Annotated in this window: 49 protein-coding genes, 1 tRNA gene and 1 pseudogene (2 of these 51 running past the window's edge); 27 read left to right on the top strand and 24 right to left on the bottom strand. The window is 58.6% G+C overall.

The genetic code is table 11. The features are described 5' to 3' along the window. The 4 genes from gltP to ACR6AS_RS12355 form a co-directional block, all read left to right on the top strand. Positions 1-626, top strand: the final stretch of a protein-coding gene (gene gltP, locus ACR6AS_RS12370; protein WP_111141280.1) for a glutamate/aspartate:proton symporter GltP. 676 nt of this gene lie to the left of the window's left edge; 626 of the gene's 1,302 nt are visible here — the last part of the coding sequence; the start codon falls outside the window, past its left edge; it ends in the stop codon at positions 624-626. Between the two features lie 426 nt (positions 627-1,052). Then, a complete protein-coding gene (gene murQ, locus ACR6AS_RS12365) occupies positions 1,053-1,964 on the top strand; it encodes an N-acetylmuramic acid 6-phosphate etherase (protein ID WP_434162333.1) in 912 nt (303 codons plus the stop codon). Next, a complete protein-coding gene (gene murP, locus ACR6AS_RS12360; RefSeq protein WP_434162332.1) occupies positions 1,964-3,418 on the top strand; it encodes a PTS N-acetylmuramic acid transporter subunit IIBC in 1,455 nt (484 codons plus the stop codon). The genes murQ and murP overlap by 1 nt, the downstream gene beginning before the upstream one ends. A gap of 226 nt (positions 3,419-3,644) precedes the next feature. Then, positions 3,645-5,189 carry a methyl-accepting chemotaxis protein gene (locus ACR6AS_RS12355; protein WP_434162330.1) on the top strand — a complete coding sequence of 515 codons (1,545 nt, stop codon included), beginning with the start codon at positions 3,645-3,647 and terminating at the stop codon, positions 5,187-5,189. Positions 5,190-5,211: 22 nt separating this feature from the next. Here ACR6AS_RS12355 and ACR6AS_RS12350 read toward each other — a convergent pair whose 3' ends face one another. Continuing rightward, a complete protein-coding gene (locus ACR6AS_RS12350) occupies positions 5,212-6,177 on the bottom strand; it encodes an AraC family transcriptional regulator (protein ID WP_111141276.1) in 966 nt (321 codons plus the stop codon). Positions 6,178-6,281: 104 nt separating this feature from the next. On the opposite strand from ACR6AS_RS12350, the gene ACR6AS_RS12345 reads away from it, so the two are divergent. Together ACR6AS_RS12345 and ACR6AS_RS12340 are read left to right on the top strand one after the other, a co-directional pair. Beyond that, a complete protein-coding gene (locus ACR6AS_RS12345) occupies positions 6,282-7,469 on the top strand; it encodes an MFS transporter (RefSeq protein WP_111141275.1) in 1,188 nt (395 codons plus the stop codon). A gap of 212 nt (positions 7,470-7,681) precedes the next feature. Continuing rightward, positions 7,682-7,891 carry a YdgH/BhsA/McbA family protein gene (locus ACR6AS_RS12340; RefSeq protein ID WP_003855705.1) on the top strand — a complete coding sequence of 70 codons (210 nt, stop codon included), beginning with the start codon at positions 7,682-7,684 and terminating at the stop codon, positions 7,889-7,891. Between the two features lie 287 nt (positions 7,892-8,178). Here the strand turns inward: ACR6AS_RS12340 and sbmA are convergent, their stop codons facing one another. Beyond that, entirely contained in the window at positions 8,179-9,420 is a 1,242-nt protein-coding gene (gene sbmA, locus ACR6AS_RS12335) for a peptide antibiotic transporter SbmA (RefSeq protein WP_288360250.1), read from the bottom strand. A gap of 276 nt (positions 9,421-9,696) precedes the next feature. On the opposite strand from sbmA, the gene ACR6AS_RS12330 reads away from it, so the two are divergent. Genes ACR6AS_RS12330 through ACR6AS_RS12320 form a run of 3 tightly spaced genes read left to right on the top strand, consistent with a single transcriptional unit; the run spans position 9,697 to position 13,539 of the window. Beyond that, entirely contained in the window at positions 9,697-10,431 is a 735-nt protein-coding gene (locus ACR6AS_RS12330) for a gluconate 2-dehydrogenase subunit 3 family protein (protein WP_111141273.1), read from the top strand. Between the two features lie 2 nt (positions 10,432-10,433). Beyond that, the gene (locus tag ACR6AS_RS12325) at positions 10,434-12,218 is read left to right on the top strand and encodes a GMC family oxidoreductase (protein ID WP_288360254.1); all 1,785 of its coding nucleotides are present in this window, start codon (positions 10,434-10,436) and stop codon (positions 12,216-12,218) included. A 10-nt stretch (positions 12,219-12,228) separates the two neighbouring features. Beyond that, positions 12,229-13,539, top strand: a complete 1,311-nt coding sequence (locus ACR6AS_RS12320; RefSeq protein ID WP_288360256.1) for a c-type cytochrome — start codon at positions 12,229-12,231, stop codon at positions 13,537-13,539. A gap of 87 nt (positions 13,540-13,626) precedes the next feature. Here the strand turns inward: ACR6AS_RS12320 and ACR6AS_RS12315 are convergent. The 4 genes and pseudogenes from ACR6AS_RS12315 to ACR6AS_RS12300 all read right to left on the bottom strand — a co-directional run. Continuing rightward, positions 13,627-13,825, bottom strand: a pseudogene (locus tag ACR6AS_RS12315) (MFS transporter); the annotation flags it as partial. 186 nt (positions 13,826-14,011) lie between these two features. Continuing rightward, the gene (gene abgT, locus ACR6AS_RS12310) at positions 14,012-15,529 is read right to left on the bottom strand and encodes a p-aminobenzoyl-glutamate transporter (RefSeq protein ID WP_288360258.1); all 1,518 of its coding nucleotides are present in this window, start codon (positions 15,527-15,529) and stop codon (positions 14,012-14,014) included. A gap of 160 nt (positions 15,530-15,689) precedes the next feature. Further along, the gene (locus ACR6AS_RS12305; RefSeq protein ID WP_111141270.1) at positions 15,690-17,132 is read right to left on the bottom strand and encodes a M20 family metallopeptidase; all 1,443 of its coding nucleotides are present in this window, start codon (positions 17,130-17,132) and stop codon (positions 15,690-15,692) included. Next, entirely contained in the window at positions 17,129-18,442 is a 1,314-nt protein-coding gene (locus tag ACR6AS_RS12300) for an amidohydrolase (RefSeq protein ID WP_288360259.1), read from the bottom strand. Before ACR6AS_RS12300 ends, ACR6AS_RS12305 begins: the two co-directional genes overlap by 4 nt. A 113-nt stretch (positions 18,443-18,555) precedes the next feature. On the opposite strand from ACR6AS_RS12300, the gene ACR6AS_RS12295 reads away from it, so the two are divergent. Next, positions 18,556-19,452 carry a LysR family transcriptional regulator gene (locus ACR6AS_RS12295; protein WP_111141867.1) on the top strand — a complete coding sequence of 299 codons (897 nt, stop codon included), beginning with the start codon at positions 18,556-18,558 and terminating at the stop codon, positions 19,450-19,452. 72 nt (positions 19,453-19,524) lie between these two features. Then, entirely contained in the window at positions 19,525-19,962 is a 438-nt protein-coding gene (gene yjdN, locus ACR6AS_RS12290; RefSeq protein ID WP_111141869.1) for a VOC family metalloprotein YjdN, read from the top strand. A gap of 118 nt (positions 19,963-20,080) precedes the next feature. On the opposite strand, the gene ACR6AS_RS12285 is transcribed toward yjdN, so the two are convergent. The 3 genes from ACR6AS_RS12285 to ACR6AS_RS12275 form a co-directional block, all read right to left on the bottom strand. Beyond that, on the bottom strand, positions 20,081-20,947 hold the full coding sequence (locus ACR6AS_RS12285; RefSeq protein ID WP_111141881.1) for a nucleoside-specific channel-forming protein Tsx: 867 nt from the start codon (positions 20,945-20,947) through the stop codon (positions 20,081-20,083). A gap of 275 nt (positions 20,948-21,222) precedes the next feature. Further along, positions 21,223-22,578 carry a sensor histidine kinase gene (locus tag ACR6AS_RS12280; RefSeq protein WP_111141871.1) on the bottom strand — a complete coding sequence of 452 codons (1,356 nt, stop codon included), beginning with the start codon at positions 22,576-22,578 and terminating at the stop codon, positions 21,223-21,225. Then, positions 22,575-23,234, bottom strand: a complete 660-nt coding sequence (locus tag ACR6AS_RS12275) for a response regulator (RefSeq protein WP_111141873.1) — start codon at positions 23,232-23,234, stop codon at positions 22,575-22,577. The genes ACR6AS_RS12280 and ACR6AS_RS12275 overlap by 4 nt, the downstream gene beginning before the upstream one ends. Before the next feature lie 300 nt (positions 23,235-23,534). Here ACR6AS_RS12275 and ACR6AS_RS12270 point away from each other — a divergent pair, with 300 nt between their 5' ends. The 3 genes from ACR6AS_RS12270 (at position 23,535) to ACR6AS_RS12260 (ending at position 26,277) form a co-directional block, all read left to right on the top strand. Continuing rightward, positions 23,535-23,903, top strand: a complete 369-nt coding sequence (locus ACR6AS_RS12270) for a helix-turn-helix domain-containing protein (protein WP_003855685.1) — start codon at positions 23,535-23,537, stop codon at positions 23,901-23,903. 161 nt (positions 23,904-24,064) lie between these two features. Continuing rightward, complete coding sequence (locus tag ACR6AS_RS12265; protein WP_111141875.1) at positions 24,065-24,961, top strand: LysR family transcriptional regulator; 897 nt, start codon at positions 24,065-24,067, stop codon at positions 24,959-24,961. A gap of 110 nt (positions 24,962-25,071) precedes the next feature. After that, positions 25,072-26,277 (top strand): MFS transporter, encoded by a 1,206-nt coding sequence (locus ACR6AS_RS12260; protein WP_111141883.1) that lies wholly within the window; start codon positions 25,072-25,074, stop codon positions 26,275-26,277. 55 nt (positions 26,278-26,332) lie between these two features. Here the strand turns inward: ACR6AS_RS12260 and ACR6AS_RS12255 are convergent, their stop codons facing one another. Together ACR6AS_RS12255 and ACR6AS_RS12250 are read right to left on the bottom strand one after the other, a co-directional pair. After that, on the bottom strand, positions 26,333-28,720 hold the full coding sequence (locus tag ACR6AS_RS12255) for a glucose/quinate/shikimate family membrane-bound PQQ-dependent dehydrogenase (protein ID WP_111141877.1): 2,388 nt from the start codon (positions 28,718-28,720) through the stop codon (positions 26,333-26,335). Positions 28,721-28,996: 276 nt separating this feature from the next. Further along, positions 28,997-29,596, bottom strand: coding sequence for a hypothetical protein (locus tag ACR6AS_RS12250; protein WP_233499015.1), 600 nt, complete (start codon positions 29,594-29,596; stop codon positions 28,997-28,999). Positions 29,597-29,987: 391 nt separating this feature from the next. Here ACR6AS_RS12250 and ACR6AS_RS12245 point away from each other — a divergent pair, with 391 nt between their 5' ends. Then, positions 29,988-31,229 carry an MFS transporter gene (locus ACR6AS_RS12245; RefSeq protein ID WP_288360264.1) on the top strand — a complete coding sequence of 414 codons (1,242 nt, stop codon included), beginning with the start codon at positions 29,988-29,990 and terminating at the stop codon, positions 31,227-31,229. Between the two features lie 151 nt (positions 31,230-31,380). Here ACR6AS_RS12245 and ACR6AS_RS12240 read toward each other — a convergent pair whose 3' ends face one another. After that, positions 31,381-32,538: a Gfo/Idh/MocA family protein gene (locus ACR6AS_RS12240; protein WP_288360266.1), complete on the bottom strand. Its 1,158-nt coding sequence runs from the start codon at positions 32,536-32,538 to the stop codon at positions 31,381-31,383. Positions 32,539-32,808: 270 nt separating this feature from the next. On the opposite strand from ACR6AS_RS12240, the gene ACR6AS_RS12235 reads away from it, so the two are divergent. After that, a complete protein-coding gene (locus ACR6AS_RS12235) occupies positions 32,809-33,693 on the top strand; it encodes a glucosamine kinase nucleotide-binding domain-containing protein (RefSeq protein ID WP_288360268.1) in 885 nt (294 codons plus the stop codon). Positions 33,694-33,733: 40 nt separating this feature from the next. Beyond that, positions 33,734-34,852: an ROK family transcriptional regulator gene (locus ACR6AS_RS12230; protein WP_111141330.1), complete on the top strand. Its 1,119-nt coding sequence runs from the start codon at positions 33,734-33,736 to the stop codon at positions 34,850-34,852. A gap of 57 nt (positions 34,853-34,909) precedes the next feature. On the opposite strand, the gene ACR6AS_RS12225 is transcribed toward ACR6AS_RS12230, so the two are convergent. Beyond that, positions 34,910-36,001: an ABC transporter ATP-binding protein gene (locus ACR6AS_RS12225; RefSeq protein ID WP_367396010.1), complete on the bottom strand. Its 1,092-nt coding sequence runs from the start codon at positions 35,999-36,001 to the stop codon at positions 34,910-34,912. A 12-nt stretch (positions 36,002-36,013) separates the two neighbouring features. Further along, complete coding sequence (locus ACR6AS_RS12220) at positions 36,014-36,613, bottom strand: GNAT family N-acetyltransferase (protein ID WP_111141332.1); 600 nt, start codon at positions 36,611-36,613, stop codon at positions 36,014-36,016. Between the two features lie 550 nt (positions 36,614-37,163). On the opposite strand from ACR6AS_RS12220, the gene ACR6AS_RS12215 reads away from it, so the two are divergent. The 4 genes from ACR6AS_RS12215 to ACR6AS_RS12200 all read left to right on the top strand — a co-directional run bounded on the left by ACR6AS_RS12215 (position 37,164) and on the right by ACR6AS_RS12200 (position 41,674). After that, entirely contained in the window at positions 37,164-38,495 is a 1,332-nt protein-coding gene (locus tag ACR6AS_RS12215) for an extracellular solute-binding protein (RefSeq protein ID WP_418803309.1), read from the top strand. 57 nt (positions 38,496-38,552) lie between these two features. Continuing rightward, positions 38,553-39,425, top strand: a complete 873-nt coding sequence (locus tag ACR6AS_RS12210) for a carbohydrate ABC transporter permease (protein WP_111141334.1) — start codon at positions 38,553-38,555, stop codon at positions 39,423-39,425. After that, a complete protein-coding gene (locus ACR6AS_RS12205) occupies positions 39,425-40,240 on the top strand; it encodes a carbohydrate ABC transporter permease (RefSeq protein ID WP_367396012.1) in 816 nt (271 codons plus the stop codon). Before ACR6AS_RS12210 ends, ACR6AS_RS12205 begins: the two co-directional genes overlap by 1 nt. Before the next feature lie 102 nt (positions 40,241-40,342). After that, positions 40,343-41,674 (top strand): glycoside hydrolase family 28 protein, encoded by a 1,332-nt coding sequence (locus ACR6AS_RS12200; protein ID WP_434162393.1) that lies wholly within the window; start codon positions 40,343-40,345, stop codon positions 41,672-41,674. A 1-nt stretch (position 41,675) separates the two neighbouring features. On the opposite strand, the gene ACR6AS_RS12195 is transcribed toward ACR6AS_RS12200, so the two are convergent. Further along, complete coding sequence (locus ACR6AS_RS12195) at positions 41,676-42,746, bottom strand: tartrate dehydrogenase (protein WP_111141336.1); 1,071 nt, start codon at positions 42,744-42,746, stop codon at positions 41,676-41,678. A gap of 64 nt (positions 42,747-42,810) precedes the next feature. On the opposite strand from ACR6AS_RS12195, the gene ACR6AS_RS12190 reads away from it, so the two are divergent. Both ACR6AS_RS12190 and ACR6AS_RS12185 read left to right on the top strand, forming a co-directional pair. Beyond that, on the top strand, positions 42,811-43,749 hold the full coding sequence (locus tag ACR6AS_RS12190) for a LysR family transcriptional regulator (RefSeq protein ID WP_434162312.1): 939 nt from the start codon (positions 42,811-42,813) through the stop codon (positions 43,747-43,749). 198 nt (positions 43,750-43,947) lie between these two features. Further along, positions 43,948-45,042 carry a YncE family protein gene (locus tag ACR6AS_RS12185; RefSeq protein WP_434162309.1) on the top strand — a complete coding sequence of 365 codons (1,095 nt, stop codon included), beginning with the start codon at positions 43,948-43,950 and terminating at the stop codon, positions 45,040-45,042. A 30-nt stretch (positions 45,043-45,072) separates the two neighbouring features. Here the strand turns inward: ACR6AS_RS12185 and ACR6AS_RS12180 are convergent, their stop codons facing one another. From ACR6AS_RS12180 to ACR6AS_RS12170, 3 genes are all read right to left on the bottom strand, one after another. Next, on the bottom strand, positions 45,073-45,366 hold the full coding sequence (locus tag ACR6AS_RS12180; protein WP_111141339.1) for a DUF1330 domain-containing protein: 294 nt from the start codon (positions 45,364-45,366) through the stop codon (positions 45,073-45,075). 10 nt (positions 45,367-45,376) lie between these two features. Then, entirely contained in the window at positions 45,377-46,240 is an 864-nt protein-coding gene (gene yghU / locus ACR6AS_RS12175) for a glutathione-dependent disulfide-bond oxidoreductase (protein ID WP_434162307.1), read from the bottom strand. A 208-nt stretch (positions 46,241-46,448) separates the two neighbouring features. Beyond that, positions 46,449-47,327, bottom strand: coding sequence for a sugar phosphate isomerase/epimerase family protein (locus ACR6AS_RS12170; RefSeq protein WP_111141341.1), 879 nt, complete (start codon positions 47,325-47,327; stop codon positions 46,449-46,451). Between the two features lie 340 nt (positions 47,328-47,667). Here ACR6AS_RS12170 and ACR6AS_RS12165 point away from each other — a divergent pair, with 340 nt between their 5' ends. Continuing rightward, positions 47,668-48,693, top strand: a complete 1,026-nt coding sequence (locus tag ACR6AS_RS12165; RefSeq protein ID WP_111141342.1) for a LacI family DNA-binding transcriptional regulator — start codon at positions 47,668-47,670, stop codon at positions 48,691-48,693. 295 nt (positions 48,694-48,988) lie between these two features. Here the strand turns inward: ACR6AS_RS12165 and ACR6AS_RS12160 are convergent. The 6 genes from ACR6AS_RS12160 to aspA form a co-directional block, all read right to left on the bottom strand. Continuing rightward, positions 48,989-49,064: transfer RNA gene (locus ACR6AS_RS12160), tRNA-Phe, on the bottom strand. A 107-nt stretch (positions 49,065-49,171) separates the two neighbouring features. Beyond that, the gene (gene dicD / locus ACR6AS_RS12155; protein WP_111141343.1) at positions 49,172-49,747 is read right to left on the bottom strand and encodes a division control transcriptional repressor DicD; all 576 of its coding nucleotides are present in this window, start codon (positions 49,745-49,747) and stop codon (positions 49,172-49,174) included. 63 nt (positions 49,748-49,810) lie between these two features. Further along, positions 49,811-51,538 carry a protein-disulfide reductase DsbD gene (locus ACR6AS_RS12150; protein WP_434162305.1) on the bottom strand — a complete coding sequence of 576 codons (1,728 nt, stop codon included), beginning with the start codon at positions 51,536-51,538 and terminating at the stop codon, positions 49,811-49,813. Continuing rightward, positions 51,514-51,828 carry a divalent cation tolerance protein CutA gene (cutA, locus tag ACR6AS_RS12145; RefSeq protein WP_293774240.1) on the bottom strand — a complete coding sequence of 105 codons (315 nt, stop codon included), beginning with the start codon at positions 51,826-51,828 and terminating at the stop codon, positions 51,514-51,516. The genes ACR6AS_RS12150 and cutA overlap by 25 nt, the downstream gene beginning before the upstream one ends. A gap of 64 nt (positions 51,829-51,892) precedes the next feature. Further along, positions 51,893-53,194, bottom strand: a complete 1,302-nt coding sequence (locus tag ACR6AS_RS12140; RefSeq protein ID WP_111142143.1) for an anaerobic C4-dicarboxylate transporter — start codon at positions 53,192-53,194, stop codon at positions 51,893-51,895. A 110-nt stretch (positions 53,195-53,304) separates the two neighbouring features. Beyond that, positions 53,305-54,741: an aspartate ammonia-lyase gene (aspA, locus tag ACR6AS_RS12135; RefSeq protein WP_293774236.1), complete on the bottom strand. Its 1,437-nt coding sequence runs from the start codon at positions 54,739-54,741 to the stop codon at positions 53,305-53,307. Between the two features lie 328 nt (positions 54,742-55,069). Between aspA and ACR6AS_RS12130 the strand changes: the two genes are divergently transcribed. The 3 genes from ACR6AS_RS12130 to groL all read left to right on the top strand — a co-directional run. Further along, positions 55,070-55,531: an FxsA family protein gene (locus ACR6AS_RS12130; protein ID WP_111142142.1), complete on the top strand. Its 462-nt coding sequence runs from the start codon at positions 55,070-55,072 to the stop codon at positions 55,529-55,531. A gap of 226 nt (positions 55,532-55,757) precedes the next feature. Next, positions 55,758-56,051, top strand: coding sequence for a co-chaperone GroES (locus ACR6AS_RS12125; protein WP_009092502.1), 294 nt, complete (start codon positions 55,758-55,760; stop codon positions 56,049-56,051). Between the two features lie 49 nt (positions 56,052-56,100). Then, on the top strand, positions 56,101-57,510 hold the 5' portion of the coding sequence (gene groL / locus ACR6AS_RS12120) for a chaperonin GroEL (protein ID WP_293774233.1). The gene runs 240 nt beyond the window's last position; 1,410 of the gene's 1,650 nt are visible here — the first part of the coding sequence; its start codon is at positions 56,101-56,103; the stop codon falls past the right edge of the window.

Raw genomic sequence — 57,510 nt, 5'->3', positions numbered from 1 at the left:
CGCTGTGGCCACTGGCGAAGCTGGTGCTGCTGGTTTACGCGGCGATCCTCTTCTTCGCCTTTGTGGTGCTGGGCGGCGTTGCGCGCTTCTGTAAGCTGCGGATCACCACGCTGATGCGTATCCTGAAAGATGAGCTGATCCTCTCTTACTCGACCTCCAGTTCAGAAACCGTGTTACCGCGTATCATGGAGAAGATGGAAGCCTACGGCGCGCCGAAAGCGATTACCAGCTTCGTGGTGCCGACCGGTTACTCGTTTAACCTGGATGGATCGACGCTCTATCAGAGTATCGCGGCGATCTTTATTGCGCAGCTCTATGGCATCGACCTGTCGCTGACCGACGAGATCGTGCTGGTACTGACGCTGATGGTGACCTCAAAAGGGATCGCTGGCGTGCCGGGCGTCTCGTTCGTGGTGCTGCTGGCGACGCTGGGCAGCGTCGGCATTCCGCTGGAAGGTCTGGCGTTTATCGCCGGTGTTGACCGTATCATGGATATGGCGCGTACCGCGCTGAACGTGGTCGGTAACGCGCTGGCGGTGCTGGTGATTGCCCGCTGGGAAAACCAGTTCGACGCTGAACAGGCGAAACAGTATGAGCTGCAGTTGCGGACACAGACCGCAGACTGATCAGGGTTCTGACACAGACAAGGGCTCAACGAAAGTTGGGCCCTTTTGTTTTGCGGGCTTTTGCGGGCGCCTGGGTCATCCCTGCCAGAGACCCTGTCAGCAGCCACAGAGCAACCTGCAGCCAGAGAAGGGCCATCTGAAAAGGAAAGCGTCCCACGCAGGCCTGGCATCATGGATGACGTATTCAGCCTGACGATCGGGTGAACCGTTTCTGACCGGTTCCGAATGTCCGGCCACGCCACTGCCCGGCAAATCACAGCCTCCAGTCCCGCGTGTCGGGCAGCCTGCGTAAACGCACCGCGGGTCAGCCCGGCCTCTGCAACATGACTTACCCCGCATCCATTAAAAAAAGATCTCACCCAATGAATTAATAATTCGCTATGATAGCTTTTATATCGAATAATTTATTCCTTAGCGGAGCCCGCCATGAAACTCGACCTCAGCCAGATGATCACCGAAGGCCGCAATCCGGCCAGCCAGAACATTGATGAACTCTCTACGGAAGCGATGCTGCGCGTCATTAATGACGAGGACAAAAAGGTGGCACTGGCGGTTGAGGCCATTGTGCCGCAGATCGCGGCAGCCGTTGACGCCATCTGCGCGGCGTTTCAGGCCGGTGGACGCCTGATCTACGCTGGCGCGGGCACCTCCGGGCGACTGGGCATACTGGATGCAAGCGAATGCCCGCCCACTTTTGGCACCCCGCGCGAACAGGTGATCGGCCTGATTGCGGGAGGGCACACTGCCATCCTGCAGGCGGTCGAAAACGCCGAGGATAACCGGGAGCAGGGCGCACAGGACCTGAAAGATATTCACTTCAGCCGCGACGATGTGCTGGTGGGGATCGCCGCCAGCGGCCGTACCCCTTACGTGCTGGGGGCGCTGGCCTGGGCGAACGAACTCGGTGCCACCACCGTGGCGCTCACCTGCAATCCGGGCAGCGCGATGTCACAGGTTGCCGCGATTGCGCTTACGCCGGTCGTCGGCCCGGAAGTGGTCACCGGCTCGTCACGCATGAAAGCGGGCACGGCGCAGAAACTGGTGCTCAACATGCTCACCACCGGATCGATGATCCGCAGCGGAAAAGTGTATGGCAACCTGATGGTAGATGTGGAGGCGACTAACCAGAAGCTGGTGCAGCGCCAGGTCAATATCGTCATGCAGGCGACAGACTGCGATGACGCCACCGCCCGCACCGCGCTCTCCGCCTGCGGCGGTCACTGCAAAACCGCCATTCTGATGGTGCTGGCCGATCTGGATGCCGATACCGCGAAAACGCTGCTGAGCCAGCATCAGGGCTTTATCCGTCAGGCGCTGCAGGCGGCGGGAGCACACTGATGGCCACAATCACCGAAGCACTGTTGCGTGAGATCCTGCAGGCGGTCGGTGGCGCGCAGAATATCGCGGCCTGTGGTCACTGCATGACGCGGCTCCGGCTCACGCTTAACCAGCCGGAGCAGGCGGATGTGAAGTGGTTAAAAAGCCTGCCCGGCGTGCTGGGCGTTATCGACAGCGATGCCCAGTTACAGATCGTTGTCGGCCCCGGTAAGGCGCAGACCGCCGCTGAGGGAATGCAGAGTCTGCTGGCGCAGGATGACACCGCCCGGCCACCGCAGGATGATGCGATGGAACTCAGCCAGCTGGCGGCGCAGAAAAAGCAGCAGATGAAGGCGAAGCAGACCCGCGGCGTGCATCAGTTTCTGTCACGTTTTGCGACCATCTTCACGCCGCTGATCCCCGGCTTTATTGGTGCCGGACTGCTGCTGGGTTTTGCCACGCTGATTGAACAGAGTCTCCATCTTAATGCGCCCGGCGATCATGCGCCCTGGCTGCTGCACACCGTGGCCTACATGAAGGTCTTTGGCAAAGGGCTGTTCACCTTTCTCAGCATCCTGATTGGCTACAACGCACAGAAGGCGTTTGGCGGCAGCGGTGTGAATGGCGCCATTATCGCCTCGCTGTTTGTGCTCGGCTATGTACCAACCCCCACGACCGGCTACTACAGCGGCATGGAAAGCTTTTTCGGCCTGACCATCGACCCGCGCGGCAACATTATCGGCGTGCTGATGGCGGCGATTATCGGTGCGTGGATTGAGAAACAGCTGCGCAGAATCATTCCCGACAACCTCGATATGATCCTCACCTCGCTGTTTACCCTGCTGATCACGGGTGCCATCACCTATCTGCTGATCATGCCGCTGGGTGGCGAACTGTTTAAAGGGATGTCGTGGCTGTTTATCCATCTCAACAGCAACCCCTTTGGCTGTGCGGTGCTGGCCGGGCTGTTCCTGATCGCGGTGATGTTCGGCATCCATCAGGGCTTTATTCCGGTCTACTTTGCGCTGATGGAGACGCAGGGCTTCAACTCACTGTTCCCGATTCTGGCGATGGCCGGTGCAGGGCAGGTCGGCGCCTCGCTGGCCCTGTGGTGCAAAGCCGAAAAGGGGGCGCTGCTGCGGGCGCAGATTAAAGGGGCGATTGTGCCGGGTCTGCTGGGCGTCGGTGAACCGCTGATTTATGGGGTGACGCTGCCGCGCCTTAAGCCCTTTATCACCGCCTGTGGCGGCGGGGCACTGGGCGGTTTCTTCATCGGCCTGGTGGCGTGGCTGGGCCTGCCGGTCGGGATGAACACCGTCTTCGGGCCGTCCGGGCTGGTGACGCTGCCGCTGATGACCTCCAGCCAGGGGATCTTCGCCGGTATGGCGGTTTACCTGGCCGGGCTGATCGTGGCGTGGACCGGCGGATTCCTGCTGACCTGGTGGTTTGGCAGCCGGGGTGTCGATCTGAGCTGACTGACGGCCCGAACCCTCCAGCCGGGCTAACCGATAACCTGTCAGTAAAAGTGTGAAAGCCGCTGCAAAGCGGCTTTTTTCGCGGCGGAAATTTAACAAAAACACTAAAGAGAGTCTCAAATGATGCCGAAAACATAAAAAATGGTAATCGTTATCTCTCAGCCCGCCGTTTACACGCAGGCTCTCCGGCTGTCGCGTGCAAACGCCGGGTTTTTAAGGACCCGTAATGCGTAACAATCAACCTGTCTCTCAGCATGAATATCTGTTCGACGATCATGCGACCCTGATGTCGACCACCGATCTCAATAGCTATATCACCTACGCAAATGATGCCTTTATCGACGTGAGTGGATTCACTGCCGACGAGATCAATGGCCAGCCGCATAACCTCGTCCGTCATCCCGATATGCCGCCAGAAGCCTTTGCCGACATGTGGGCGACGTTAAAACAGGGCGAACCCTGGACCGCGCTGGTCAAAAACCGCCGTAAAAATGGCGATCACTACTGGGTAAGAGCGAACGCCATTCCGGTGGTGCGTGACGGCAAAGTGCAGGGCTACATGTCAGTGCGGACCAAACCGACGGCAGAAGAGGTGCGGCAGAGCGAAGCGCTCTATCAGGATTTCCGCGAGGGGCGTGCCAGAGGACGACGTTTTTACAAGGGTCTGCTGGTTCACAGCGGCTGGCGTCGTCCCTTCTCGCTTCTGAAGACGCTGCCCCTGCGCTGGCGGATCCGCAGCACCCTGCTGATGATACTCCCGCTCTCCATCGCCGGCGTCTGGGCGCTGAGTGTCTCCTCTGGGGCGCTGGCTGGCTTTAGCGCGGGCATGGCGGGTCTGCTTCTGCTCAGTAGCCTGTGGCTGGAACAGCAGATTTCGCGCCCTGTCGAACGGATGTGTCAGCAGGCGCTGAGCGTTGCGACCGGGGCGAATCACAAAGTAGAACAGATGGATCGGGTGGATGAGATCGGTGTGACGCTGCGCGCTATCGGCCAGCTCGGTCTGATGTTCCGCTGGCTGGTGGATGATGTCAGCGGTCAGGCGATCACAGTATTAAGCGCCAGCGACGCCATCGCCCGCAGCAACAGCGAGCTGAGCCGCCGGACCGAGCAGGCCGCTGCCAATGTGCAGCAGACGGCAGCCACCATGAACGAAATGACCGCCACGGTGAAGAGCAACACCGAAACGGCCAACGAAGTGAATATGCTCTCGGCTGATACCAGCAATGCCGCCATCAAAGGCGGCAGCGTGATGAACGAGATGATGGGCATCATGGGCGAAATCGCGGACAGTTCAAAGCGGATCGCCAACATTACCAGCGTGATCGACGGCATCGCTTTCCAGACCAACATTCTGGCGCTGAATGCCGCTGTCGAAGCCGCCCGGGCAGGCGAGCAGGGCAAAGGGTTTGCGGTGGTGGCGGGTGAAGTGCGCAGCCTTGCACAGCGCAGTGCCAAAGCCGCCAGCGAAATTAAAACGCTGGTGGAAACCAGCGCCAGCCGCGTTCAGTCAGGTAATAACCACGCCAGCACGGCGGGTATGACGATGCAGGATATTGTCTCGCAGGTGCAGAATGTGACCGCGCTGATTGCCCAGATCAGCGCCGCGACGGCGGAACAGGCGACGGCGCTCAGCGAGGTCAGCACCGCAGTAGAAGATCTGGATGACATCACGCATCAGAACGCAGCCCGCGTCGCTGAAAGCGCCGAGGCGTCAGATCGCATGACCCATCAGGCTAACCGTCTGGTGGAAGCGATCAGCGTCTTCCGTTAGCTGCGAAGCGTAAGCTGCCTGGTTAAGACGCCAGCGCCTGCGGGCCTTCACGCCCGGCCCGCAGCGCCCCCGGCGACTGGCCAACAATCCGCTTAAAGGCGCGGCTGAACGCCGCAATCGAGCCGTAGCCGAGATGAAACGCGACGGCCTCCACGGCTTCACCGTTATTCACAATCCGCTGGACCGCCAGCCGCATCCGCAGTTCCGTCAGATAACGCAACGGTGTCATGCCGGTGGCGTTGAGAAACCGCCCGGCAAACACCGAACGCGAACAGCCCGCCACGCTGGCCAGCCGCGCGACCGTCCAGTTTTCGCCGGGATCGCGATGCATGGCGGCTATCGCCTGGCTGAGGCGGGGATCGCGCATCGCCTGCACCAGCCCGGTGGATTCTCCACAGCCGTTCTCCACCCAGCCGCGCACGATCAGGGCGGCGACCACATCGGCCAGACGCGACAGAATACCGGCGAATCCGGCCTGACGGGTGCGGGATTCCCGCTCCATTGCCGCCAGAATCGGCTGAATTTCCGGGTACTGTGACAGCAGGGTGCTCACCAGCATCACATCCGGCATGGTGTTGATCAGCGGCTGCATCCCGCCCAGTTCAAATGCCATGCAGGCGCTGAACAGCAGTACGCTGTGCTCGTCATCGCAGGCCCCTTCCGGCGCGGCGATCGTGCAGACGCTGTCGCAGAGCGGCTTGCTCGCCATGTTCTTAATACACTGGCAGGTTGCCTCTTCGCTGGAGATCAGGCTGTGCGGCTTACCGTGCGGCACCAGCAGCGCATCGCCACTGTTGAGCTGAATCAGCTCGCCAGAGGCACTGCGCACCAGCAGCGAACCGCGTCCGACAAAGTGAAACTGCGCCCGGCCCGGTGCGTAGTCGTAATGCAAACCGAAAGGCGCACTTACCGCGATACGCTGGTAGTTGACGCCATACAGGCGCATGCCCATCAGCAGCTCGCTGGTCAGATCTCCATAGTGGCTCATAGTATTCCAGACGAATTATCAAAAATGAAGGTGTAAGCATCATAGATCGTCCTGGTCCGACACTCTATGCTCACACTCACTTTTTTATTTTCCGGAGAAGCAGCATGAGTCTGACAACCGAAGTGGCTGATGAGGTTTCCTCGCCCGCCCGTCCCGCGTGGGGCGCGGTCTTTGCTATGGCGTTTGGGGTGTTCAGCCTGATTACCGCCGAATTTTTACCCGTCAGCCTGCTGACGCCGATGGCCCATAGCCTGGGCGTCTCAGAAGGGCAGGCGGGGCAGACCGTGACCGTGACTGCGCTGGTGGCGCTCTTTACCAGTCTGGTCATCGGCAGCGTCACGCGGCGTATCGATCGCCGCATCGTAATGCTGGTTTTTTCGCTGCTGCTGATCGCCTCGGCGCTGATGGTGGCCTTTGCGGCTGACCTGACCGTGATCCTGCTGGCGCGGGTGCTGCTCGGGATGGCCATCGGGGGATTCTGGACGCTCTCTACCGCCATCACCATGCGTCTGGTGCCCGGCGACCAGGTGCCGCGTGCGCTCTCGATCGTCTTCAGCGGTATCTCGCTGGCGACGATTATCGCCACCCCGCTGGGCAGCTATCTGGGCGGGCTGGTGGGCTGGCGCAACATCTTTATGCTGACCGCCGGACTGGGCAGCGTGGCGCTGCTGTGGCAGTTCTTTACGCTGCCCGACATGCCTGCGGAGAACAAAGATCGCAACGGCGGGGTGCTGGCGCTGCTGCGGATGGGCGTCATGCGCTGGGGGATGCTTGCGGTCATTATGATGTTTACCGGCCACTTCGCCTTCTTTACCTACCTGCGTCCATTCCTTGAAGGCGTGGCGCAGTTCAACCTCAATCAGCTGTCACTGGCGCTGCTGGCCTTTGGTGTGGCGAACTTCTTTGGCACCTCGCTGGCCGGTTTCCTGGTCACCCGCAGCGTGTCGCTGACGCTGAGCGGGATGGCGCTGCTGATGAGCGTCACCGCGCTGCTGCTGGTCACGTCTGGCGAGGTCAGCTGGATGGTCGGTGCGGGCGTGGCACTCTGGGGAATGGCGTTTGGTTCGATGCCAACCGGCTGGTCAACCTGGATTTCGCGCGCGGTGCCGGACGATGCGGAATCGGGTGGCGGATTACTGGTCGCGACTATTCAGCTGGCGATTACCGCCGGCGCGGCGGCGGGCGGCTGGATGTTCGACCTGCGCGGCGCAGGGGGCGTCTTTGTCGCCAGCGGGGTGCTGATGCTGCTGGCCGCGCTGACCATCTTCACCCGCGTCAGACACCACGGCTGACGCCATAAAGGCAGCGGGAAATGCTGCCTTTTTTATTGTACCTGGATTATTAACCTTCTGAGCGAAAACTGTGCGAAACGTGCTTTTTATGTTCAGTTTTACTGAATGAGTTAAGCAAATCACTCCGCTTTTTACTGACTGACTTCGGGACTATTATATCTATCAACAAGGCAGCACGCCTTACCTGATAAAAATTAACCGAGGAATTGACCATGAAATCTATCAAAACTTTTGCAGCTGTTATCGCGCTCTCTGTCCTGCCATTCGCCAGCTTCGCGCAATCTGTGACCGCCGTCGACTCTACACTGGATGGTGCTGAAGCGAAAATCGCTGCCCAGGCTCAGGATGCTGGTGCTTCATATAAAATCACCGAAGCTTACACCAACAACGGCGTTCACATGACCGCTGAGCTGCTGAAATAAGTTGAGCTTTACCCTCTATGCTGACAGGACGCCTTCGGGCGTCCTGGCTGCGTTGTTCTGCAGCGCGCCCCGCCTCCTTTTCCCACGATAAACGCATTTCTCAGAAATTTTGTGTCAGGCTGCGGATAAACGATGACCGCATCTGACGCTGTATCCGCAGTTGACTGAGGCTTACGCGGCAGCGATCGCCTATGCCGCCATCATATGGAACGCTGGGCTATTTACGTGTTGCCTGATCACTGACGAAAAAAAAGCCACGCTAACGTGGCTTCTTTTTTCACACCCTTCTACAGCTCTTCCGACGCTTCGCGCATCATCTCATCATGCGGTACATCATCCAGGATCTGCTCAAAGCTGCGCAGACGTTTATAGATCGACATCAGCTCAATCAGCGTTGACCAGGAGGTGATCAGATACTGGAATGAGCCGCGCACCTGATCGAAGACGTTAGTGATCTGGTTGAGCAAGCCCAGCGTGATAGTGCCTGCGACAATCGACGGAAACAGCAGGAACAGACCAAACACGTTATCAACCTGCAGATAGAGAATGCGGGTGATATTAAAATAGAGATAGTGGAAGTAGAGGCGGAAGTAGTTTACCCGCACGCGGCTGAACAGCGCCTGCACCGTCGGTGGTCTGGCGCGATCGGCATGATCTTCGCCGTAGACCAGCTCTTTACGGTAAGCCGCTTCCACCCGCTGATTGCGGAACTCCAGCCCCGGCAGTTTGATCCCCACCAGCGCCAGTAGCCCGGTGCCAAATACCGACCAGAGCACCGCAGCGATCACCAGCGCATAAGGAATATTGCCCAGAATCGGGATATCTTTGACGTGACGAGAGAGTGCCACCAGCACCGGTAAAAACGCTACCAGTGTCATTATCGCCTGAATAAACCTGACGCCCCAGTCTTCCAGCGTAGTGGCAAACCGCATGGTGTCTTCCTGCACACGCTGTGCGGCCCCTTCGACATGACGCAGGCGCTGCCAGTTGTGCATATAGTAGTTATTCATGGCGGTACGCCAGCGGAAAACCCAGTGACTGATAAAGAAAGAGTTGAGTACGCCAATCACCACGGCGATTAATGCGATACCAAGAAACGCGATAACCTCACGATAAAAATCAGAAATATTAACCGAGCCCGCTTTGGTCAATGCTTTCTGAATCAGATCATAGAATGGGCCATACCAGGCATTAATCGCCACCCCGACCTGCACACCAAACCAGGTGACAAAGATAATCAGCGCGGAACCCCATACTGACCAGCGCTGCCACGGGTGCGGATCGATAATCCGCCAGGCCACGGCGAATAGCGTGACCATAATCCAGTAGTAGAGATAGAACCAGAGCTGGCTGGCGGCGATAAAACGTGCGGCCGTGGTCGGCAGCGGCGTTTTGATCGCGGCTTCAAATGTGGGCCAGTTGCCGGGCAAATCGCTGGCAAAGCCAAACCAGGCAAAAATCGCAATTAAGCTCCAGACAGCCGCAGAGCTGAAAAACAGCGCTGGCCGTGGAAAAAAAGACTTAAACATAGGGACTCCGCTGTTGTGTGTTGCCTGTTATAACGTTTTTGACCTGTCGCTGTCTGTAGTCTGTTGTTTCTGCTCGTGACAGGACGAGGAGAGATGTTAATGAAATTGTGCGATTTTGTTTCCTGGAACTAAATCTTTGTGAATGGCAGTGTTACAATATGGAGGTTTGTTACCGGTAACAAACCGGCTCCGGGCCGGTATCTGCGGATTAAAACCATTACAACGCAACCACCACTTTTTTCATACCGCCAGTCAGCGCGGGAATGAGGCAATGTCATGTCAGAACAAAAAAAGGGTCATTCACGCAGGGATTTTTTGCTGAAGACAATTACCCTGGCGCCAGCAATGGCGGTAGGGTCCACTGCGATGGGCGCGCTCTCCCTGACGCAGGCCGCGCAGGCGGCTGAGACGCCTGCGGCACCACAACAGGCGCGCGATTACCAGCCCGCCTGGTTTACACCGGAAGAGTATGCCTTTATCACCGCCGCCGTCGCACGGCTCATTCCCAGCGACGAACGTGGCCCGGGCGCGCTGGAAGCGGGCGTGCCGGAGTTTATCGACCGTCAGATGAATACCCCCTACGCCACGGGATCGAACTGGTATATGCAGGGGCCATTTAATCCTGACCTGCCAAAAGAGCTGGGCTACCAGCTTCCGCTGGTGCCGCAGCAGATCTATCGTCTGGGACTGGCCGATGCCGATCGCTACAGCAAACAGCAGCACGGCAAGGTCTTCGCGCAGCTCAGCGGCGATCAGCAGGATGCCCTGCTGCAGGCGATGGAGAGCGGCAGCGCCGAATTCAGCCAGCTGCCGGCAAAAGTCTTCTTTAGTTTTCTGCTGCAGAACACCCGCGAAGGCTTCTTCAGCGATCCTATCCACGGCGGGAATCAGGGCATGGTGGGCTGGCGGCTGATCAACTTCCCTGGCGCACGCGCCGACTTTATGGACTGGGTAGAGCGCGGCGAACGGTATCCGTTCCCGTCAGTGTCGATTCGCGGAGAGAGAAGTTAAGCATGGCAAACGAAATGAAAAAAGTGGATGCGGTCATTGTCGGTTTTGGCTGGGCGGGCGCCATTATGGCGAAAGAGCTGACCGAAGCGGGCCTGAACGTCGTGGCGCTGGAGCGCGGACCGCATCGCGATACCTATCCCGATGGGGCCTATCCGCAGTCGATTGACGAACTGACCTATAACGTCCGCAAAAAGCTGTTCCAGGATCTCTCCAAAAGCACCGTCACCATTCGTCACGACGCGTCACAGACGGCGGTGCCTTATCGTCAGCTGGCCGCCTTCTTACCCGGCACCGGCACCGGCGGCGCGGGTCTGCACTGGTCCGGCGTCCATTTCCGTGTCGATCCGATTGAGCTGCGGATGCGCAGCCACTACGAAGAGCGTTACGGCAAGCACTTCATCCCGGAAGGCATGACGATTCAGGACTTTGGCGTCACCTATGATGAGCTGGAGCCCTTTTTCGACAAAGCGGAAAAAGTTTTTGGCACCTCCGGCAGCGCCTGGAGCATCAGGGGCAAGGTGGTTGGCAAAGAGAAGGGCGGCAACCCGTTCGCGCCCGATCGTTCAGATAACTTCCCGCTGCCCGCGCAGAAGCGCACCTACTCGGCGCAGCTGTTCGCCCAGGCTGCCGAATCGGTCGGCTATCACCCTTACGATCTGCCGTCTGCCAATACCTCCGGTCCCTACACCAATACCTATGGCGCGCAGATGGGGCCGTGTAACTTCTGTGGTTTCTGCAGCGGCTACGCCTGCTACATGTATTCCAAGGCGTCGCCAAACGTCAACATCCTGCCCGCCCTGCGTCAGGAACCGAAGTTTGAGCTGCGTAACAACGCCTATGTATTGCGGGTGAATCTCAGCGACGACAAAAAACGCGCTACCGGCGTAACCTATGTGGATGGTCAGGGACGCGAGCAGGTTCAGCCCGCCGATCTGGTGATCCTCTCCGCCTTCCAGTTCCACAACGTGCATCTGATGCTGCTCTCCGGCATCGGTAAGCCTTACAACCCCATCACCAATGAAGGCACGGTGGGACGTAACTTCGCCTATCAGAACCTCTCGACGCTGAAGGCGCTGTTCGACAAAAACACCACCACTAACCCGTTTATCGGCGCGGGGGGCGCGGGTGTTGGCGTGGATGATTTCAACGCGGATAACTTCGACCACGGGCCGCTGGGCTTTGTCGGCGGCTCACCATTCTGGGTCAACCAGGCGGGCACCAAACCGATCTCCGGCCTGCCGGTGCCAGCGGGTACGCCAAACTGGGGCAGCAAATGGAAGGCGGCGGTGGCGGATACCTACACCCATCATCTGTCGATGGACGCGCACGGTGCGCATCAGTCCTATCGCGCTAACTATCTCGATCTCGACCCCAACTATAAAGATGCCTACGGACAGCCTCTGCTGCGTATGACTTTTGACTGGCAGGAGAACGACATCAAAATGGCGCAGTTCATGGTCGGTAAGATGCACAAAATCGCGGAAGCGATGAATCCGAAGATGATCATCGGCGGTGCGAAAAAGCCGGGCACGCATTTTGACTCTACGGTCTATCAGACCACCCACATCAGTGGCGGCGCGATCATGGGCGACGATCCCAAAACCAGTGCGGTTAACCGTTATCTGCAGAGCTGGGATGTCCCGAATGTGTTTGTACCGGGCGCGTCCGCCTTCCCGCAGGGTCTGGGCTATAACCCGACCGGCATGGTAGCGGCGCTGACCTACTGGTCAGCCAAAGCGATTCGCGAACACTACCTGAAAAACCCCGGCCCGCTGGTACAGGCATAAGGAGATGGCGATGAAAAATGGCATTCTGGCTCTGATTCTGGGCGCGCTGTCGTTCTCTGCACTGGCGGAAAGCGGTCAGGACGATCTGCTTAAACGGGGTGAGTATCTGGCGCGCGCCGGTGACTGCGTGGCCTGCCACACCAGCAAAGGCGGCGCACCCTTTGCCGGCGGGCTGCCGATGGCAACACCGATTGGCACCCTCTACTCCACCAACATCACGCCCGATCCTGAGACCGGTATTGGTGACTACAGCTATGACGACTTCCAGAAAGCGGTGCGTCACGGCGTGGCAAAAAATGGCGATACGCTCTATCCGGCGATGCCTTATCCCTCTTACGCGGTGGTCAGCGACGAGGATATGAAGGCGCTCTACGCCTGGTTCATGCAGGGTGTCGCCCCGGTTAAGCAGGCGAATCGGGAGAGCGATATTCCGTGGCCGCTGTCGATGCGCTGGCCGCTGGCGATCTGGCGCGGAATTTTTGCGCCCGATGTGAAAGCCTTCCAGCCCGCCCCGCAGGAAGATCCGGTGCTGGCGCGCGGTCGCTATCTGGTTGAGGGCCTCGGCCACTGCGGCGCCTGCCACACGCCTCGCAGCATCACCATGCAGGAGAAGGCGCTGACCAACGAAGAGGGAAGTGACTATCTGGCAGGCAGCAGCGCACCGGTTGATGGCTGGACCGCCAGCAATCTGCGTGGCGACAACCGGGATGGACTGGGACGCTGGAGCGAAGAGGATCTGCGTCAGTTCCTGCGTTATGGCCGCAACGATCAGACCGCCGCGTTCGGTGGCATGACCGATGTGGTGGAACACAGCCTGCAACACCTGAGCGAGGCCGATATCACAGCCATTGCGCGCTACCTGAAATCCCTGGGTGCAAAAGATCCGCATCAGGCGGCATTCAGCGTGGATGATGCGACCGCAAAAGCACTGTGGAAGGGCGACGACAGCCAGACAGGGGCGGCAACCTATGTCGATAGCTGTGCCGCCTGCCACAAAACCGATGGCAGCGGCTACAAACGCTTCTATCCGGCGCTGCGCGGCAATCCGGTGGTGCTGGCGGACGATCCGACCTCACTGATCCACATCGTGCTGGTGGGCGGTCAGTTGCCTGGCGTCAATGGCGCACCCTCAACCATTACCATGCCGGCATTTGGCTGGCGTCTTAACGACCAGCAGGTCGCGGACGTGGTGAACTTCGTGCGCAACAGCTGGGGCAATACGGCGTCGGAGCCGGTCAGCGCGAAGCAGGTCGCCGCGCTGCGGAAAGATGAGAAAGATCGGCTGGGCAGTGCCGATATCCGGGTACTGGAAGGCAGGTAAACGGCAATCAACGCGGCCGTCACCCTCAGGGTGACGGCCTTTTTTTCAGATGTTTTCCGGATCGCGTCCCCGCGTCTTCGGCCCGTTAATCCCCGCCGACAGCAGCCCGCTGCTGATGTAGCCGGTCTCCAGCAGATCATAAAGCTCAAAAAAACTACCCGGCGCCAGCAGGGTAATGATTCGCCACAATCCGGCGGCGGAGGGCAGCGCATCAATACGCGCGGCTAAGCGGTTGCAGATCGCGGGTGAAGTGTCCCCAGGCGAGCCTGGTGGCGAGCGTGGTCATTTCAGCGTGAACCTCAGGCAGTTCAGGGGCGACGTGCAGCCGGTCAGCGGCTTCGTAAACGCGTTAACCGTTAGCAAGCAGAGAATAAGCAGAACAGGCAATTCATCCGCGGTTGCCGGGAGGGGCGTTGCTGACGATTCAGCAACGCACATTGCAGGTTCTGCCATCCGTGGCAGGCACCGTGCATTATGGCAGATGCGGCCAGACGCCCGGTCCAATCGGCAGGCCCAGCAGATACCACACCAGCAGCAGAGCTATCCAGCTGATAAAGAACACCAGCGGATAGGGGAAGATCAGCACGTAATAGGTGCCGAGCTGCGCATCCTTCTGGTAACGCTGTAAAAAGGCCAGGAAGAGCGGCAGGAAAGGCGACATCGGAGCCAGGGGCAGGACGGCAGAGTCGGCGATGCGAAAAATCATCTGGGCAAAGGCGGGATGAAAGCCGAGCAGCATAAACATGGGGACAAAGACCGGGGCCAGAATCGACCAGATCGCAGATCCGCTGGCGATAAACATGCAGAGAAACGCGGACAGGAACATCAGGCCGAGAAAGGCGGGTGCGCCACTGACGCCTGCGCTCTCCAGTACGTCGGTCAGCCCGATCGCCATGAATTTGCCCATATTGCTCCAGTTAAAGAACGCCACGAACTGCGACAGCGGAAACACCATCACGATAAAACCCGCCATGCCTTTCATCGGATCAACCAGCAGCTGCGGAATATCATCCGGACGGCGGATCTGCCGGGTCACCACGCCGTAAGCAATCGCGACCACAAAGAAGAACAGGATGATGATTGGCACAATACCCTGAATAAAGGGTGAGGGAATGATGGCGCCGGTGGTGGGATGGCGAAGCGGCGCCTGTTCCGGCACGACCAGCAGCGCCATCAGCGCAATAAACAGCAGGGCGGCGATGCCGGCGGCGCGCAGACCGCGGTTCTCCAGCGGCGTCAGTGCCGCCAGCTTCTCACCGTTGCCCTGCCACGCTGGCAGGCGCGGCTCAACAAATTTGTCGGTCAGCAGCGCACCCGCAATCGTCAGTACAATTACCGACGTAGCCATAAAAAACCAGTTGTCGATGACGCTGACGTGTACCGTGTCGCTGACCGCTTTGGCCGCTTCGGTACTGATGCCGGAGAGCAGCACATCGGTGGTGACGATCAGCAGGTTAGCGGTAAAGCCTGAGGCGACGCCAGCGATCGCGGCCAGCAAACCTGCGACCGGATGTCGTCCCACCGCCAGAAAAATCAGCGCGCCCAGCGGCGGCATGACGACCAGCGCGGCATCCGAGGAGATATGGCTGAAAAAGGCGATAAACAGCACCATATAGCTGGCGTAACGACGGCTGACGCGTGACGCCATTTTCACCATCAGCGACTGCAGCAGGCCCACTTTTTCGGCCAGTCCGGCCCCAATCACCAGTGCCAGAATCGATCCCAGCGGGGTAAAGCTGCTGAAGTTTTTGATGATATTGGGCAGGATCCACTGCAGGCCTGCGACGCTCAGCAGGTTGTTTACCCGTACAACTTCGCCGTTACTGGGGTTGGTCACCGCCAGATCCAGCGCGCTGATAATGGCGGTAGCTACCATCAGCACCACGATCAGATAAACAAACAGTAAAAACGGGTTGGGGACTTTGTTGCCTATACGCTCTATCCAACAGAAGAGCCGGCCAGGAGTGCGGTTCGCGGATGTTGCTTCCATGGTATTGATTCTCGTCTTGGGTTCCCTTTATCGGCGGAGGCCCGGTCTGACGCCGGTCCGGGAAGGCGACAGGCGGTGAGTTCAGAAACGGCTCCGCTGAGTCAGGGAAGTGTTTGCAATCATTTTTATAAGGGGCCGCGTCAGAGACACGGCCATTGGCTCATCCGGCCAGTTTTGTTGGGGTGATCCCTGCCGGGATCGGACACTGATAAGGCTGCGCGGCGCGTGTATGTTCAAACTCGGCCCGACAGTCAGCCAGCGTCTGCGGATCCGTCAACAGGGTTAACACCGTGGCTGCCATCACTTTGCCTGCCAGAAACATCCCTTTATGCCCGATGCTGGTGCGGCCCTGCGCCACCAGTTGCCAGGTGTGCAGCGGCGTGCCAAACGTAAAACAGGGCGCAAAGCACTGTGCGGTGGGTGTCACCCAGCTGACATCGCCGACATCGGTGGAGCCATAAAGCAGTTCACGCGTGACGGCATAGGGCGCAACCTCGTCCATAAAGAGCTTATCGCCCAGCCGCTCAGCCCAGGCATAACCGGCTTCGCCACCGATACGGGCCGCATTCAGCCGGGCATTGCGCAGATCGTCATCGGTCAGAGTGGCACGGAGTTCGGCCGCCAACGCGCGCTCTTCGTCGCTGTAGTCGGGCAGACCAAACTGATGCAAATTGCGCTCCATGACCGCTTCCAGCGCACGATTAGGCACGTAGTCTGAGCAGGCTTTGTCAAAACGCACCGTCAGGGTCGTGTCAGTCATCAGTGCGGCACCCCTGGCGATGTTAATCACCCGTTCATAAATCGCCTGGGCCTGCGGCAGTTCCGGGGCGCGGATCAGGTAGAGCACCTCCGCGTCGGCCTGCACCACATTCGGTGAAACGCCGCCGCTGTTGGTGATGGCGTAGTGCACGCGCGCCTCCTGGACGATGTGCTCGCGCAGAAAGTTGGCACCGGTATTCATCAGCGTGACGGCATCCAGCGCGCTGCGGCCCAGATGGGGAGAGTTGGCGGCATGGGCGGCAACGCCTTTGAAGCTGAACGCCGCCTGAATATTGGCCAGCGTGCGCAGATTGAACATGCCGCTGAAACCTTCGGGGTGCCAGGTGACGGCGGCATCCACGTCATCAAACAGCCCTTCACGCACCATAAAGGTTTTGCCCGATCCCCCCTCTTCGCCGGGGCAGCCATAGAAGCGTACCGTGCCGCCGGTGTGATGCTGCGCCATCCAGGCTTTCACGGCGCAGGCCGCCGCGACGCCCGCCGTGCCGAGCAGGTTATGCCCGCAGCCATGTCCGTTTCCGTTGGCCTCCAGCGGCTGTGGCCGGGCGCAGCCCGACTGCTGGCTCAGTCCGGCCAGCGCATCGAACTCACCGAGAATGGCAATCACCGGCTTGCCGCTGCCCGCGCTGGCGATAAATGCTGTGTCGATACCGCCCACGCCCCGCTCCACAACAAACCCCTCCTGTTCCAGCGCATCGGCCAGCAGGGCGGAAGAGCGGGTTTCGGCGAAGCGGGTTTCGGGTGTGTCCCAGATCGCGTCGCTCAGCGTGCTGAAGCGGAGCTGATGGCGATCGATATAATCGGCAATAAAGGCTTCCATCATCCTGCGCCCCCGAACGCTGCCTGATTCAGGGCGAGGGTGGCCAGCAGCGTGATGGCATCCGGCATCACCCGCTCGTCAAAGTCGAATTTCGCATTGTGATGACCCGCTGCCAGCGCACAGCCGAAAATAACGTAGGAGGCCTGACCGCCACGCGCGATGACGCGCTCCATCATGCAGGTTGCATCTTCCGAACCTGCCGCCTGCGCTTTACGATCGACCACCGAGCTGAAGAGGCCGAGGGCGTCCGCCTGCTGGTGGATGAAGTCGACCCACGGCTGCGTCGGGGTACAGCTGCGTGCCGCGCCCATCAGCGAAACCTCCTGCTCAACGCCATACATCGCCGCTGCGCCCGCAATCACCCGCAGCGCCTGCTGATAAATATCGTCGTTGACCTCATTGGTCACACCGCGGGTTTCGACTTTCAGCAGGGCGCAGTCGGCCACCACGTTACGACCGGTTCCCGCCTGCAGCACGCCGACGTTAACCCGTGCCACGCCGCCGCTGTGCTGGGTCAAACCATGCAGCGCCAGCGTCGCCTGAGCTGCGGCCAGCAGGGCATTGCGACCCTCTTCAGGGCGGCCGCCCGCATGGGCACCGACGCCGGTGAAGCGGACATCCAGCTTGGTGGTGGCAAGGAAGCTGTCGCTGCCGCACACCACTTCACCTGCCGGAACGCCGGTGCCGATGTGAATCGCGGTGAAGCGCTCAACATCATCGACCACGCCCCGGGTGACCATCGCTTTCGCCCCGCGCACCCCCTCTTCGGCGGGCTGGAAGATCAGTTTAATGGTGCCGCTGAGCTGATCTTTCATCGCCATCAGCACCGTCGCGAGACCCAGCCCGATGGTGGTGTGACCATCATGCGCGCAGGCGTGCATCATGCCAGGGTTGCAGGAGGCGAACCCTTCGCGCTGCGGCAGGTGATCGTCGGCCTGGCTTTCGTTGAGATCCAGTGCATCCATATCGACGCGAAAGCCCATCACCGGGCCGGGACGCCCGGTTTCCAGCGTTGCCACAATGCCGCAGAATCCGCCGGAAAAGTGGCTGATCCACTGCGGCAGTGCGCCCTGCTGCAACGCCCGCGCCTCCTGCTGCTTCAGCGTCGCGTCGTCCGGCAAGCCCATCCGCGCATCGGCGTCGATGACGTCACGACCCAGCTTCAGCTGATAACCGAGCCTGTGCAGCGCTTCCGCCACGAAGGTGGCAGTACGGAACTCCAGCCAGCCCGATTCGGCATAGTGATGGAAGTCGCGTCGCCACTGTTGCAGCGTTGGCAGCAGGGCGCTGACGTGCTCTGAAAGGATTTTCATCGGCTTTTCCTCGTTGTTGATTTTTTATGCACTGTGTCGAATCTACACAATGGTGCTGGCGGGCATAAGATGCGAATATCTTGCGAATGATAAACAATGGTTATCGGGGAACTATGTCTGCCAACATCAAACTTCATCAGCTGCGCGCTTTCGTTGACGTGGCGCGACAGGGCAGTATCCGGGCCGCGAGCCGTCTGTCCGGGCTGTCGCAGCCGGCGTTAACCAAAGCCATTCAGGAGCTGGAGCGAGAGCTGGGGGCAAAGCTGTTTAACCGCCGTCAGCAGGGCGTCGTGTTAACCGATATCGGTGATAACTTTTTTCGTCATGCCAGCCTGGTGCTGGCAGAGCTGCGGGTCGCGGAAGAGGATATCCAGCAGCGTCTGGGGCTGGGTGGCGGCCAGGTGAACATCGGGGTGGGCGGCAGCGTGGCGCGCACCATCATGCCGCAGGTGATAAACCAGTTTCATCGTGAATATCCGCTGGTGAAGGTGCGCATCGTCGAAGGCCAGCTGGTGTCGATGGTGCATGAGCTGCGTCAGGGCGCGCTTGATTTCACGATCAATACCTACGATCAGAGCCATCTCGATCAGGAGCTGATGTATGAGCGGCTCATGGAACGTGAATACAGAGTGGTGGTTCGCAAGGGCCATCCGCTGGAAAAGGCCCGTTCGCTGGCGGCGTTGCAGCAGGCGGACTGGACGATGCCCACGCCGAAAGGCAGTTATTACCGCCTGCTGCACGATCTGTTTGGCGAGCGCGGCATGGCGCCCAAAATCGTGGTGACCTGTGAAACCTTTATGGCCTGCACCAGCCTGGTCGCGCAAAGCGATTTCATCAGCATCCTCTCAGTTGACGTCATTGACGATCCGATTCTGGGCCAGTCACTGGTGGCGCTGACGCTCGACGATCCCCTGCCGAAAGCGATCTTCTATCTGATTCAGCGGAAAGAGACGACGCTGACCCCGATGAGCAGTTACATGGCGCAACTCTTCCGCCGGTATTGTCAGTAAAATCAGCGGGTAAAGGCGATCGTCTACACTCTTAAGGTACTGTAAAAATCCAACCGATAAATAGAGGTGAAGATGCAAGTCAGTCCTTATCTGTTTCTCTATGGCCGTTGCGAAGAGGCTATCGACTTTTACCTGCAGGCAACCGGGGGTGAGCTGCTCGGCAAAATGACGTTCGGAGATATGCCGGACCAGGGTGAGCAGGTCGGTGACCAGTCTGCCGCGCCACAGCCGCCAGAAAAGATCATGCATGCGCAGCTGCGCATTGGTGATGGTGAGCTGATGCTGAGCGATGGCGACACCGCGAAGCCGCCCGCGTCTGAACATGCCGGTTATGCGGTCAGCCTTTCCACCGATGATGTCGAAGAGGGTAAAGCCTGGTTTGAAAAACTGTCAGCAGGCGGCAAAGTAACGACGCCGTGGCAGGAGACCTTCTGGTCAGACGGCTTCGCCATGTTTATCGACAAGTTCAACATTCCCTGGCGTATCAACGTCGAGAAGTCGCAGGACTGATTGCCGTAAACGGGTGGCGCTTATCTGCAAGGCCTGAAAACAGACGCGCTGACCGGGAAGCTCAATTCCCGGCCAGCGCGTCGGTATGTCGGACGGCACACTGCGCCGCCCGCGCTTATCAGAAGTTGTAACCCGCCACCAGGTAGTAACCCCAGCCGGTTGATTTCACTTCAAACGGGCCCTTGCCGAAGTTCAGCTCCTGACCATCAGCCCACTGGCCGCCGTTGTGGAAATAACGAGCCACCGCAGAGATATGCCAGTGATCGTAACCCAGTGACAGAATGTGGCTGGAGGCGATGGAGTTGCTGGTACGTGATGCACCCCCTTTCTCATTCAGATCAGAGCCCCAGTCGAAGTTGGTGAAGCCGACATAGCCCAGGTTACCGCCCCACAGCGTGGTGATAGGCACGAAGTATTTCACCTTGAAGCGATAGCCATCCCAGCTGTTTTCGTTCGCCGCACCGTAGTTTTCCCACTGGTATTTCGCGTAAACGTTCAGCGACAGGCCGACATCGCTGTGCGTATCAATATCGGTGCCCAGGCCCATGTACCAGGTATTCTGGCGATTATCGCTGTTGCGGCCCATGTCGTAGATGTAGTTGTTCGCGAAGTACCACTCTTTGAACGGGCCAAAGGCCAGGCTGGTGCCGGTCAGCTTATCGATAGAGAAGCGCGGTTCGATTTCCATAAACATCGGTGAACCGTGGTCGAACACGCCGTTGGCGTTGCTGTTGCCCACGCCAAAGAAGTTAGGCACGTCGAGGTAGCCGTAAAAATCGAACCACTCTTTCTTCGCAAACGCTTCATATTCCAGATAAACGTCGTTATTGAACTGCGGTCCGAAGCGGGTGTGGTAACTGCCTACCACGTTAACGCTCTGATGCCACCAGTCTGAAACATACTGCGGATCGCTTTCAGCGGCCTGCGCAGCACCGGTCAGTGAACATGCCAGCGCGGCACCCGCTATCAACGTTTTAAATTTCATTATCATCAGCCACATGCTTTTGACCGCCGCCCAGCAGAGGCAGTCAGAGAGATATCGGTCCCCTGGAGGGGAATAAGAGGTTCAGCAAAAACAGCCGTTTTCAGCCCGCGTAGCGTGCCTGTAACAGTTCGATAGAAAATAGATTTTGCTCACGTTTGTCAAAAAGTGTTGCATTACAATTCAGCTAAATTGTGATTTGCTTCACAATAATGACCAGGATCGAACGGAACCAGGCAACCGTTTACGTTGTCTGGTTCGTGATCAAACGGGCGGGATCAGGGAAGGGTGACGCGAACCTGCAAACCACAAACGGTACCCTGTGGCGACAGGCAGTTGGAAAGGGCGACCTGCATCTGGTACTTCTGCGCGACGTTGCGCACGATCGATAATCCCAGACCGCTGCCCTGCGCTTTAACGTCAGGCGAACGGGTAAAACGATCGAATGCGCGGTCGATGAAAGCGTCCGGCATCCCCATGCCGTTATCGACGATATCGACCACCGTTCTGCCCGCGACCCGATGCAGCAGAACATCCACCAGGCTGCCTTCCGGGGTATGCAGCATGGCGTTGCCAATCAGGTTGTCGAACAGGCTGCGCAGCTCGGAGCGGCTGGCCTGCAGGCGATACTGTGTGGAGCCGTTAAAGCCAATATCGATGCCACGTTTATCCGCCACCACCATCAGCTGCTCGATGCTCTCCTTCAGCAGTTCGTCCAGTTCGATATGTTCAACGCTGGCGATGACACTCTGGTCATCCTGGCGGGAGACGTTAAGCAACTGCGTAACCAGATGACGGGTGCGCGTAACGCCCGCTTCCAGCTGACTGAACTGCCGGCTCGCCTCGCCGGGCTGAATATGCTGGCGCAGGTTCTCCAGCTGCAGCGTCACGGCGGTCACCGGCGTGCGCAGCTCATGGGCGGCATCCTCCAGAAACTGACGCTGGGACGACCAGGCGTCGCGCAGCTTGCTCAGCAGCGAGTTATAGGCTGCCACCAGCGGCAGGATCTCATCCGGTAAGCCTTCCGGTGAGACGATATGCGGATGATGGGTCTCCTGTGCCGCGATCTGCCGCGACGCGACCTGCAGATCCCGCGTGATCTTCCTGACTACCAGCCAGATCACCAGCAGCGAAAGCGGCATCATCAGGATCATCGGCACGATCGCCGACAGCGCGCGCTTAACCATCGAGGCCTTCATGTAGCTGAGGTTGTGCATAACCTGAATGGTCCTGATCTCACTGCCTGGCATCCCCGGCCGGGTGTAGATGCGCCATTCGCAGTCGTCGCAATGGCCCACATAGACATCGCGATAGCCGCGCTGATTCTGCAGCGGCGCCGCCAGTTCCGGCCATGAGCTGGCCCGCAGCTGGCCCCGATCGTCCCACAACTGGACGACAAAGGCGCTTTTCGCCTTATCCGGCGCGATAAGCATCGGCATCAGGGCGGGCATCTGTTTATTGGTGGACCAGGCATCGGCGATTTTCGCCAGCTGATCGTCCTTCATGGTGCCGACCATATCGCCGTAGCAGCTGAAGAAATACCAGGTCACGCCGCCGATCATCAGCAGATGAATCATCAGCAGCGTAGAGAGTAATTTATTGCGCAGAGAGCGCATAAACGCGAAGGGTTTCATATTGCCGGTACCCGCCAGCCCAGCCCGCGCACGTTGCGGATCACATCATTGTCGAGCTTGCGCCGCATGCCGTGAATCAGCACATCCACGGCGTTGCTGCTGACCTCATCGCCCCAGCCGTAGATGCGGTTTTCCAGCTGCTCTCGCGACAGGATCGCGCCCGGCCGTTCCAGCAGTGCGTAGAGCAGGGCATATTCCCGCGCGGTAAGCTGTTCGCGCTGGCCTTTGTAGAGCACCTCGCGGGTCATCATATCCAGCTGGACATCGCCGCTGCCCAGTACCGAGTCCGCAGCGCCGTGGCTGCGTCGGGTAATGGCACGCATCCGGGCCATCACTTCCTGTAAATCGAAGGGTTTGAGCAGGTAGTCATCAGCGCCGCTGTCGAGCCCCTGTATCCGCTGCGCCACCGTGTCGCGTGCGGTCAGGATCAGCACCGGCGTGGCATCGCCGCGTCCGCGCGCCCGGCGCAGCACCTGCAGGCCATCATCGCGGGGTAAGCCGAGATCCAGCAGCACACAGCTGTAGCCGCCTTCGCTCCACGCATTCTGGGCGTAGACGCCATCACGCACCCAGTCCACCGACCAGCCTGCGCCCTCCAGTGCCTGCTGAAGGTTCGCGCCGATCATTTCATCATCTTCAACCAGTAATACGCGCATGGCTGATCTCCTCTGCAAAGATGGAAGAGAGTGTACTCATCAATTGTTAGGTCAGAATTATCCGCCGTCGACATCCTTTGTGCTATCAACGCATTCCCGGATTCAGCCGTTATCTGATCGATAACGCTGGCCGCTTGCGTCACCGGCCAGACGGTGATGTACGGGAGGCTCATCCTCCTGCTGCCCCTTTTCCTGTGCGCTTCTGCCGTTGCTAATTCTGCGCTAATTTTCTGCTAATTAAGGGATAAATTTTAGCGGGTAGAGTGGTTCCACTGCACATCAGCATCAACGGGAGGAACCATGAATCAGCGCGAGTTTATTCGGAGTCTGCTGGACTGGATTGAAAACAACTTAGGACACGATCTGCATCTGGATGAGGTGGCGCGCCGCTCAGGCTATTCGCGCTGGCATCTGCAACGCCTGTTCCGCCAGCATACCGGCTTTTCACTGGCAGAATATATCCGTCAGCGCCGTCTGACCGAGTCTGCACTTACGCTGCTGAGCAGCAACGAAGCGATACTGCAGGTGGCGATGAACTACGGCTTCGATACCCAGCAGGCCTACACCCGCACTTTTAAAAACTACTTTATGATGACGCCGGGTCAGTTGCGTCGTCAGCGTCGCGTTGAGCCTGATCGGCTGCTGTTTCCTCTGGCGATGGCCAGTTGAGGCCCATCAGACCTTCCCGTCACCCTCTTCAGACGGGAAGGCCGGCCCGCCTTCTCCACGCCTTTCGCTGCCTCCCGCCTTTTTTACCCTTCAGCCGCCGTGACGCCATACGGACGTGATAGCTTGTTGCCAGTATCTCATTCCGACTGGAGTCAGGAAATATGGAAAACGGCGCGAATTTAACCGCCATGCTGGTTTTTGCTCGTGTTGTGGAATTACAGAGCTTCAGTGAGGCTGCTCGCGCGCTGGGCTGGTCCAAATCCCATGTCAGCCGGGAGATTGCCCGGCTGGAACTGCGGCTCGGTATCCGGCTGCTGCAGCGTACGACCCGGCGGCTGGCGCTGACCGAGCTGGGTCAGGCGTACTATCCCTACTGTGTGCGGATGCTGGCCGAAGTTCAGCGCGCCGAAACCTTTGTCCAGCAGCTGCATCAGCAGCCCGCGGGTCATCTCCGGCTGCAGGCACCCGTGACCTTCGGCTGCCAGTGTGTGGTGCCGGTGCTTAATCGCTTTCTGCGCCGCCATCTGCATATCAACGTCGATCTCGATCTGACCGATCGCAATCACGATCGGCTCGACGATCAGACCGATCTGGCGATTGTGATCCGATCCCGATCGCCACAGCAGGGCCATTTCCGGGTGCTGAGCGAGATCGAGTGGGGACTCTATGCCGCGCCCGCTTACCTGTCGCAGCGACCCGCCATCACGCACCCGGAGATGCTGCCTCGCCACGACCTGCTGCTGTTTCATGGCCCGGCGCACACTGCGGCGTTGCCGTTCCGCCGCGATAAGCAGCGGCTGGCGCTGGATGTACGCAGCCGGTTTCGGGCCAACAACAGCATGGCACTGCTGAATGCGGCGCTGGCGGGCAGCGGCATTGCTTATCTGCCTTCCTACATGGCGCAGGAGGCGGTCGCGCGCGGCGAGATCCAGCAACTGCTGCCGGCGTGGCAGATGGACCGGCTGCAGAGTTATCTGCTGCTGCACGATGCCTGTGAAACGGCGTCGCCGGTCACGCTGCTGTGCGATGCTCTGATCGCGGCGCTGAATCCGCGCTGATTGTTGCCTGCTGACAACAATCAGCGCCACAGAGTAACTATCCCGCTATGACTGTTGTTATCCGTTGCGCCTGGTTAGCCTGTCTTCCTGATCACTCAATGGACATTATTATGCACCCGTCACCCGAAGCGGCAGAGTCTGAGCACTGGAGACGTAACCTCGCGGTCTGCGTCGTTGGCTCGTTTACCACCATTGTGGCGATGACGCTGCTGCTGCCTTTTCTGCCGCTCTATGTGCAGCAACTGGGGGTAGAGCAGCCTGCCGCTATCGCTCGCTGGTCCGGTCTTGCCTATGGCGCGACGTTTTTCAGCGCGGCCCTGACCGCGCCGCTGTGGGGCAGGCTGGCCGATCGGTATGGTCGTAAGCTGATGCTGATCCGGGCCAGTCTCGGGATGGCGATTGCCATGTCGCTGACAGGCATGGCGACGGCGCCGTGGCAGCTGGTGGCGCTGCGCCTGCTGGCAGGATTACTGGGCGGTTATGCCTCGGGATCGACCATTCTGGTGGCGGCTCAGACGCCGAAAGCGCACACCGGCTGGGCGCTGGGTATGCTCGCGTCCGGCATCATGGCCGGTAACGTGGCCGGGCCGCTGCTGGGCGGCGTGTTACCGCCGTTTATCGGTATCCGTCAGACGTTCTGGCTGACCGGCGCGGTGATTTTTCTGGCCTTCCTCGCCACCACCTTTTTACTGAAAGAGCAGCCGCGGTCTGCGGCGGCGGCGCGCGCCGGTCAGCCAGCATCGCCTGATGAGCGGCCGGTAAATCGTCGCCTGGTCCGGCTGATGTGGCTCTCCGGCATGCTGCTGATTTTCGCCAGCATGTCGATTGAGCCAATTATTACGCTCTACGTAGGGGAATTTGTACAGGGTGACCATCAGATTACGCTGACCGCCGGACTGGTGATGTCCGCGGCGGCGCTGGGGACAGTCCTGGCGGCTCCCCGGCTGGGAAGGCTGGCAGACCGGGTGGGCCACTGGCGGGTGCTGACCGGCGGACTGCTGGTGAGCGGATTGCTGCTGATCCCGCAGGCGTTTATTAGCGCGGCCTGGCAACTGGTGCTGCTGCGTTTTCTGATGGGGATGGCGCTGGGCGGGCTGATGCCCTGTATCACCGCGATCATTCGTCACAATGTACCGGGTTCTCAGGTCGGACGGATGCTGGGCTACTCCACATCGGCGCAGTATATCGGCCAGGTCAGCGGTCCGCTGTTCGGCGGGCTGGTGGGTGGGGCGTTCGGGATGCGACCGGTGTTTCTGGCCACCTGCGTGGTGATGCTGTTCTGTGGCTGGCTCAACTGGCGCGCAATGCGTCACTAGCGCGATCAAAAAAGGCGGACCGGAGTCCGCCTGAATTTATTCACCGTCTGATGAGTTACTTCTGGTCTGGCAGCGCGTAGGCAATCACATAGTCGCCCAGTTTGGTACCAAACGAGCCGTGACCGCCTGCCGCGATGACAACGTACTGCTTGCCATTCGCTTCATAGGTCATCGGTGTCGCCTGGCCGCCCGCTGGCAGACGTGCCTGCCATAACAGTTCGCCGGTATCGGTGCTGAACGCACGCAGGTAGTTGTCTGCGGTCGCGCCGATGAAGAAGACCTTACCGGCCGTGGTAATAGGACCACCCAGCATTGGCATCCCCATTTTGAACGGCAGCGGAACCGGTGCGCTGTCGCGAACGGTACCGATACGCTGTTTCCACACCACGTCGTTGGTCTTCAGATCCACCGCAGAGATGTAACCCCACGAAGGCTGTTTACATGGCAGACCAAACGGTGACAGGAACGGATTCAGCTCGACGCCATAAGGCACGCCATACTGCGGCTGAATACCGGTTTCGGTGCCTGAACCGCCTTCAGCGCCTTTCGGCGGCTCAATTGGGTTGCCCGGACCGCGTGGAACCAGTTTAGAGACAAACGGCAGCGCCATTGGGTTAGCAATCGCGATCTGACGGTGAGGATCGACAGCAATGCCGCCCCATTCGAACATACCAAGGTTGCCCGGGAAGACCAGGGTGCCCTGCTCAGATGGCGGGGTGAACGGACCTTCATAGCGCAGGCGCTTGAAGATCACGCGGCACACCAGCTGGTCAAACATCGTCGCGCCCCACATGTCCTTGTCCGTCAGATTCTGCTTCGGACGGAAGGTCAGCTCAGAGTAGGGCTGAGTGGCGGCAACATGATCGCCTTTCGCCGCACCCTGCGGCACGGGTGTTTCTGGTGCCGGGACGACGGGCTTACCGGTGCGACGGTCCAGCACGAAGATGTTACCGGTTTTCGCTGGTGCATAAACCACCGGCACGGTGTTGCCATCTTTGTCCGTGATATCGGCCAGCGTCGGCTGCGACGGCAGGTCCATATCCCACAGGTCGTGATGGACGGTCTGATAAGACCAGACCAGCTTACCGGTGGTAGCGTTCAGTGCCAGCACGCTGCTCGCGTAACGCTCCTGCTCTGGTGTGCGGTTACCGCCCCAGATATCTGGCGTGGTCACACCCATTGGCAGGTAAACGGTATCCAGTTTCGGATCGTACACCGCCGGAGCCCATGAGTTCGGTGAGTTCATGGTGAAGGTGTGTTCATCCGCCGGAATCGCGTTGGGATCTTTCGCGCCTGGATCGAACACCCACAGCAGTTTACCGGTGTTGACATCAAAGCCACGAATGACGCCTGACGGCTCGCGTGTGGAGTAGTTATCGGTCACTGCGCCTGCCATCACGATAGTCGTGTTGGTGATGACGGGCGGTGAGGTCGGCTCATACATACCTGCGGTGGTCACAGGCTGTTTGTGCTGCAGATCCAGCTCGCCATTAATACCGAATGCCGGGCAGCGTTCGCCGGTTTCAGCGTCCAGGGCAAACAGACGGCCATCGTTGACAGGCAGGTAGATACGACGTGAGCAGAGCGCAGGCTGGCTGTTTGCGGCATCAGCAGCCGGCACTTCGTGATAAGAGACACCACGGCAGGTCACATGCTGGAAGGTGGGGTTCACCTTCATGCCCGGATCAAATTTCCACTTCTGCTTACCGGTTGCCGCGTCCAGTGCAAACAGGATCTGGTGTGGCGAGCAGAGGTAGAGCGTGTCGCGGATTTTAATCGGCGTCACTTCGTCGGTGATTTCACCCGGATCGTTAGGCGTTTTCATGTCGCCGGTCTGGAACTGCCAGGCAACCTGCAACTCTTTCACGTTCTCGTGGTTAATCTGCTTCAGCGGAGAGAAACGGGTTCCCTGCTGGTCGCGCGCGTAAGCGGGCCAGTCAGCATCCGGGATGGTGCTCAGTGGCGTAGCCTGTGGGGCGTTATCGGCCGTTTCCGGCACTGAACCGTTGATAACCTGCGGGTCGTTGAAGACGGCATAGGCCAGAACGATGGCGCTGGCAATCAGCGCAACGGCCATGGTGCCCAGCGCAGCTTTGCTGCCTGCGTTGAAGCTGCGATAAACAAACGGCAGGATCAGCCAGACACCGAAAATCACCAGCACATCGGTGCGCGGTGCCAGTGCCCAGAAGTCAGTGCCCACTTCCCAGACGCCCCAGATCAGGGTACCGATCAGCAGCAGCGCGTAGAGAACCAGTGCGGTGCTTTTACGACGGGAAAGCAGATAAGCGGTGATAAGCATAACCACACCGCCGAAAACGTAATACCAGGAACCACCAATGGCGGCTAACCAGCCACCGCCAATCAGCATAAACGCACCCGTCAGCACTGCGAACAGCACGGTCAGGAAACGAACTACGCCAAAAGATGAGGAGTTTTTCCCCATAATATCGACCTCGTTTTGTTGCCATAAAACACGCGAAAACAACCAGATAGGCTGTTTCCAGTTATCAAGTACAAATGATTAAGGGTGTTCTTGAGTATCTCTTCCGATAAGACAGCTGATCCTTTTGTGTTAAATGTTATAGCAAAATTAGATCGAGGTTTGATTTTTTTAGCTCAAAACGCTTAACAAATAGAGTAGTACGACATTTTATGAGGGATTGGAGGACGTTAAGCGCACCGCCGTGTGCCCTTAACGCCGGAAGGCAGGATTTGTGAATCAGCTGCTAATAAGATCGCCGTCCGAACGTTGCTGTTGCCAGCCGCTGATATTTATCTCAGCAAACTGCTCAGCGGTTAATGGGGGAGTCTGACTCCGCACGATGACCTCTGCCCCTTTATCCCGGAATGTCGCCATAAAAAAGGGAAAGGTAAATTTTTCATAATTGTCTTTAAAGAACGCTTCGGTTAAAACAATCCCTGAAAAAGGAAAGGATTCCAGCAGTCGCCAGTCTGCGCCCGGTGGCGCAAAATCATAAAGCCAGAAATCAAATTTATCCGTTAATTCAAGCAGTGACGCACTATGTGCGGCCAGGCTGGAATAATTGATGCCTATCCGGACGCGTCCATTCTGTAAATGTGACCAGGCGTCCGGCACCGCAATAATTCCCCGCAGCCGAAGATCTTCAACCGGAATAATCATTAAGGCTGCTTCAGTAGCAATTTGGTTGTGAAGTGAAATAATGTTGTTTGTATTAAGTATATTGCGGCTGTCCTGGTTTTGCTGAAGATAAGGCACGCTATAGCAAATGCCGGTAACATTACGCTTAACATGGTGAATAGGTTCAGTAACATAAGGGTTATATAGACTGTTTCTCATTATCTCTATAAATGTAATAAAAAAGAAGGTGTTGATAATCAGGCATATAAAAAGTCGCATTTTTCTGAATGCGTGAATAAATATAGATCAACTCCTTAATCTAAATCACCTCTTTGTTGCGTGAAAAAGTAAATTAATCCATTAATAGGGCGAGGATAATTCCTTTGGCATCTGATGATGTACTGGAATATATTCATAAGTCGGGACCAGTAGGCTGGTAATAATCAGCGGTGGACCGCCTGGTGCTGCCCGGGAACGGGGCCGTTAGCGGCGCAGCGGGCTCATGCCGTCGTGGCAGACCGTCTGGCCGCCGCGCGTATTAACACCTCCATCCTCACACCAATAACACCGCGCTAAGAGGCGGCTTTCCTCACCTGATTTGGGATAAGAGATGAAATTTAAGGCATCGGCGGCGGAAGCGTCGCTGTGGCAACATCGGGCATTTGTCGCTTTCTGGACAGCGCGGACCTGCTCCTCTTTTGGATTCCAGATGTTTTCGGTCGCGATTAGCTGGCAGATCTATGCGCTGACCAACAGCGCCATGGCGCTGGGGATGATTGGTTTAATGCAGTTTCTGCCGTCGGTGTTGCTGGCGCTTCCTGCGGGCCACCTGGCGGACCAGTATGACCGGCGGCGTATCGTCCTGCTGGGACAGCTGGTGGAATTTGCTGCGCTGGTGGCATTAGTGGTGCTTACCTTATTCCAGACGGCTGACCGCAGCGAATTATGGGGGCTGGTATTTATGATCGCGGTGGCGAAGGCGCTGGAGTGGCCTGCGATGTCTTCAATGCTGCCGTCGCTGGTGCCGCCTTCGATTCTGACGCGGGCGATGGCGATGAACTCCGTAGGCGGGCAGGCGGCGGTTATTGTCGGGCCGACGATCGGCGGTCTGCTCTATGTCGCGGGACCGCAGGTGGTGTATGGCGTTTCCGGGCTGTTTTATCTGATTTCGCTGATTCTGGTGAGCCTGCTGCGTTACGAGCGCCCGGCGCAGAGCCGCCTGCCGATGAATATGAAAAATCTGTTCGCCGGAATTCATTTCATCCGTGAGCGCAAAGATGTACTGGGCGTGATTTCGCTCGATCTGTTTGCGGTGTTGCTGGGTGGCGCAACGGCGCTGCTGCCGATTTTTGCCAAAGATATTCTGCATACCGGACCCTGGGGGCTGGGGATGTTACGCGGCGCGCCATCGGTGGGTGCGCTGCTGGTCGGCATCTGGCTGAGCCGCCACAAGCTGGAAAAGCATGTCGGGATGATCATGTTCGGATCGGTGGCGGGGTTTGGCCTTGCCACGCTGGTGTTCGCGCTCTCCACGCAGTTGTGGCTTTCGCTGCTGGCGCTCTGTGCGCTGGGCGGTTTTGATATGGTGAGTATGGTGATCCGGGGCGCGCTGGTGCAGCTTGATACGCCGGACACGATGCGCGGGCGGGTGAATGCGGTTAACGCCATCTTTATCAACACGTCGAATCAGCTGGGCGAGTTCGAGTCAGGCCTGCTGGCGGCCTGGATGGGTGCGGCCCCGGCGGCGGCGCTGGGCGGCATCGGAACGCTGATTGTGGTGGCGCTCTGGATGAAGCTGTTCCCGCATCTGCGGCGGCGTCAGAGGCTGGAGAATGAGGCGGGTCTGGTTTAGGGCGGCGGTACGGGTATTGACCCGGCAGGCTCAGTTTCCGGGGGAGAAAAAAGAGATAACTGGCCCGAAGGCCAGTTCAGTAGGGGGACCAGTCACACTGCCAGTTCAGGCCGGGGGCAGAGGGGGAGTCTGACCCGCAGGCGGGAGGCCGTCAGGCCCCGGTTTTTCCCAGGTTGGCGTCAAATGTTTGCCAGCTTTCACGCATGTCCACAACGCTGCGGGTTTTGCGTGCCTCATCGATTTTGATGGCAGTGAGGCCCGCTTCAAGCGCGTCCACGACTGACACTTTCAGCGGTGTTCCCTGTTTAATATGTTTGACAATTTCTGCGGCCATCAGCGCATCCGCGCCGTAATGGCCATCATAGGCGTTGCCGCTGTAGGCGGTATCCACCTCTTTTGCGCCGGTGCGGGCATTGTGTACGCGGAAGTAGTTGCGGACAAAGTCGCCCTCCGCCATGCCGCTGGTGCCCATCACACAAAAACGGCGGAACTCATCCGGCACGTTCAGGTTGGCGTGGAAGGCAAGCGTCGCACCGCCTTCGTATTCGATCAGGGCGGTCTGGTAATCCACAATGTCGGCATCGCTGTCGAACACCGCATCGGTACTGGACCAGCCGCTGGGCTTCTCATGATAGATGGCGGAATCAGGCGTGACAGCGCCCTGCGGAGCATGAGCGGGCGTAAAAGATTTGCGACCGCCAAAGCTGGCGACGCGGGTCGGACGCTGCTGCAGCAGGCCCTGATAGAGATCGATGTCGTGGCAGCACTTTTCCAGAATATAGGGGCCGGCATACTTCTCCAGGCGCCGCCAGTCGCGCTGGAAGAAGGCACCGTGATAAGGTTTGATGTGCTCTGTCGCCTCAATAGAGGTGATCTCGCCCAGTTGTCCGGCGTCGCGCGCCGCCAGCAGGTCGTGATAGAGCGGTGAATAGCGCAGCACCAGACCGACCAGGATGCGAGCCTCGCCATACTCGCGCACCAGCTTCGCCATCGCCATCGTCTGCTCTTCATTGATCACCACCGGCTTTTCGGTAAAGACCGTATAACCCGCCGCCAGCGCCTGACCCACATGCTCCAGATGCAGAAAGTTGGGTGAACCTACCAGCACCACATCCATTCCACCCTGTTTTAGCAGGGCATCAATGGAGTCAAAGGCCTGACCGGGCGCGATACCAAAACTGTGCAGATTAGGCAGTCCGGCGGGAGCCGGATCGTAATACCCCACCACCGAGAAGGCGTCGTCGGCCCTGCTGAACTCTTTGATTACGTGGGACAGACGAAAGCCAAGACCGATAATGCCTACTTTCATGATAAACCCCTGCTTCTGAAATCGGATGATGTCTGGCCTGCCGGTAAGCGGCGTGGCTGTTGATAATCTGACCATCAACTTATTACGACAGAAAAAGTAATGTCAATAACGCGCTGCGCGTTTTGCGAGAGGGGTTTTTGTTATAGCGATGTAAAATAAGGGAAAATTGACAATATCTTTTTGCCATATTTATTTGTGATTGCGATTTAAGTTTTTTTATCCTATCGTTCGCTCACTATGGCTATAACCCTTACTCCGGGAAGGAATCGCGTGCAACCACACTATCTTCTTGGCATTGATGGCGGCGGTACACAGTGTCGCGCGCGGTTAACCGATCGGCAGGGGCGTCTGCTGGCCGAAGCCACGGGCGGTCCTGCCAACGTCTGGTCAGCCTATGACGCGGCGCTGAGCTGCGTTGATCAGCTGATCGACCTCGTTTTCTTACAGGCGGGATTAACCGCAGAGGCGCTGGCGCAGACCGCGCTGGTCGCCGGCTTAGCCGGAGCCAACGTCGCCTCGGTGCAGGCACGGCTTGCCAGCTGGCAGCCCGCCTGCGCGGCGTTACAGGTTGTCAGCGATGTGGAGATCGCCTGTGCAGGCGCCCACGCGGGCGCGCCTGGCGCCGTCTTTATCATCGGCACCGGCAGCCAGGGGGCCGCCTGGGATGGCGAACGCTTTACGCTGCTTGGCGGCTGGGGCTTTGCCCTGTCGGATCAGGGGTCGGGCGCGGAGCTGGGCCGTCGTGCGCTGCGTCTGGCGCTGCTGGCCCACGAGTCCATTGTTCCGCCTGGCGCACTGACCCGGCAGCTGATGGCGCAGTTTGACCACAGCCCGGAAACCATGCTGCTCTGGACGCGCTCCGCCACGCCTGCGGACTGGGCGCGCGTGGTGCCGCAGATCTTTGCGGCCGCCGACGCGGGCGATCGCCATGCCCAGGAGCTGCTGCAGCAGACCGCCGCCGATATCGGCCTGATGGTTCGCCGTCTGACCGCCCTGAGCAGCGGACCAGTGGCCCTGATGGGCGGGCTCGCCACCCCGATCCAGCCCTGGCTGGATGAGGCCGTTCAGGCCCGGCTGGTGACGCCTCAGGGTGATGCCCTGAGCGGCGCGCTGATCCTGGCCCGGCAGCTGACACCTGCCCGATTAACGATCTGACGCTGGCTTACTCCGTTCAGCCCGCTAACCCGAGGAATTTATGACCGCTCCCAACGTAACCGCGCGCATTCTGCGGTTGATTGTTGAAAATGCGCCGATCAGCCAGTCGGACCTGAAAGTTCGCAGCGGACTGAGCATGTCAACCGTGTCTCAGGCGACGAATCGCCTGCTGGCGCAGGAGATTGTGCAGGAGCTGGGGTTACGCCGCGTCTCGATGGGACGGCCAAAGACGCTGCTGGGGCTCAATGCCGATCGCGCCAGCGTGATTGGTATTCAGCTCAATGCCGAACGTAACCTGATCGTGATGACCGACCTCAGCGGCAACCTGCTGGGCGAGCAGCAGATGCCAAAAGGAACGCTGACGCCACGTCAGCTTGGCGATGCACTGGCAAAGTTTCTGCGCGGTGTGGAGGAGAAGCGGGTTGGTGCAATCGGCCTCGCCCTGTCGGGCCTGGTCGACGCCGACAATGGCTACTGCATCCGTTCCAAGGTGCTCGGCTGGGACAACGTGCCGATTGCGCGCCTGCTGGAAGCGCGCTTCTCTCTGCCGGTCTTTATCGAAAATGATGCCAACGCGATGGCGATGGCGGCGATGGTCTTTGGTCAGCTCGGCAACGCGCAGTCGGCGGTGATCGCCACCTACGGCAAAGGTATCGGGGCAGGGATCATTCTTAACCGTCAGCTCTATCGCGGGCGTCACGGCAAGGCGGGGGAGATTGGCAACGGGCTGGTGGCGGACGGTTCGCTGCGGCTGCTGGAGGATGTCGCCTCGTCGCGGGCTATTCTGCAACGCCTTGCGGAGCAGGAGCCGGATGAGGGCGTCACGCTACAGGCGCTGGACCAGCGGCCCACACCCGCAGTGCTGGCGGCGCTGGAAGAGGCCGGGCGCGAGCTGGGGATTTCGCTGGCGAACCTCTCTGTGGCCTACGATCCGGATGTGGTTTATCTGGCGATGGAGCCGCACATGGCGTCGCGTATCCTGCTCGACCACATCACCCAGAGTTTCCAGGCCTACCGGCTGAAACTGACGCCGCACATGACGCCGTTGCAGTTCCTGACAGAATCGAACCGGATGTGGGCGCTGGGCGCGGCAGGCTTTGCCGTTAACCGGCTGCTGGATCTGCTGGCGGCGCAGGCCGATGAAGAACCCGTCACCTGAATCCCCCTCCCAATAAAAACGGGCGCCGCGGCGCCCGTTTTTGTTTCCGCGTTGTCCTTAACGCAGGCGCATTCCCTGCTCATCAAACAGCAGGCAGTGCGCGGCGGAAAAGCCCAGTTCAACCTGAGTGCCCAGATCGCGCGCTGTCGCCTCGCGCTCCTCCACCACCAGCATCTGCTCACGTCCGATATCCAGATAGAGATAGTTGGTGTGGCCCAGCATCTCGCCATAGGCCAGCTCACCGCAGAAGTGCACGGCATCCGGCGTGCGGGCGGCAGGCTGGAAGTGCTCGGGACGAATGCCCAGCGTCACGGTCTGCCCTTCGTGGCAAGCGGCGGCGATGTTCAGGGTCAGCGCCTCAATTTTCAGCGCCGGCACCCGCAGCTGCACCTTACCCGCGCCCGTGGCGCTGATCTCTGCCCGCAGGAAGTTCATCTTAGGCGAGCCGATAAAACCGGCGACAAACAGGTTATCCGGGTCGTGATAGAGCGCCAGCGGCGCGCCAACCTGCTCGATGCGGCCCTGGCGCAGCACCACGATGCGGTCAGCCAGCGTCATCGCCTCCAGCTGATCGTGCGTCACATAGATCATGGTGTTGCCGAGCGAGGCGTGCAGGCGGGCGATCTCAATCCGCATCTGCAGACGCAGTTCGGCATCCAGGTTAGAGAGCGGCTCATCGAACAGGAAAATCCGGGGGTGACGGATGATCGCCCGGCCAATCGCCACACGCTGTCGCTGTCCGCCTGACAGCGCGCGCGGCAGGCGATCGAGCAGTTCGGTAAGGTGCAGGCGGGCGGCGGTCTGCTCAATCGCGCGGTTGATCTCCGCTTTCGGCTTCTTCATCACCTCCAGCGGATAGGCCAGGTTGCCGCGCACCGTCATGTTGGGGTAGAGCGCATAGGACTGGAACACCATGGCGATGCCACGTTCGGTGGCGGGCTGCTGCGTCATATCCTGTTCATCAATCAGCAACTGCCCGCTGCTGATCTCCTCCAGCCCGGCGATCATCCGCAGCAGCGTGGATTTGCCACAGCCGGATGGCCCGACAAACACCACAAATTCGCCGCTGTTAATCGTCAGATCGATGCCATGAATGACATTCACATGTTCATAGGACTTCTTCACATTCTGCAGGCGCAGGCTGGTCATCGGCTACCTCACTCAGAGTAACTGGCCCATGTAGATGGCATTGCTGCGCAGAATCGGGGTGAACCCCATGCGCTGATAAAAGGCACAGACCTGCTCATTCTGCAGGCTGACCCCCAGATGAACGCCGGTCACACCGGCGGCACGCAGCGCCGCCAGTTCATGCTCAATCATCCGTCGCCCCCATCCCCCTTTCTGGGCCGCGGGCAGCAGGTTGATATGCAGATGAGCCGGCCACTGCGTCACCAGATTGTCTGCGGCCTGGTCGGGATGGCGGATGGCGTCAAGAATTTTGCCGTCGAGCGGGGCGCTGGCGTGGCGGTCGCGATATTTCGCCTGCAGCGCCGGCCACCATTCGGCCGCCAGCCGGGCTTCAAACGCGCGGGTATCGGGCACCGCGACCACATAACCCTGCACCTCACCCTCCCGCTCCAGCACAAAGGCAAAGTCCGGCGCAAATCGTGCGTAGGGCACGGCAAAACGCTGGCCGGGGTAGTCGGGATCGGAGTAGAGCGCACGGGCATCGCCGCCCGCATCGGCTGTTTCCAGGCAGATGCGGTAGAGCGCCGGAAAGTCCGCCGGTGTGGCCGGACGGATGACACCTTGATTCGCCATGGTGAATTCTCGTGAGTGAGTGAACCGGTCAGAGCGTGAACCGCTTCGCAGGTGAAAGTTACGTTAATAAAAGCGGACTTAGTTTTCAAGATAGAATAATTACCTTATCGCACTAACCCGGCCGGTTCGGCAATATTTACCGGCATCAGGATGCACAACTGTGATCGCCAGCACGCCCGTAACAGGGCGTCTGGCAGCCGTTTCACAGCCAGCGAAAAGAGAAAAGTGTGAGCGTGATAGGATTTTCATATGTTTTATCAGGATGTTATTTTGCGATTATCGCACAGGCATCTTCTGTGGGATAAGCGGCAGGTGGCGGAATACCGCACCGGCTGATGCGCGCAGACGCAGCGCGGCGTGCTGAATTTTCTGCTCTTTTGTTGTTTATTTGCGCGTGCTCACAGCGTTGCAATTCCCCGCGCGGGCTGTTTGACTTTATTTTTTTATTAAAGTAAGTATGAGTGAGTGCGTTTGTGTGCGGCTGCAGCCTGCAGGATGTCAGGCGGTGAGATGAAGGGATGCCGATCCTGGTCTGAAGAAGGTGAGCATAATGTCTGTTTCCTCCGTTCGTTCGTTCCGAATTCGCAATGTGGGTCGGCTGCTGGCAGCGAGCCTGCTGGCGGGCAGCGTCTCGCATGTCGCCCACGCCGCCGTAACCCTGAATGAGTGGGATATCTATAACTATCCGCAGCAGACGGCCGCAGTGGATGAAGGGATTAAGGAATTTTCGCAGCAGAATCCTGGCATCGTGATTAATCGCTCGGTTCACTCTTTCGAAGATACCCGTATTCCGCTCAAACTGGCGCTGACCGCCGGTGATGGCCCGCAGATCGCTCAGGTTAACCAGGGCGGTGGCGATATGGGCTCGCTGGTGAAAGATAAGCTGCTGCTGCCGCTGGACAGTTACGCCACCAGCAACGGCTGGACCCGCCGTTTCCCGGACTCGATTCTGAAGCGTAACCGCTGGTCAGACAGCGGCGAGTTTGGCAGCGGTAAGCTTTACGGCATCGCCAGCCTGGGCGAAATGGTGGGGCTCTATTACAACAAAGCATTGCTGGACAAGGCGGGTATCGCGGTGCCGAAAACGCTGGCCGAGCTGGAGAGCGCCATGGCGAAGCTGAAACAGCAGGGCACCGCCCCGATGATGCTGGGCCTGCTCGATGGCAATATGGGCCAGCAGCTGCTCAGTACGCTGTGGCAGGCGCAGATTGAGAGCCGCGACCGCAAGACGCTGGACAACCTGATTTACGATGTGGGTGGCACCTTCAAAGAGAGCAAACTGGTGAATGCCGCCACCATGATGAAGAGCTGGACCGACAAAGGCTACTTCTTCCCGGGCTTCCAGGGCATCGGCCACGACGATGCGGCAACCCTGTTCCAGAACGGCCAGGCGGCCTTCCTGGTCAGCGGCACCTGGTATCTTGGCCAGTTTAAAGACAACAAAGATATTCACTTCGCCGCGATGCCTGCCGGTGAGGGTGTGAAACAACCGCTGATGGTGGGCGGAACCGATCTGGCGTTCTCTATTACCAGCACCGCCAAAAGCAGGGATCAGCAGGATGGCGCGGCGAAGTTCATCAACTATATGGTTTCCGATGCGATGGCGGATCGCTGGCTGAAGGTCGGTTTCCTGCCCGCCAGCACCAACAAAGCGGCCAGAATGCCTGCGGATAATCCGCTGCTGGCGGAGGCGTATCAGGTCTGGCTGACGCTGAACGACTACGACGGTTTAGGCCACTATGTAGACTGGGCGACACCGACCATGAACGCCGAACTGAACCAGAATGTCCAGCTGCTGCTGGCAGGCCGTCTGACCGCCGATCAGATGGTCGTCAACTTTGATAACAACTATCAGCGTTACCTGAAAACCCTGAAGCATTAAGCCGGAGGCCCGGCAGACCGCCGGGCCTGAGCATCGTTCCGAACCACGGGTAAGGTTATGTTGAATTTAAGCGGCTGGCGTAATTTTCTCTATGTTCTGCCTGCGGTGCTGGTGTATGCGGTGTTTCTGCTGTTCCCGCTGCTGGCCTCGCTGGGCATCAGTTTTACTGAATGGGATGGCACCTCGCTGCCGGTATTCAGCGGCCTCAGCAACTATCTGCGGATGTTCAGCGATCCGGTGTTCTGGATCGCGCTGGGTAACAACGCCCTCCTGATGCTGTTCTACACCCTGCTGCCGATTGGCGTCGGCCTGCTGCTCTGCAGCTTTCTGTATGAGACGCGCAACAACAGCGAACGCAGCGTGCTGCGCATTCTCTTTTTCCTGCCCTATATCATGCCGATGGCGGTGCTGGGCGTGGTGTGGCGCTGGCTTTATAACCCCGCGTTCGGGCCGATCGATCAGATCCTCCGCGCAATAGGATTGCCGCAGCTGGCGCTCTCCTGGCTGGGCGATTTTACCTGGGCGCTGCCTGCGGTGGGGCTGGTCGCGACCTGGTACTTCTTCGGCTTCTGTCTGGTGCTGTTTATGGCGGGCCTGCAGCGCATGGATCCCTCGCTGCTGGAAGCCGCCGACCTGGATGGCTCATCGCGTCGCCAGAAGTTTATGCGGATTACGCTGCCCGGCCTGCGGCCTGAACTGCGGATTGCGCTGCTGCTGACGGTGATCGCCAGCCTGAAAGCCTTCGACCTGGTCTATGTGATGACGCAGGGTGGGCCGGGCACCTCGACCATGGTGACCAATATCTTTATGTATAAGCAGGGTTTTGACCTGCACTACTTTGGCTACGCCTCGTCGGTGGCGGTGTTCAGCATGGTCATTGTTTTAGGCATTAACTATCTGATCCATCTGGCCTTAAAGGAGCGTTACTGATGCGAAGCACGCCGATCATTTCACGCGCGCTGATCTGGATTGTGGCGCTGATGACGATTCTGCCGTTTCTGATGGCGCTGATGACCTCGTTTAAAACCCAGATGGAGCTGTTTCAGGGGGTCTTCACGCTGCCCGCCTCGCTGAATTTTAAAAACTATCTGACCGCGTGGCAGCAGGGACATTTTAACGTCTACTTCCTCAACTCGGTGCTGGTGGTGATCCCGGTGGTGCTGTTCAGCGTGCTGCTGGGGATCCTGGCCGGATTCGGTTTTGCCTGGCTGAAGATCCCGGGGAAAAAAGTGATTGCTGCGATGCTGGCGCTGGGGATGGTGCTGCCGAGTGAAGCCTTTATCATTCCGCTCTATCACGAACTGCGCTGGATGGGGCTGACCAACACCTATCTGGCGCTGATCCTGCCGCAGATTGCGCTGTCGCTGCCCTTTACCACGCTGATGATCGCCAGTGCGTTTCAGCAGGTGCCCAAAGAGCTGGTGGAAGCGGCGGTCATGGATGGGGCATCGCGGGTCAAAATCCTGTGGGGCATTCTGGTGCCTGCAATCTGGCCGACCCTGTCGACCCTGGGACTGCTGCTGTTTATCTGGACCTGGAACGAGTTCCTGATCCCGCTGATTCTGGTCAATAAAGATGAGCTGCGCACGCTGCCGATTGGCATGATGTTTTTCCAGAACAAAAACACCATCGACATTCCGGTGCTGATGGCGGGCGCGATGATTGTGATTATGCCGCTGATCGCGGTGTTCCTGATTTTCCAGCGCAAATTTATCAGCGGCGTCACCGAAGGTGCCGTGAAGTAATCTGTGACAGCCCGCACAAAACGGCGCACTGGCGGCCAGACAAAGGTTTGCTGCGCCGCTGTGTGCTGCAATTTCTCCTCCTCAACCTGCGGGAGACGCATGATGCACCTTTCCCTTGCTGATTTTCATCCGGCCGCCGATGGCGAAACTGCCGACACCGACGTGCTGCAGCGCGCCCTGGATCAGATTGCTGCTGCGGGTGGCGGGCGTCTGACCGTGCCAGCCGGTCGCTATCGCACCGGTTGCCTGACGCTGCCCTCTGATTTTGAGCTGCACCTGGAAGCCGGAGCAGAGCTGATCGCCAGTCACCGGCTGTCGGACTATCAGGCCGTGCAGACGCTAAGCTGTGCGGAGAAGTCCCACAACGTGCTGCTCTATGCGCTGGGCCAGCGCAATATCACCATCAGCGGCACCGGACGCATTGATGGTGATGGTGAAGCCTGGTTCGCCGCTGAGCGTGATGAGCAGGGCTATCGCCTGCCGCGCGTTGACCGGCCACGAATGATCGTGTTTGAGGATTGCGAACAGGTGACGCTGACGGCTTTTACCATCGTGCAGGCGCCGATGTGGACGGTGCATCTGGTGAGCTGCCGCCATGTGCATATCGACCATCTCACGATCGACAACAGCATGACCATGCCCAACACCGATGCGCTGGATATCGATAGCTGCGAGGCAGTGTTTGTGAGTAACAGCTACTTCAGCGCCGCCGATGACGCGATCTGCATTAAAACCACCTGTAAACCCGCAGCCCTGCGGCGTCCGGCCCGGCAGATTATGATCACCAACTGCCTGCTGCGCAGCTACAGCTGTGCATTTAAAATCGGCACGGAGACCTGGGACGATGTCGAAGATGTCACCGTGACCGGCTGTACGCTGTTTGATTCCAACCGTGGCATCGGCATTCTGTCGCGCGACGGCGGGGCGATGCGACGTCTGCTGTTCAGCAATCTGACCTTTGCCTGTCACCATGCGCCGCCCTGTCACTGGGGCAAAGCCGACCCACTGCATATCTCCGTTCGCAGCCGTGATCCCGCCATCCCGCCCGGCATCGTCGAACTGGTGCAGTTCAGTAATCTGACAGGCGTCGCGGAAGGTGCAATTAACCTGCATGCGGCACAACCGGGCTGGATACGCGATGTGGTGATTAGCCAGCTTCAGATGCGGCAGACGGTGTCGCCGATGACTCAGGGGCAGTATGACATTCGCCCGCCCTGTAACCCGGATGCCCCGACCGGCATGGGTCTGGACAACGCCTATAAACTGGATCCGACAACCGGCGAAGCCTTTGGCGTGGAACCCTATCCCGGCGGGTTGCCTGGCCTGTTCGCGCGTGGCGTGGAGAATCTGCAACTGCACCACCTGACGATCAACAGGCCAGCGCCGTTACCGGCAGGCTGGCATCCCGATCCGGTGGTGCAGCTACCGGCGTGAATTACAGCGCGGCGGCGATGGCGGCCCCCAGCTCTTCCGTGGTGGCGCTGCCGCCGAGGTCGCGTGTGAGATGCTGACCCGCCGCCAGCGTGCGTTCGATCGCATTCAGCACGGCATCGCCCGCCGCTTTGTAGCCGAGGTGCTCCAGCATCATCGCGCCACACCAGATCTGCCCGACAGGATTGGCGATGCCTTTACCGGCGATATCGGGCGCCGAGCCGTGCACCGGTTCAAACAGGCTGGGAAACAGACCTTCCGGGTTGATGTTAGCGGAAGGCGCAATGCCGATGGTGCCGGTGCAGGCCGGGCCGAGATCGGAAAGGATATCGCCAAACAGGTTGCTGGCGACCACCACATCGAACCAGTCCGGGTGCAGTACGAAGTTGGCGGTGAGAATATCGATGTGATACTTATCGACGCGAACCGCCGGGAACTGGCTGGCCATCGCCTCAACGCGGCTGTCCCACCAGGGCATGGTGATGGCGATGCCGTTGGATTTGGTGGCGGAAGTGAGATGTTTTTTCGGCCGGCTCTGCGCCAGCTGATAAGCAAACTTCAGGATGCGATCGACGCCGGTGCGCGTCATCACCGTCTCCTGAATGACCACTTCGCGATCGGTGCCAGGAAACATCGTGCCGCCGACGCTGGAGTATTCCCCCTCGGTGTTTTCGCGCACTACATAGAAGTCGATATCGCCAGGCTGGCGATTCGCCAGTGGCGCTTTCACGCCGGGCATCAGCCGGACCGGGCGCAGATTGACATACTGATCGAATTCACGCCGGAACTGCAGCAGCGAACCCCACAGTGATACATGGTCGGGCACCACCTCAGGCCAGCCGACCGCGCCAAAATAGATCGCATCAAAGGCTTTCAGTTGCGGGAACCAGTCGTCAGGCAGCATTTTGCCGTGCTGCTGCCAGTAGTCGGCGCTGGCATAATCGAACCACTCCCAGCGCAGCGGAATGTTGAATTTCTCTGCGGCAGCATTCATCACGCGGACGCCTTCCGGCATCACCTCTTTGCCAATGCCGTCGCCAGGGATGACGGCAATACGGTGGATTTTATCAGTCACAGGGCACCTTTCCGGTTGATGTTCGAATTGTGTACGCAGTATAACTGTCGGTTCCGGGAAGATAATGAGTCTGAAACGCAATCCAGTGTTGAATAAAAGTAGAGAATCCCGCACATCCACAGATGACCTGGCTTTCTTTGTTCGCCTGGCCGGGCTGGAGAGTCTGACGGCGGCGGCGCATGAACTGGGCCTGTCGCTGGCGGCGGTCAGCAAACGTCTGAGCCAGCTTGAGCAGCGCCTCGGCGTGCAGCTGCTGCGCCGCACCACCCGACGGCTGGAGCTGACGGCAGAAGGGCGTCGCTATCTGGCGGGTGCCCGACCGCTGCTGGATCAGCTGGCGGCGCTGGAGGAGGCGGTGAGCGGGGAAACCGCTCAGCTACGCGGCACACTGAACATCAACGCCTCATTCGGCTTTGGCCGTCGCCATATCGCGCCCTGCGTGTCGGCCTTTGCTGCCCTGCATCCGCAGCTCTCGCTGTCGCTGCAGCTCAGCAGCCAGTCACTCAACTTTCCGGATGCGCATATGGATATCGATATTCGGGTCGGTGAACCACCTGACTCGCGGCTGGTGGCGCGCAAATTGCGCACCAATCCGCGTATTCTCTGCTGCTCGCCTGCCTACGCTGCCCGGCATGGTCTGCCTGCCACCGTGCGCGATCTGGCGCAGCACAACTGCATTTTACTGCGCCAGCATGACAGCGATTTTACCCTGTGGCGGCTGATCCGTGGCGAACAGAGCATCACGCAGAAAGTGCGCGGCAGCCTGATCACCAATGATGGCGAAGTGGCGATGCGCCTGGCGATGGACGGGCATGGCATCCTGCTGCGTTCCTGGTGGGACGCGCAGCACAGTCTGGCGTCGGGTGAACTGCTGCCAGTGTTACCTGAATGGCAGGCACCCGATGGGGATATTTTTGCGGTCTGGCAGGCGCAGCGTCAGCTTCCGGCGCGAATTTCCGCCTTTGTCGCGTTTCTGCAGCAGCATCTTCAGTCGATTGATTAATCTGTTATTGATCTGTTTTCCTGCCCCTTCTGACGGGGCTGAACACTTTATATACCGTATAATGCTGATTTACGCCGCTGAACGAGCCGCTGCGTTTACACTATTTTCACTGATGCGTATGATTCTCATTCTTTTTATCCCAGCCTGCCGGGTCTGCCGCGGCCCGCCGGGAACGGCAGATCGATAAGGGAGTTAAGCATGAAAGCGTTGTTCAGCCCGCGTAAAATGGCACTTGCCCTGGCGATGGTCAGCGCCTTCGGCCTGACCGCGTGTCAGACCACAACCAGGAAAGTGGATGGCAGCGGGGCGGTGGTGATGCAGCCCTCCAGCCCGGACAATCTGATCCAGCGTGAGCTCGAAGGGGGCGTGCAGCAGATGGTCTATCTGTCCGCAACCAATACGCTCTATATCGCCCGTGCGCAGGCGGCAGAGACGGTAAGCGGCGGCATGATCTATCGGCTTGATGCCAGCACGCTGCAGAGCCGTGGGGCCGGGCATTTCGATCTGAAAAACGTGGGTCTGATCGGTGAGCCGGACGGCAGCGCGCTCTACGCTACCAACGCCTTCGATGGTGCAATCACTGAGATCGATCCGGAAAACGGCAGGGTGCTGAAACGGCTGATCCTGAATGAGAAAGATCAGAGTGGCCAGCCCGCTCATCCGCATGAAATCCTGCTGCATGACGGCCTGCTCTATGTGGGCGATGCCGGTGATTCGGGTGTGATCTGGGTCGTGCAGGCGAAAACCCTGAAGCTGAAAGCCCGGATGACCGGAGCCGGAAAAGCGATCGGCGGCCTGCTTTTCTCACCGGTCAGCGATCGGATTTATGCAACGAATGGCAGTGGCGAGATCCTGGTCATCAATCCGCGTAATCACAGGATCGAGCAGCGTCTGACCGCGGGAGACGGACAGAGCGATCCGTTGCTGAACATGGCGGAAGATCCGGCGACGGGTCGGTTGTTTGTCACGGCGCGTTCCCGGACGGGGCAGGCGTGGGTGTTTGATGAGCGGAGCGGCCGGGTGATCCAGAGTCTGGTGCCGGGCGATTCGCAGGGCATTAAATTCAATGGCAAGCGTAATGAAATCTACCTCAGCCAGCGCGAGTCAAAGAAGGTGCTGCAGCTGGATGGCACGACTTATGACGTTAAAAACAGCTGGTCATTTGGGGGGCATCCCGAAAATCTGCTGGTAACGCCGGATGGGCAGACGCTGTTTGTCACCCTGAAGCAGGGGAGCAAAGAGGATAGCAGCGGCCAGTCGCAGGATGGCGTGGCGCGCATCAATCTGCAGTAAAAAAAGGCGGCACGGCTGCCGCCCCGGGATTTATTTGCTGACACCCTCAACCAGCACTACGCGGTAGCTGGCACCTTTCAGGCGGTGCGCTTTGGCCGCCTGATATTCCGGGCTGTCATACCAGGCGTGAGCGGCTTCGCGGCTCGCGAACTCCAGAATTACCACTCCTTCCGCTTCCTGACCTTCCAGCGTTTCCAGCTCACCATAAAAGGCGAGCGGGTTGATCTGATGATCGCCGCGTGCCTGGCCCGCTTTCTCGGCGTAGATCGCCATTTCATCCTGATTCAGGGTGTTATCACGAATAAAAACAACGTATGCACTCACAGGTTTCTCCTTAAGCTTTTTTATCCTGAGTCTGGGTATCGAAGTCAGCGGCATCATGACGCTCATGCAGCTGATCGGCCGGGTCACCCATTATGCGGTTGACCTTGCGACCACGAATCACGGCCGGCCGCTGCGCGATCTCTTTCGCCCAGCGCACCACATTTTTATAGGACTGCACATCCAGGAATTCCGCTGCGCCATACTGATCGTTCAGCACCATATTGCCGTACCACGGCCAGGTGGCGATGTCGGCGATGGTGTAATCGTCACCGGCCAGATAGCGGTTATCGGCCAGCTGGCGATCCAGCACGTCGAGCTGACGCTTCGCTTCCAGCGTGAAGCGGTTGATGGCGTACTCAATTTTTTCCGGCGCATAGTGATAGAAATGGCCGAAACCGCCGCCCAGATAAGGCGCGGAGCCCTGCAGCCAGAACAGCCAGTTCAGGGTTTCGGTGCGGGTGGCGATATCTTTTGGCAGGAAGTAGCCATATTTTTCTGCCAGATAGAGCAGGATATTGCCCGACTCAAACACCCGGATCGGCGGCGTGGCCGAGTGGTCGCTCAGCGCCGGAATTTTCGAATTCGGATTCACGTCAACAAATCCGCTGGAGAACTGATCGCCGTCGCCGATACGAATCAGCCAGGCATCATATTCCGCATCCTGAACGTTCAGCGCAAGCAGCTCTTCCAGCAGGATGGTCACTTTCTGGCCGTTAGGCGTGCCCAGGGAGTAGAGCTGCAGAGGGTGTTTGCCGACCGGCAGCGCTTTTTCATGGGTAGGACCCGCAAATGGACGGTTCGTCTTCGCACCGTTGCCTTTGGCTTCAGGATCCCAGGTCCAGACTTTTGCAGGCTGATATGCATTTTCCGACATAATAAACGTTCGCCTTGTGATGTGATGTTCGTCAGGAGTGTAGCAGGTGCTGCGAAGGCGGTTTAACTCTGCTGGCTGCGCAAAGGTGTGCTGCCCCGCGCGGAGGTCAGGCGGGCTGCGGCGTCGGAGAAAAGTGCATAAAAGTGTGTCAGGCGGGGCGTTGGTGGTTTATACCGTGCAGCAGGCGACCACTGCACGGCAGGCAGGTTTACAGCAGTTCGCGCTCAATCCGTTCGCGGGTTTCGATAGCCTGAACCTTCATTTTTTCCGGGTAGCCAAACAGAGAGGTGGCGATAATCGATTCACCGCCCACTTTATGTGTCCGGGTGGCAAAGCCGGTGTCGCGCAGCGTTTTAAACAGGGTGTCGAAGTCCACTTCGCCTTCACCGACGCCAACGTGCTGGTGAATGGTGGCATCCACTCCCGGCGGGTTAACGATGTAGCGACAGTGTCTGGTGTGATTCATGGTGTCGGCGATCAGTACGTGGGAGAGATCGTCTCCGGCATACTCCAGCATCGGCTTCACATCGCCTTTACCTTTGTCATAAAAGAAGGTGTGGGGGGTGCTGTAAACATATTTGACGTTGTCGCTGCGGAACGATTTGACGATATCGACCGTTTCGTTGTTCTCTTCGCAAAAATCCCAGGGGTGAGCCTGGATTTCGACGCGGATGCCTTCACGTTCGATGATTGGCAGCAGCTCCTCCATCGAGCGATAGAACATCTCTTCGCAGATTTCCGGCTCGTTTGGCGTGCCGGAGAGTTCGGTGTTGATCACTGGCACCCCCATCTCAACCGCGATCTCAATCATCCGCTTCCAGTTTTTTACCGCCGCCTGACGGCGCAGCTCATCCGGGCCGGACCAGCGATAGACGACGATAAACGAAGAGATCGCCAGCCCGGTGGCGCGCAGGGCATTTTTATACTCAGTGATGATTTCACGGCTGGCTTTAGGGTGCTTATAAAAGGGGTTGATCTGTGGATGCGGTGACTGTTCGATATATTTGTATCCCCACTCCGCCACCTGATGAACCATTCGGGTGATGCCCATATCTTTAATCACATCCACATCAAAAGCGATTTTCATCTTTCTGCTCCGGCGTTACTAAAGGGCTGTTGTTCATGGCCGACCGCATCAGGCTGCTGCGAGCTTAACGGCGCGGCGGACGGAGCGGGTCAGCAAGCCGGCCCGCTTCTGCCGCCGGACACGCTCTGGAATCGGGCCGGCAGCAGGATTTTCCCCTGTTTTATCAAATGAACGTTTTAAAAGGAATGAAGATAGAAATGAATGTTTCATTCTGAGAGGAGCGTCAAGGTTGTCGCATTTTTTCTATCAAAAAAATGAGAGGATTTTCCGGGCCACGTTAGAGTGAGAGGCGCAAAACCCGCAGAACAGGTCGTTTTCAATCCGAAAGAAGAGGGGCAGGATGGCAAAAGTAACGATGATCGCCATAGCACAGGCGGCGGGTGTAGGCGTAGCCACCGTAGACCGGGTGCTTAACCGTCGTGCGCCGGTGCGCAGCGTGACCACGCAGAAGGTGCTGAGTGCGGCCCGTGAGCTGGGCTACCGTCTGCCGGATGCGCATAGCCAGGCAATGGCATCGTTCGCTGCGGCCCCGATTCGCGTGAGTTTCATCCTGCTGCCTGCCCGTTACTCCTGTTACCAGCAACTGGGCGAGGCACTGAAACAGCAGCTTAAGATGCAGCAGCCCGCAGGCAATGAACCCGAATTCTGCTGGCATGATATTCATGAGGTGGAGGCAGTGGCGCGATCGTTACGTCAGCTGGCACAACGCAGCGAGGTGATTGCGCTGGTGGCACTGGATCATCCGCTGATTCGGCACGCTGTCCGCGACGTGTCGCGGCTGGGCGTGCGGGTCTACGCGCTGTTCTCCGACTTCTCGCCCTGTGAACATGCCGGTTTTATCGGCATCGATAACCAGAAAGCGGGCCGGACGGCGGCCTGGATGGCGCAGCATCTGCTCCGACAGCCGGGATCGGTCGGCGTGCTGCTCGGCGATCATCGCTTTACCTGTCAGGAGCGCAGCGAAATCAGTTTTCGATCCTGCCTGCGTGAAGCGGGCGTCAGCCAGCGGGTGCTGGAGCCGCTGAAAACGCATGAGTCCGCAGAAGGGGGCTATCAGGCGGCCCGGCAGTTGCTGGAGACACATAGGGATCTGGTGATGATTTATGCGCCCTGCGGCGGTATTGAAGGCGTGGTGCAGGCGCTGCGCGAGAGTGGCCGCCCCCGGATTGATCTGCTGTGCCACGGTCCGCTGCCGGGCGATGATCTGGCGCTGATTGACGGCACCATTACGCTGATGCTGCGCAACCGAATTGATGCGCTGGCCGCGGCTGCGATCGCAACATGCCTCAGCAGCCCGGCAGATCAGCATGATCATTTTGCTCAGGTCACGGTGCCGTTCGATATCGTCACGCGTGAAAACCTGTAGAGAGATCCGCTTAGTTATTTTTGACAGGAATCTCTCATTTACAGCGAGGTGCTGACAGGATCGCCTGGATAAAATTGAAAGTTTTCACGATTGTCCGGGATGAAACATATCGTTTGATATCACCCTTCAGAAACGGGCTACTGCCAGAAGGCAAAAACCCCCGCCGAAGCGAGGGTTTCAAATTCTGGTGCGCGACCCAGAGGGCAAGCCACAGGACGTGGCGAGTGAATCGAACCTGTCGATAACGGGTTTGCTCAGAACGCAAAAACCCGCCAGAGGCGGGTTCTTTAAATTTTGGTGCCCGAACCCGGAATCGAACCAGGGACACGGGGATTTTCAATCCCCTGCTCTACCGACTGAGCTATTCGGGCAACGGGGCGCATTAAACCGTAAAGGCCGCGGGTCGTCAACGGCTTTCACTAAAAAACCCCTGAAAACGTGACTGATTGCCTGATTTTCAGTCAGGATCGATAAAACCTCAGGCCAGGGCACCCTGTTTGCGGCACAGCGCGATGCTGTAAACATCTTCCGCCAGGCGCTGGGCGGTGGCGACATCCTGTACATTACGTTTCACCAGCAGCTTACTGAGACAGCCCTCCAGAATCAGCTCCATCTGATCGGCTACCATGGAGGGGTTATCCAGCGCCTGATCCAGCAGAATGTCATGCGTGAACTGCCAGGAGCCACGTTTCTGTTGCTCGGCCAGTTGATGAATGGGCTGGTCAGGCTGCGGATAGAAGCTGCAGGCGGCAATAAACAGGCAGCCAGGGAAGCGGCCTTTACTGACCTGCTCAGCCAGGACGTCATAGCGTGCCATCAGCTTCTGCGCCGCTGACAGCGTTTCATCGAGCAGGATCTGACGTCGCCAGGTTTCAATCTGCTGCCCGTGATAGCGCAGCGCATCGTAGAGCAGGGCGTCACGGTCGGGCCAGAACAGCTGAAGCTGTTCTGAGGGTAATCCGGAACCCGCCAGGGTCTCCAGTGAGAGGGTGGCGGCGAGGCCGTTCTGTTCAAGCACATTCAAGGCATGCTCGAGTATCTGTTCACGCTGCAAGTGACTCTCCTCTGGTCTTCAGGCCCGGCTGATTACCGGGCAACAATCTGACTCCAGTGTTGTTTATGGGGTAAGTTTCTGCAAATGCGCCCGGAAGTCGGCGGCATTGAGAAACCCGGTGATACGCGATCCGGGGATTTCGCGGCCCTGCGCATCAAAGAACAATATGGTCGGTAATCCCAGCACCCGAAGATGTTGCAACAGCGCATTGTCGCTGGCGCTGTTGGCCGTGACATTGGCCTGCAGCAACTGAACCCGACTCAGGCTATCGCGCACGGTGCTATCGCTAAAGGTGTATTTTTCAAACTCCTTGCAGGCCACGCACCAGTCAGCATAGAGATCGACCAGGGTAATGCGGCCGTCGGCCTTCTGCAGCGCGCTGTCGAGCTGTTGCGGCGTCTGCACAGGCTGAAACGGCAGCGCGGCTACGGCCTGCTGCTCGGCAGAATGCCCGAAAGCCCACTCCTGCAACGGGCGGGCGCTGATCAGCGCGGCGGCCAGCATGACGATCTGCACCACCCGCCACCCGCCGCTGCGGGTATGCAGGCTGACACAGAACGCCCAGCCGAAAAAGGCCACACCCAGCAGGCTCCAGAGGCGTAATCCCCAGAGATCGCCGGTTATCCGCTCCAGCAGAAACACCGGCAGCGCCAGAATGACAAACCCAAAGCCCTCTTTAACGGTCTGCATCCACGGGCCGCTTTTCGGCAGCAGGCGATTCCCAAAAAGCGTCACGGCGATCAGAGGTAATCCCATGCCGACGGCATAAAGCCACAGCGTGCCCGCGCCAGCCCACAGATTTCCGCTCTGCGCGATATAAAGCAGAATGGCGCTGAGCGGGGCAGTGGTGCAGGGCGAGCAGATTAATCCGGCCAGTGCCCCCATCAGGAAGACACCAGGCAGCGATCCGCCCTGCTGGCGATTGCTCCACAGGGTCAGGCGGGTTTGCAGGCTGGCGGGCAGCTGCAGCGTAAAGAGGCCAAACATCGACAGGGCCAGCGCGATAAACAGCACGGAGAGCGTCACCAGCACATAAGAGTGCTGGAGCGCGGCCTGGAAACGCAGACCGGCGGCCGCGACGATCAGCCCCAGCAGCGTGTAGGTGAGCGCCATCCCCTGCACATAGACCATCGCCAGCGCAAACAGCCGGCCCAGCGAAGAGTGGCGCTGTTCGCCAAGAATAATGCCGGAGATCAGCGGATACATCGGCAGCACGCAGGGCGTAAACGCCACACCGATGCCGATCAGCAGCGCCCAGAGCGGGGAAAAGGGCAGCGGGCTGGCGGGGGCAGGCTGAGCGTCAGATCTGTTTGTGGCCGTCGCCGCCTGTGCGGGCGCGGACGCACTGCTGGCGGCCACCGCGTTCAGCGGAACGGTGCGGGTTTCCGGCGGATAACAGAACCCGGCGGCGGCACAGCCCTGATAGGTGACGCTGAGCGAGGCGCCGCGGGCGGCCTGCTGCAGCGTCACCGGCAGCGTCAGATTTTCAGGATAGATCTCACTTTTGCCAAAGAACTCATCTTCATGCGGCTGACCCGCAGGCAGCGTCAGCGGCGCAATCGTCGCGTTCTGGGGCGTGATGTGGATCTGCTGGCGATAGAGGTAATAACCCGATTTCACCTTCCAGTGCAGGTTGAGTTGCGCGCCCTGCTGGTCGAAGTCAAACGTAAACGCCTGGTCGACCGGCACGAAGCGGCGGGTCGATGGGTCTGAGAAAAGGGATGCGTGCGCCTGCAGGCAGACAAACAGCGCCAGCAGGATCGTTATTAAGCGAGAGATGCGTGCAGCCATGACAAGTATTCACTGTCTCCATATTGAACCGGCAGAGCCAGCAGTTCGGGTACGTCGTAAGGATGAGCCGCTTTGAGCAGGTCACACAGCGCCTGCTGGCGATCGCTGTCGCACTTCAGCAGCATCTGCACTTCGCTACTCTGCTCGATTTTCCCCTGCCAGCGATACCAGGAGGTCGCCCCCGGCAGCAGAGTCACGCAGGCCGCCAGTCTGGCTTCCAGCGCCAGGGCAGCGAGCTGCTGCGCTGTAGTCTGATCGGGCGCCGTACAGAGAATAACAACAGCCTTCATCCTGACACTCCTGTTTAAAAGAGCGCCGATGATAGCACGCTCCCCCGGTAAGATGATGCGGGCGCTACAGCAGCAGCCCGCCAAAGAGAAAGCCCGCCAGCACCGACAGCGCAATGGCGATCACGCCTGGAATAATAAAGGCGTGGTTGAAGACAAACTTGCCAATCCGGGTGGAGCCGGTGTCATCCATCTCCACCGCGGCCAGCAGAGTCGGGTAGGTGGGCAGGACGAACAGCGCCGACACGGCGGCGAAGGAGGCAATCGCCGTCAGCGGGCTGACACCCAGCAGCAGCGCGGCGGGCATGAGTGCTTTGGTGGTGGCAGCCTGCGAGTAGAGCAGCATGGAGGCGAAAAACAGAATCAGCGCCAGCATCCACGGGTAGGTTTTCAGCGTGTCGCCAGCCAGGGTCTGAATATCGGCCAGATGCGCTTTTACAAAGGTATCGCCCAGCCAGGCAACGCCCATTACGCAGATACAGGCACTCATACCCGATTTAAAGGTACTGGCACTGAGGATGTCGCCGGTGTCGAGTCTGCAGGTCAGGCTGATCAGCGTGGCAATGGTCAGCATAAACACGACGATAGCCTCATTGCGCGGCAGAGGTGGATTGACGATCAGGCCAACGCTGGCGCTGGTCGCGGTGGCATAGAGCACCACGGCCACAATCCCCGCCAGGAACAGCAGCACCGATCTTTTCGCGCCCGGTTTTGCCTGGTAGTGTGTGGCACCGCGCAGGGTGGTTTCCCCTTTGGCAAGACGGGCCTGATAAACCTCATCATCTTTTAACTCTTTGCCAAGAAAGTTCGTTACCAGCGCCGCCAGGAACAGGCCTGCCATCGTGGCGGGGATGGTGATCGCCAGCAGGGTGATGTAGCTGACGCCGCGCGGTTCAAGCAGCGTCGCGAAGAAGACCACTGCCGCAGAAATCGGTGAGGCGGTAATCGCAATCTGTGATGCCACGACCGCAATCGACAGCGGCCGGGAGGGGCGGACGCCTTGCTCTTTTGCCACTTCAGCAATCACCGGCAGCGTCGAAAATGCAGTGTGTCCGGTGCCGGCCAGCAGCGTCATCAGGTAGGTCACCAGCGGGGCCAGCAGGGTGACGTGACGCGGATGGCGACGCAGCAGGCGTTCCGCCAGGCTCACCAGATAATCCATTCCGCCCGCCACCTGCATGGCCGCTATCGCCGCGATCACCGCCATGATGATTTCGATAACGTCAAAGGGGATCGCGCCAGGTGCCATGCCAAATCCCAGCGTCAGGATCAGCACGCCCATTCCGCCTGCGAATCCGATCCCGATACCGCCAAGGCGGGCACCCAACCAGATCGCCATGAAGACGATCAGCAGCTCAACCACAAACATGAATCACTCCTGAAAAGTAAACCGGCCATTACTGAGACGCTGTGTATCAAAAAAAAAGGCACACCGTGTTGATCGCGGTGTGCCTTTTGTTAACCAGCGCAGGTCAGACCCTACTGCTCGTTTTCATCGGTATACCGTTTCGCTTTATAGACCGGATACATCAGGTTCTGCACTGAGAAGATATCGTCCAGCTCACTCTCCGTCAGCAGGCCACGCTCCAGCACCACTTCGCGCACGCTCTTGCCGGTTTCGGCACAGATTTTACCGACGATGTCGCCGTTGTGATGGCCGATGTAGGGGTTGAGGTAAGTCACGATACCAATGGAGTTGAAGACGTAGGCTTCGCACACTGCGCGGTTAGCGGTGATGCCGTTGACACACTTCTCCAGCAGGTTGTAGCAGGCGTTGGTCAGGATGCTGATCGACTCAAACAGCGCCTGGCCAATGACCGGCTCCATCACGTTAAGCTGCAACTGACCGGCTTCAGAGGCCATGGTGACCGTGATGTCGTTGCCAATAACTTTAAAGCAGACCTGGTTGACCACCTCCGGCACCACCGGATTGACCTTGGCGGGCATGATGGAGGAACCCGCCTGCAGCTCTGGCAGGTTGATTTCGTTCAGACCCGCGCGCGGACCGGAGGAGAGCAGCCGCAGATCGTTACAGATTTTAGAGAGCTTCACCGCCAGGCGTTTCAGCGAGGAGTGAACCATCACGTAGGCACCGCAGTCAGAGGTCGCTTCGATCAGATCTTCTGCTGGCACCACCGGCAGGTTACTCACTTCCGCCAGACGCTGAACCGCCAGGTGCTGGTAGCCTTCCGGCGTATTGAGGCGGGTGCCGATGGCGGTCGCCCCCAGGTTCACTTCCAACAGCAGTTCGGCGGTGCGCAGAATGCTTTTCGTCTCTTCATTCAGCAGCACGCTGAAGGCGTGAAACTCCTGGCCGAGCGTCATCGGCACGGCATCCTGCAGCTGGGTGCGGCCCATCTTCAGGATGGTCTGAAACTCATCGGCCTTGTTCTGGAACCCTTCAGAGAGCTGGCTGATGCCATCCAGCAGCTTCAGCAGTGAGCTGTAGACCGCGATGCGGAAACCGGTCGGGTAGGCATCATTGGTGGACTGGCACTTATTCACATGATCGTTGGGATTGAGGTACTGATATTCCCCTTTCTGGTGGCCCATCAGCTCCAGGCCGATGTTCGCCAGCACCTCATTGGTGTTCATGTTGACCGAGGTTCCCGCACCGCCCTGATAGACATCCACGGGGAACTGGTCCATACAGCGGCCCTTGTTCAGCACTTCATCGCAGGCCTTAATGATGGTATCGGCAATGTTGCGCGGGATGGTCTGCAGCTCTTTGTTGGCCATCGCGGCCGCTTTTTTCACCATCACCATACCGCGGACAAACTCAGGTATGTCGCTGATTTTACTGTTGCTGATATAGAAATTCTCAATCGCACGCAGAGTATGAACGCCATAATAGGCATCCGCCGGAACTTCGCGCATACCTAACAGGTCTTCTTCGATACGAATGTTGTTCGCCATGATAACCTTCTTGTTGTTGCCGCTAACCATCACAAAGGATGTGTTTATTTTGTCGTGGTGTACCCGTGCCGACATATTATCCGTCTTCACAGGGGCGTGTGCGATCATATTCTGATGCCAGTGAAAATCATGCATGCAGATCACTTAATGCTGCAGCCTGGTTAACGATATGTGAAGTAGGTTACAAAATTAACCCCGCAGGATAAATTTGACAGAATCGGTTGAAAATGGCGGCGCGGGTGCCCATCTCTTTTCTTATCATCTGTAGGATGAACGCTTTCTGCTGAGCGGCACGCTGCCGTTCAGCCCCTAAATACAGGAGAGTTCGGTGCGCTGGATACCGTTATTAGTCTTTTTTGTTCTGGCCTGGATTGAGATTTCCCTCTTCATTCAGGTTGCACACGTCATGGGCGTGCTGCTGACCATGCTGCTGGTGATCTTCACCTCCTGCATCGGGGTCTCGCTGGTGAAAAACCAGGGCATGAAAAACTTTATGCTGATGCAGGAGAAGCTGGCGCGTAACGAAAGCCCGGCCAGCGAGATGATCAAAAGCGTGTCGCTAATCATCGCGGGCTTTCTGCTGTTGCTGCCGGGCTTCTTTACCGACCTGCTCGGCCTGCTGCTGCTACTCCCCCCCGTTCAGAAGCATCTGACGCTGAAACTGATGCCTCACCTGCGCGTCTGGCGCGGGCCCGGAGCCGGGCCAGACAGCGGTTACACCGTGGATGGTGAGTTCGAGCGCAAAAACAGCGATCGCCTTGAGCACCATGACGATCACCAGGATCGTTAATCGCAATGCCTGCCTCTGAAGCGCAACCTCCGGGTTGCGTTTTTATTTGCCCCTGCTCCTGTTTAAAAAGTCGTCAGTTGTCCTGGCCGGATAAAAAATTTGTTGTTCGCCCCCTTGAAAGTGGATGGGCGTGGCCCTATCTCTCAGGTCACGAGGCCGGAAGCCATGCAGCCCGGTGTTCAACCCCAAAACTGAATGATTGGACTTCTCAAAGGAGAGCTATCAAATGAAAATTCGTCCATTGCACGATCGCGTTATCGTCAAGCGTAAAGAAGTTGAAGCTAAATCAGCTGGCGGCATCGTACTGACCGGTTCCGCAGCTGGTAAATCCACTCGTGGTGAAGTACTGGCTGTCGGCAATGGCCGCATCCTTGAGAGTGGCGACGTTAAGCCGCTGGACGTGAAGGTTGGTGACGTCGTGATCTTCAATGAAGGTTATGGTGCTAAAACCGAAAAGATCGACAACGAAGAAGTGCTGATCATCTCTGAAAGCGACATTCTGGCGATTGTTGAAGCGTAATTTTTTTCGCGTAACTCACTGAACGAAACGAATTTAAGGGACAATTGAAATGGCAGCTAAAGACGTAAAATTCGGTAATGACGCTCGCGTAAAAATGCTGCGTGGCGTGAACGTACTGGCAGATGCAGTAAAAGTTACCCTGGGCCCGAAAGGCCGTAATGTGGTTCTGGATAAATCTTTTGGTGCACCGACCATCACTAAAGATGGTGTTTCAGTCGCGCGTGAAATCGAGCTGGAAGACAAGTTCGAGAACATGGGCGCGCAGATGGTTAAAGAAGTAGCCTCTAAAGCGAATGACGCAGCAGGCGACGGTACCACCACTGCCACTGTCCTGGCACAATCTATCATCACCGAAGGCCTTAAAGCGGTTGCAGCGGGCATGAACCCGATGGACCTGAAGCGCGGTATCGACCAGGCTGTTCTCTCTGCCGTTGAGAAACTGAAAGCGCTGTCTGTGCCATGCTCAGACTCTAAAGCGATCGCGCAGGTAGGTACTATCTCCGCTAACTCCGACGAAACCGTGGGCCAGCTGATTGCTCAGGCGATGGAGAAAGTGGGCAAAGAGGGCGTGATCACCGTTGAAGAAGGCACCGGCCTGCAGGACGAGCTGGATGTGGTTGAAGGTATGCAGTTCGATCGCGGCTACCTGTCACCTTACTTCATCAACAAGCCAGAAACCGGCGCTGTTGAACTGGAATCTCCGTTCATCCTGCTGGCTGACAAGAAAATTTCTAACATCCGCGAAATGCTGCCAGTACTGGAAGCCGTTGCGAAAGCAGGCAAACCACTGCTGATCATCGCAGAAGATGTGGAAGGCGAAGCGCTGGCGACGCTGGTGGTCAACACCATGCGCGGCATCGTTAAAGTGGCTGCGGTTAAAGCACCAGGCTTCGGCGACCGTCGTAAAGCGATGCTGCAGGATATCGCTATCCTGACCGGCGGTACCGTGATCTCTGAAGAGATCGGTATGGAGCTGGAAAAAGCCGCGCTGGAAGATCTGGGTCAGGCAAAACGCGTTGTGATCAACAAAGACACCACCACCATCATTGACGGTGTGGGTGAAGAGGCGACCATTCAGGGCCGTGTGACCCAGATTCGTCAGCAGATCGAAGAAGCAACCTCTGACTACGACAAAGAAAAACTGCAGGAGCGCGTAGCGAAACTGGCAGGCGGCGTGGCCGTTCTGAAAGTGGGCGCAGCGACTGAAGTTGAAATGAAAGAGAAGAAAGCCCGCGTTGAAGATGCGCTGCACGCAACCCGTGCTGCCGTCGAAGAAGGTGTGGTTGCAGGTGGTGGTGTGGCGCTGGTTCGCGTTGCTGCTCAGCTGTCCGAACTGCGTGGTCAGAACGAAGATCAGAACGTCGGTATCAAAGTTGCGCTGCGCGCAATGGAAGCACCACTGCGTCAGATCGTCTCTAACGCCGGTGAAGAGCCATCTGTTGTCGCTAACAACGTGAAA

It is taken from the genome of Pantoea phosphatilytica (assembly GCF_051025615.1).
Lineage (GTDB): Bacteria > Pseudomonadota > Gammaproteobacteria > Enterobacterales > Enterobacteriaceae > Pantoea.
This window is presented reverse-complemented; position numbering and strand designations above follow the sequence as displayed.

Excerpts from the sequence above, each read along its gene's own strand:
- ACR6AS_RS12275 (WP_111141873.1), bottom strand. The coding sequence starts at position 23,234 with ATGCGCGTATTACTGGTTGAAGATGATGAAATGATCGGCGCGAACCTT.
- abgT (WP_288360258.1), bottom strand. The coding sequence starts at position 15,529 with ATGGAAGCAACATCCGCGAACCGCACTCCTGGCCGGCTCTTCTGTTGG.
- ACR6AS_RS12325 (WP_288360254.1), top strand. The coding sequence starts at position 10,434 with ATGGCAAACGAAATGAAAAAAGTGGATGCGGTCATTGTCGGTTTTGGC.
- ACR6AS_RS12220 (WP_111141332.1), bottom strand. The coding sequence starts at position 36,613 with ATGGCGAATCAAGGTGTCATCCGTCCGGCCACACCGGCGGACTTTCCG.
- ACR6AS_RS12165 (WP_111141342.1), top strand. The coding sequence starts at position 47,668 with ATGGCAAAAGTAACGATGATCGCCATAGCACAGGCGGCGGGTGTAGGC.
- ACR6AS_RS12215 (WP_418803309.1), top strand. The coding sequence starts at position 37,164 with ATGTCTGTTTCCTCCGTTCGTTCGTTCCGAATTCGCAATGTGGGTCGG.
- yghU (WP_434162307.1), bottom strand. The coding sequence starts at position 46,240 with ATGTCGGAAAATGCATATCAGCCTGCAAAAGTCTGGACCTGGGATCCT.
- ACR6AS_RS12170 (WP_111141341.1), bottom strand. The coding sequence starts at position 47,327 with ATGAAAATCGCTTTTGATGTGGATGTGATTAAAGATATGGGCATCACC.
- ACR6AS_RS12330 (WP_111141273.1), top strand. The coding sequence starts at position 9,697 with ATGTCAGAACAAAAAAAGGGTCATTCACGCAGGGATTTTTTGCTGAAG.
- murQ (WP_434162333.1), top strand. The coding sequence starts at position 1,053 with ATGAAACTCGACCTCAGCCAGATGATCACCGAAGGCCGCAATCCGGCC.
- ACR6AS_RS12270 (WP_003855685.1), top strand. The coding sequence starts at position 23,535 with ATGAATCAGCGCGAGTTTATTCGGAGTCTGCTGGACTGGATTGAAAAC.
- sbmA (WP_288360250.1), bottom strand. The coding sequence starts at position 9,420 with ATGTTTAAGTCTTTTTTTCCACGGCCAGCGCTGTTTTTCAGCTCTGCG.
- ACR6AS_RS12200 (WP_434162393.1), top strand. The coding sequence starts at position 40,343 with ATGCACCTTTCCCTTGCTGATTTTCATCCGGCCGCCGATGGCGAAACT.
- yjdN (WP_111141869.1), top strand. The coding sequence starts at position 19,525 with ATGCAAGTCAGTCCTTATCTGTTTCTCTATGGCCGTTGCGAAGAGGCT.
- ACR6AS_RS12345 (WP_111141275.1), top strand. The coding sequence starts at position 6,282 with ATGAGTCTGACAACCGAAGTGGCTGATGAGGTTTCCTCGCCCGCCCGT.
- ACR6AS_RS12225 (WP_367396010.1), bottom strand. The coding sequence starts at position 36,001 with ATGACCAGCCTGCGCCTGCAGAATGTGAAGAAGTCCTATGAACATGTG.
- ACR6AS_RS12305 (WP_111141270.1), bottom strand. The coding sequence starts at position 17,132 with ATGATGGAAGCCTTTATTGCCGATTATATCGATCGCCATCAGCTCCGC.
- ACR6AS_RS12205 (WP_367396012.1), top strand. The coding sequence starts at position 39,425 with ATGCGAAGCACGCCGATCATTTCACGCGCGCTGATCTGGATTGTGGCG.
- ACR6AS_RS12255 (WP_111141877.1), bottom strand. The coding sequence starts at position 28,720 with ATGGGGAAAAACTCCTCATCTTTTGGCGTAGTTCGTTTCCTGACCGTG.
- ACR6AS_RS12190 (WP_434162312.1), top strand. The coding sequence starts at position 42,811 with ATGAGTCTGAAACGCAATCCAGTGTTGAATAAAAGTAGAGAATCCCGC.
- ACR6AS_RS12185 (WP_434162309.1), top strand. The coding sequence starts at position 43,948 with ATGAAAGCGTTGTTCAGCCCGCGTAAAATGGCACTTGCCCTGGCGATG.
- ACR6AS_RS12340 (WP_003855705.1), top strand. The coding sequence starts at position 7,682 with ATGAAATCTATCAAAACTTTTGCAGCTGTTATCGCGCTCTCTGTCCTG.
- ACR6AS_RS12285 (WP_111141881.1), bottom strand. The coding sequence starts at position 20,947 with ATGAAATTTAAAACGTTGATAGCGGGTGCCGCGCTGGCATGTTCACTG.
- murP (WP_434162332.1), top strand. The coding sequence starts at position 1,964 with ATGGCCACAATCACCGAAGCACTGTTGCGTGAGATCCTGCAGGCGGTC.
- ACR6AS_RS12350 (WP_111141276.1), bottom strand. The coding sequence starts at position 6,177 with ATGAGCCACTATGGAGATCTGACCAGCGAGCTGCTGATGGGCATGCGC.
- ACR6AS_RS12150 (WP_434162305.1), bottom strand. The coding sequence starts at position 51,538 with ATGGCTGCACGCATCTCTCGCTTAATAACGATCCTGCTGGCGCTGTTT.
- aspA (WP_293774236.1), bottom strand. The coding sequence starts at position 54,741 with ATGGCGAACAACATTCGTATCGAAGAAGACCTGTTAGGTATGCGCGAA.
- ACR6AS_RS12265 (WP_111141875.1), top strand. The coding sequence starts at position 24,065 with ATGGAAAACGGCGCGAATTTAACCGCCATGCTGGTTTTTGCTCGTGTT.
- ACR6AS_RS12250 (WP_233499015.1), bottom strand. The coding sequence starts at position 29,596 with ATGAGAAACAGTCTATATAACCCTTATGTTACTGAACCTATTCACCAT.
- ACR6AS_RS12245 (WP_288360264.1), top strand. The coding sequence starts at position 29,988 with ATGAAATTTAAGGCATCGGCGGCGGAAGCGTCGCTGTGGCAACATCGG.
- ACR6AS_RS12355 (WP_434162330.1), top strand. The coding sequence starts at position 3,645 with ATGCGTAACAATCAACCTGTCTCTCAGCATGAATATCTGTTCGACGAT.
- ACR6AS_RS12320 (WP_288360256.1), top strand. The coding sequence starts at position 12,229 with ATGAAAAATGGCATTCTGGCTCTGATTCTGGGCGCGCTGTCGTTCTCT.
- ACR6AS_RS12230 (WP_111141330.1), top strand. The coding sequence starts at position 33,734 with ATGACCGCTCCCAACGTAACCGCGCGCATTCTGCGGTTGATTGTTGAA.
- ACR6AS_RS12260 (WP_111141883.1), top strand. The coding sequence starts at position 25,072 with ATGCACCCGTCACCCGAAGCGGCAGAGTCTGAGCACTGGAGACGTAAC.
- ACR6AS_RS12295 (WP_111141867.1), top strand. The coding sequence starts at position 18,556 with ATGTCTGCCAACATCAAACTTCATCAGCTGCGCGCTTTCGTTGACGTG.
- ACR6AS_RS12280 (WP_111141871.1), bottom strand. The coding sequence starts at position 22,578 with ATGAAACCCTTCGCGTTTATGCGCTCTCTGCGCAATAAATTACTCTCT.
- cutA (WP_293774240.1), bottom strand. The coding sequence starts at position 51,828 with ATGAAGGCTGTTGTTATTCTCTGTACGGCGCCCGATCAGACTACAGCG.
- ACR6AS_RS12140 (WP_111142143.1), bottom strand. The coding sequence starts at position 53,194 with ATGTTTGTGGTTGAGCTGCTGATCGTCTTCATGGCGATCTGGTTGGGT.
- ACR6AS_RS12240 (WP_288360266.1), bottom strand. The coding sequence starts at position 32,538 with ATGAAAGTAGGCATTATCGGTCTTGGCTTTCGTCTGTCCCACGTAATC.
- ACR6AS_RS12125 (WP_009092502.1), top strand. The coding sequence starts at position 55,758 with ATGAAAATTCGTCCATTGCACGATCGCGTTATCGTCAAGCGTAAAGAA.
- ACR6AS_RS12210 (WP_111141334.1), top strand. The coding sequence starts at position 38,553 with ATGTTGAATTTAAGCGGCTGGCGTAATTTTCTCTATGTTCTGCCTGCG.
- ACR6AS_RS12300 (WP_288360259.1), bottom strand. The coding sequence starts at position 18,442 with ATGAAAATCCTTTCAGAGCACGTCAGCGCCCTGCTGCCAACGCTGCAA.